General features: G+C 65.4%; 54 protein-coding genes and 2 pseudogenes (1 of these 56 running past the window's edge). 32 read left to right on the forward strand and 24 right to left on the reverse strand.

Annotated elements, in window-relative coordinates; translation table 11 throughout:
- The 5 genes and pseudogenes from E4V01_RS25820 to E4V01_RS21835 all read left to right on the forward strand — a co-directional run.
- A partial coding sequence (locus tag E4V01_RS25820; RefSeq protein ID WP_193763270.1) for a hypothetical protein occupies positions 1–341 on the forward strand: 341 nt, incomplete at its 5' end.
- 122 nt (positions 342–463) lie between these two features.
- The gene (locus tag E4V01_RS21820; protein WP_135299799.1) at positions 464–727 is read left to right on the forward strand and encodes a hypothetical protein; all 264 of its coding nucleotides are present in this window, start codon (positions 464–466) and stop codon (positions 725–727) included.
- On the forward strand, positions 720–1349 hold the full coding sequence (locus tag E4V01_RS21825) for a hypothetical protein (RefSeq protein ID WP_135299800.1): 630 nt from the start codon (positions 720–722) through the stop codon (positions 1347–1349). Before E4V01_RS21820 ends, E4V01_RS21825 begins: the two co-directional genes overlap by 8 nt.
- Positions 1322–1648 (forward strand): hypothetical protein, encoded by a 327-nt coding sequence (locus E4V01_RS21830; RefSeq protein ID WP_210234760.1) that lies wholly within the window; start codon positions 1322–1324, stop codon positions 1646–1648. The genes E4V01_RS21825 and E4V01_RS21830 overlap by 28 nt, the downstream gene beginning before the upstream one ends.
- Before the next feature lie 311 nt (positions 1649–1959).
- Positions 1960–2544, forward strand: a pseudogene (locus E4V01_RS21835) (DUF6161 domain-containing protein); the annotation flags it as partial.
- Here the strand turns inward: E4V01_RS21835 and E4V01_RS21840 are convergent.
- The 12 genes from E4V01_RS21840 to E4V01_RS21890 all read right to left on the reverse strand — a co-directional run bounded on the left by E4V01_RS21840 (position 2531) and on the right by E4V01_RS21890 (position 11835).
- A complete protein-coding gene (locus tag E4V01_RS21840; protein WP_135299803.1) occupies positions 2531–3442 on the reverse strand; it encodes a hypothetical protein in 912 nt (303 codons plus the stop codon). The pseudogene E4V01_RS21835 and the gene E4V01_RS21840 overlap by 14 nt on opposite strands.
- A 1-nt stretch (position 3443) precedes the next feature.
- A complete protein-coding gene (locus E4V01_RS21845) occupies positions 3444–5222 on the reverse strand; it encodes a replicative DNA helicase (protein ID WP_135299841.1) in 1779 nt (592 codons plus the stop codon).
- A 5-nt stretch (positions 5223–5227) separates the two neighbouring features.
- Positions 5228–5518, reverse strand: a complete 291-nt coding sequence (locus E4V01_RS21850) for a hypothetical protein (protein WP_135299804.1) — start codon at positions 5516–5518, stop codon at positions 5228–5230.
- The gene (locus E4V01_RS21855) at positions 5515–6159 is read right to left on the reverse strand and encodes a hypothetical protein (RefSeq protein ID WP_135299805.1); all 645 of its coding nucleotides are present in this window, start codon (positions 6157–6159) and stop codon (positions 5515–5517) included. Before E4V01_RS21855 ends, E4V01_RS21850 begins: the two co-directional genes overlap by 4 nt.
- A complete protein-coding gene (locus E4V01_RS21860; RefSeq protein ID WP_135299806.1) occupies positions 6156–6938 on the reverse strand; it encodes a hypothetical protein in 783 nt (260 codons plus the stop codon). The genes E4V01_RS21855 and E4V01_RS21860 overlap by 4 nt, the downstream gene beginning before the upstream one ends.
- Positions 6938–8239 (reverse strand): hypothetical protein, encoded by a 1302-nt coding sequence (locus E4V01_RS21865; protein WP_135299807.1) that lies wholly within the window; start codon positions 8237–8239, stop codon positions 6938–6940. The genes E4V01_RS21860 and E4V01_RS21865 overlap by 1 nt, the downstream gene beginning before the upstream one ends.
- 257 nt (positions 8240–8496) lie before the next feature.
- Positions 8497–8949 (reverse strand): MucR family transcriptional regulator, encoded by a 453-nt coding sequence (locus E4V01_RS21870; protein WP_135299808.1) that lies wholly within the window; start codon positions 8947–8949, stop codon positions 8497–8499.
- Positions 8950–9227: 278 nt separating this feature from the next.
- Entirely contained in the window at positions 9228–10670 is a 1443-nt protein-coding gene (locus tag E4V01_RS21875; RefSeq protein ID WP_135299809.1) for a hypothetical protein, read from the reverse strand.
- Complete coding sequence (locus tag E4V01_RS21880) at positions 10667–10888, reverse strand: hypothetical protein (RefSeq protein WP_135299810.1); 222 nt, start codon at positions 10886–10888, stop codon at positions 10667–10669. The genes E4V01_RS21875 and E4V01_RS21880 overlap by 4 nt, the downstream gene beginning before the upstream one ends.
- Positions 10889–10891: 3 nt before the next feature.
- Entirely contained in the window at positions 10892–11035 is a 144-nt protein-coding gene (locus E4V01_RS25825) for a hypothetical protein (protein ID WP_193763271.1), read from the reverse strand.
- A 12-nt stretch (positions 11036–11047) separates the two neighbouring features.
- Entirely contained in the window at positions 11048–11290 is a 243-nt protein-coding gene (locus E4V01_RS21885) for a hypothetical protein (RefSeq protein ID WP_135299811.1), read from the reverse strand.
- A 248-nt stretch (positions 11291–11538) separates the two neighbouring features.
- Positions 11539–11835, reverse strand: a complete 297-nt coding sequence (locus E4V01_RS21890; RefSeq protein WP_135299812.1) for a hypothetical protein — start codon at positions 11833–11835, stop codon at positions 11539–11541.
- An 86-nt stretch (positions 11836–11921) separates the two neighbouring features.
- Between E4V01_RS21890 and E4V01_RS21895 the strand changes: the two genes are divergently transcribed.
- The 17 genes from E4V01_RS21895 to E4V01_RS21980 all read left to right on the forward strand — a co-directional run bounded on the left by E4V01_RS21895 (position 11922) and on the right by E4V01_RS21980 (position 25887).
- Entirely contained in the window at positions 11922–12692 is a 771-nt protein-coding gene (locus E4V01_RS21895) for a LexA family transcriptional regulator (RefSeq protein ID WP_193763272.1), read from the forward strand.
- Positions 12689–13090, forward strand: coding sequence for a hypothetical protein (locus E4V01_RS21900; RefSeq protein WP_135299814.1), 402 nt, complete (start codon positions 12689–12691; stop codon positions 13088–13090). Before E4V01_RS21895 ends, E4V01_RS21900 begins: the two co-directional genes overlap by 4 nt.
- Before the next feature lie 532 nt (positions 13091–13622).
- Positions 13623–13850, forward strand: coding sequence for a hypothetical protein (locus tag E4V01_RS21905; RefSeq protein WP_135299815.1), 228 nt, complete (start codon positions 13623–13625; stop codon positions 13848–13850).
- A gap of 287 nt (positions 13851–14137) precedes the next feature.
- Positions 14138–14869 carry a hypothetical protein gene (locus E4V01_RS21910; RefSeq protein ID WP_135299816.1) on the forward strand — a complete coding sequence of 244 codons (732 nt, stop codon included), beginning with the start codon at positions 14138–14140 and terminating at the stop codon, positions 14867–14869.
- Complete coding sequence (locus tag E4V01_RS21915; RefSeq protein WP_135299817.1) at positions 14866–16614, forward strand: recombinase RecT; 1749 nt, start codon at positions 14866–14868, stop codon at positions 16612–16614. The genes E4V01_RS21910 and E4V01_RS21915 overlap by 4 nt, the downstream gene beginning before the upstream one ends.
- 3 nt (positions 16615–16617) lie before the next feature.
- A complete protein-coding gene (locus tag E4V01_RS21920) occupies positions 16618–16974 on the forward strand; it encodes a hypothetical protein (RefSeq protein ID WP_135299818.1) in 357 nt (118 codons plus the stop codon).
- On the forward strand, positions 16971–17414 hold the full coding sequence (locus E4V01_RS21925) for a hypothetical protein (protein ID WP_135299819.1): 444 nt from the start codon (positions 16971–16973) through the stop codon (positions 17412–17414). The genes E4V01_RS21920 and E4V01_RS21925 overlap by 4 nt, the downstream gene beginning before the upstream one ends.
- Complete coding sequence (locus E4V01_RS21930; RefSeq protein WP_135299820.1) at positions 17411–18511, forward strand: ATP-dependent RecD-like DNA helicase; 1101 nt, start codon at positions 17411–17413, stop codon at positions 18509–18511. Before E4V01_RS21925 ends, E4V01_RS21930 begins: the two co-directional genes overlap by 4 nt.
- Positions 18508–18699 carry a hypothetical protein gene (locus E4V01_RS21935; RefSeq protein ID WP_135299821.1) on the forward strand — a complete coding sequence of 64 codons (192 nt, stop codon included), beginning with the start codon at positions 18508–18510 and terminating at the stop codon, positions 18697–18699. Before E4V01_RS21930 ends, E4V01_RS21935 begins: the two co-directional genes overlap by 4 nt.
- Positions 18696–19163, forward strand: a complete 468-nt coding sequence (locus tag E4V01_RS21940; protein WP_135299822.1) for a hypothetical protein — start codon at positions 18696–18698, stop codon at positions 19161–19163. The genes E4V01_RS21935 and E4V01_RS21940 overlap by 4 nt, the downstream gene beginning before the upstream one ends.
- 94 nt (positions 19164–19257) lie before the next feature.
- Entirely contained in the window at positions 19258–19689 is a 432-nt protein-coding gene (locus E4V01_RS21945; protein WP_135299823.1) for a hypothetical protein, read from the forward strand.
- Positions 19690–19951: 262 nt separating this feature from the next.
- On the forward strand, positions 19952–20416 hold the full coding sequence (locus tag E4V01_RS21950; protein ID WP_135299824.1) for a hypothetical protein: 465 nt from the start codon (positions 19952–19954) through the stop codon (positions 20414–20416).
- On the forward strand, positions 20409–20663 hold the full coding sequence (locus E4V01_RS21955; RefSeq protein ID WP_135299825.1) for a hypothetical protein: 255 nt from the start codon (positions 20409–20411) through the stop codon (positions 20661–20663). Before E4V01_RS21950 ends, E4V01_RS21955 begins: the two co-directional genes overlap by 8 nt.
- Before the next feature lie 4 nt (positions 20664–20667).
- Complete coding sequence (locus E4V01_RS21960) at positions 20668–21222, forward strand: J domain-containing protein (protein ID WP_245517638.1); 555 nt, start codon at positions 20668–20670, stop codon at positions 21220–21222.
- A gap of 74 nt (positions 21223–21296) precedes the next feature.
- Positions 21297–21959, forward strand: coding sequence for a hypothetical protein (locus tag E4V01_RS21965; RefSeq protein ID WP_135299826.1), 663 nt, complete (start codon positions 21297–21299; stop codon positions 21957–21959).
- Positions 21960–22603: 644 nt separating this feature from the next.
- The gene (locus E4V01_RS21975) at positions 22604–23803 is read left to right on the forward strand and encodes a site-specific integrase (protein WP_135299828.1); all 1200 of its coding nucleotides are present in this window, start codon (positions 22604–22606) and stop codon (positions 23801–23803) included.
- 182 nt (positions 23804–23985) lie between these two features.
- Positions 23986–25887 carry a DUF6538 domain-containing protein gene (locus tag E4V01_RS21980; protein ID WP_135299829.1) on the forward strand — a complete coding sequence of 634 codons (1902 nt, stop codon included), beginning with the start codon at positions 23986–23988 and terminating at the stop codon, positions 25885–25887.
- A 572-nt stretch (positions 25888–26459) separates the two neighbouring features.
- Here the strand turns inward: E4V01_RS21980 and E4V01_RS21985 are convergent.
- From E4V01_RS21985 to E4V01_RS25830, 9 genes and pseudogenes are all read right to left on the reverse strand, one after another.
- On the reverse strand, positions 26460–27173 hold the full coding sequence (locus tag E4V01_RS21985) for a hypothetical protein (protein WP_245517639.1): 714 nt from the start codon (positions 27171–27173) through the stop codon (positions 26460–26462).
- The gene (locus tag E4V01_RS21990) at positions 27164–30190 is read right to left on the reverse strand and encodes a hypothetical protein (protein ID WP_245517640.1); all 3027 of its coding nucleotides are present in this window, start codon (positions 30188–30190) and stop codon (positions 27164–27166) included. The genes E4V01_RS21985 and E4V01_RS21990 overlap by 10 nt, the downstream gene beginning before the upstream one ends.
- 650 nt (positions 30191–30840) lie before the next feature.
- Positions 30841–31053: a hypothetical protein gene (locus tag E4V01_RS21995; protein WP_245517641.1), complete on the reverse strand. Its 213-nt coding sequence runs from the start codon at positions 31051–31053 to the stop codon at positions 30841–30843.
- Between the two features lie 23 nt (positions 31054–31076).
- Positions 31077–32531, reverse strand: coding sequence for an exodeoxyribonuclease VII large subunit (locus E4V01_RS22000; RefSeq protein ID WP_135299830.1), 1455 nt, complete (start codon positions 32529–32531; stop codon positions 31077–31079).
- A 145-nt stretch (positions 32532–32676) separates the two neighbouring features.
- Entirely contained in the window at positions 32677–33630 is a 954-nt protein-coding gene (locus E4V01_RS22005) for a hypothetical protein (RefSeq protein WP_135299831.1), read from the reverse strand.
- Between the two features lie 377 nt (positions 33631–34007).
- Positions 34008–35924: a hypothetical protein gene (locus tag E4V01_RS22010; protein WP_245517642.1), complete on the reverse strand. Its 1917-nt coding sequence runs from the start codon at positions 35922–35924 to the stop codon at positions 34008–34010.
- The gene (locus tag E4V01_RS26300) at positions 35921–36289 is read right to left on the reverse strand and encodes a hypothetical protein (RefSeq protein WP_245517643.1); all 369 of its coding nucleotides are present in this window, start codon (positions 36287–36289) and stop codon (positions 35921–35923) included. Before E4V01_RS26300 ends, E4V01_RS22010 begins: the two co-directional genes overlap by 4 nt.
- A gap of 154 nt (positions 36290–36443) precedes the next feature.
- Positions 36444–36845 (reverse strand): annotated as a pseudogene (locus E4V01_RS26735) (relaxase/mobilization nuclease domain-containing protein); the annotation flags it as partial.
- Positions 36846–36856: 11 nt separating this feature from the next.
- Complete coding sequence (locus tag E4V01_RS25830) at positions 36857–37168, reverse strand: hypothetical protein (RefSeq protein WP_193763274.1); 312 nt, start codon at positions 37166–37168, stop codon at positions 36857–36859.
- A 622-nt stretch (positions 37169–37790) separates the two neighbouring features.
- Between E4V01_RS25830 and E4V01_RS22015 the strand changes: the two genes are divergently transcribed.
- From E4V01_RS22015 to E4V01_RS22025, 3 genes are all read left to right on the forward strand, one after another.
- Positions 37791–38591: a hypothetical protein gene (locus E4V01_RS22015; protein ID WP_135299833.1), complete on the forward strand. Its 801-nt coding sequence runs from the start codon at positions 37791–37793 to the stop codon at positions 38589–38591.
- Positions 38592–39019: 428 nt separating this feature from the next.
- On the forward strand, positions 39020–39259 hold the full coding sequence (locus tag E4V01_RS26310) for a hypothetical protein (RefSeq protein WP_245517645.1): 240 nt from the start codon (positions 39020–39022) through the stop codon (positions 39257–39259).
- Between the two features lie 566 nt (positions 39260–39825).
- Positions 39826–40410: a hypothetical protein gene (locus E4V01_RS22025; RefSeq protein ID WP_135299834.1), complete on the forward strand. Its 585-nt coding sequence runs from the start codon at positions 39826–39828 to the stop codon at positions 40408–40410.
- Positions 40411–40547: 137 nt separating this feature from the next.
- On the opposite strand, the gene E4V01_RS22030 is transcribed toward E4V01_RS22025, so the two are convergent.
- Positions 40548–41099, reverse strand: a complete 552-nt coding sequence (locus tag E4V01_RS22030) for a site-specific integrase (RefSeq protein ID WP_060771612.1) — start codon at positions 41097–41099, stop codon at positions 40548–40550.
- Between the two features lie 860 nt (positions 41100–41959).
- Between E4V01_RS22030 and E4V01_RS22035 the strand changes: the two genes are divergently transcribed.
- From E4V01_RS22035 to E4V01_RS22065, 7 genes are all read left to right on the forward strand, one after another.
- Positions 41960–42208, forward strand: coding sequence for a hypothetical protein (locus tag E4V01_RS22035; RefSeq protein WP_135299835.1), 249 nt, complete (start codon positions 41960–41962; stop codon positions 42206–42208).
- Between the two features lie 606 nt (positions 42209–42814).
- A complete protein-coding gene (locus tag E4V01_RS22040; protein WP_245517646.1) occupies positions 42815–44692 on the forward strand; it encodes an AAA family ATPase in 1878 nt (625 codons plus the stop codon).
- A complete protein-coding gene (locus E4V01_RS22045) occupies positions 44692–45333 on the forward strand; it encodes a 4Fe-4S single cluster domain-containing protein (RefSeq protein WP_135299837.1) in 642 nt (213 codons plus the stop codon). Before E4V01_RS22040 ends, E4V01_RS22045 begins: the two co-directional genes overlap by 1 nt.
- Positions 45330–51617: an AAA domain-containing protein gene (locus E4V01_RS22050; protein ID WP_210234761.1), complete on the forward strand. Its 6288-nt coding sequence runs from the start codon at positions 45330–45332 to the stop codon at positions 51615–51617. The genes E4V01_RS22045 and E4V01_RS22050 overlap by 4 nt, the downstream gene beginning before the upstream one ends.
- Positions 51614–52990, forward strand: a complete 1377-nt coding sequence (locus tag E4V01_RS22055) for a hypothetical protein (protein ID WP_135299838.1) — start codon at positions 51614–51616, stop codon at positions 52988–52990. Before E4V01_RS22050 ends, E4V01_RS22055 begins: the two co-directional genes overlap by 4 nt.
- 535 nt (positions 52991–53525) lie before the next feature.
- Complete coding sequence (locus E4V01_RS22060; protein ID WP_153227058.1) at positions 53526–54959, forward strand: tetratricopeptide repeat protein; 1434 nt, start codon at positions 53526–53528, stop codon at positions 54957–54959.
- Positions 54960–54971: 12 nt separating this feature from the next.
- Positions 54972–56354 (forward strand): hypothetical protein, encoded by a 1383-nt coding sequence (locus E4V01_RS22065; RefSeq protein WP_135299840.1) that lies wholly within the window; start codon positions 54972–54974, stop codon positions 56352–56354.
- 303 nt (positions 56355–56657) lie between these two features.
- Here E4V01_RS22065 and E4V01_RS22070 read toward each other — a convergent pair whose 3' ends face one another.
- Positions 56658–57272, reverse strand: a complete 615-nt coding sequence (locus tag E4V01_RS22070) for an invasion associated locus B family protein (RefSeq protein WP_060771620.1) — start codon at positions 57270–57272, stop codon at positions 56658–56660.
- Positions 57272–57413, reverse strand: partial view of a SapC family protein gene (locus E4V01_RS22075; RefSeq protein ID WP_060771621.1) — the final stretch only. It continues 644 nt past the right edge of the window; the window shows 142 of its 786 coding nt (coding positions 645–786); its start codon lies off the right edge, out of view — the gene reads right to left on this strand; the stop codon is at positions 57272–57274. The genes E4V01_RS22070 and E4V01_RS22075 overlap by 1 nt, the downstream gene beginning before the upstream one ends.

Raw genomic sequence — 57413 nt, forward strand, 5'->3', positions numbered from 1 at the left:
CCACTCTCATGGCTGCGGCCGCCGCTCTCCCGCCGCCTCGCTCGCAAGCCGACTGGCGCCGCGCCTCCACGTTCCTACGGCTCGCGCGCCGGCAGGCCATCCACCAGAACCGCGCCTGCGAGCCGCACATTCTCTGCGACGGCTACCATCGCCGAATCCGTGTCGGCACCTGGGAGCCGGTCGGCGTCTACAATGGGCCGTCTCCGATTTCCGACCTGCTGATGATCGCGTTTCACCGGCGCCAGCACGTGGCGGGCGTGCCGATCGGCGGCGGGCGCCTAGCAGCGGCGCGCATCTTCGCCGAGCGCTCCCGCGAGGTTGGTTCGGTGCGTCTGCCGTGAGTGACCCGTTTCGTTCCCGTGGCCCCGCGCCGGGCCCCTCGATATGCTCCGATGCGCAAGACATGCGCCCTACGGAGAAAAGCCGCTCGCCCATGGTCCGGAACATTCAGGAATGGCGCCGCATGAGCGGCGAGCAGTTTTCGGCAGCGCTCGAGCAGGTGGGGCTTGGCAGGGCGGCGTTCGCCTGGATCCTCGGCACGCGATCGGAGCGTGTCACAGCGTGGGCGAAGGGTGCGGAGACGGTGCCATTCTATATGGACGTGCTGCTTTCCCTCATGACGCTGCCGGGCGCGCGGGAGATGGTCCTACGCGTCGTCAGGCGGCAGCAGATCGGCGACCAGCAGGCGGAGCGGGAGTTCGACGCCTGGAAATCCCGTGATGGGTAAGCCGATACGCGTCGACCCGCATGCCGAGATAATGGCGCAGCGCCTGATGACGGGCGCGATGGATGACGTTGCGCAGGGCATCCTGTCCGGCCGGGACGGCTACGCGGTGCGCGAAAGCGTCCTCAGCGAGCTTGCGCCTGCCTGGGTGAAGATGGCGGGCCGTGGGGCGGCAGATGCGGCTGTGCGGGGCATGTACGCCCTGGAGCCGCGTGAGTGCCTGACGAAGGCGGAAGCGGTCGGCCTGCGGCGACTGGAGGCGATCGAGGCCAAGAGCCTGCGCGACCACCAAGCCGCCCGCGCCGCCGAGTACCGCGCCTATCTTGCCGAGCACGCCCCGCACCTGTTGCCACAGCGCCCGAGCCTTTTCGCCCGCATCGCGAATTGGTCCGTGTTCGCCCTCCTGGTGGCTCTGATCGTCTGCGGGGTGCTCATCAGGCCGGCGACCGCGGGCGAGGCGCACAGCCGCTGGCGGGCTCTGGCGGAGTGCGGTGTCGCCAAGGGCGCGGACTACGAGCGCAAGTGCCGGCGATTCAGCCGGACCGAGCGCAGCACGTGGCGGGCATACGATGGTCCCGGCGCCGGAGCGCCGAGGGAATGGGAAGCACGGAAGGAGTGGGAGTAATGGAGCGCGAATTGCCTCCGTGGCTTGAATTCGATTTCGGCGACAAAATAGGGAACAGAATTTTCAAAGACCGCAACGAAGCGTTAGAGTTTGTTCAAAAGGAATTTGATTTTTACCAATGGATGTCCAATTATCAAAACGAGAGTGCTTTTTCGACGATCGCTCAGTTCGTATTCAATAGCACGAATCACAGTGTTTACGGCCTAAACAATCAGCACCAATGCGGAGATGGTGTCATTTTTTTTAGTAAATCAGTTTTTCTCACTGTACGGAAATGGGGCGCTGCCTCTGAGTTTTAGCGCGGCTGGATTGTTTATCGCCGATCTTAGGAGAAGCCACGGCGATAGAACTGCTATGGGCTTTCTGGCATATACCACAAAAATATGGGAGGCGTTTTTACTAGCGCAGAAGGCGCCAGTGGCGTGATGACTGCTTACGCGAGGGAGCAAGGGCATAGTCGTGATGCCGCCAAATCAGTACATAGAAATTTAGATAAGCTCTTATCCCTTATGTCCGGAAAAATAGATGATATCGAAAACGCTCGTATAGTTCGGGCAGAAAATGCAAGAGATAGGGTCCGCGAGCAACTTAAGAAAAACGACATACAGAAAAGGTGGGATTTGAGGCGATTAAAAAAGCTTTAATCGAGCATGACCGCAAATTCAACGAGGCCGTTATTGAGTTCGGCGAGATCAAAATAACCTACCAAGAATTTATGAAACTTAAAGCCCCAGTTGATTATTGGACGGAAAAAGCCAGCCAACACAGACAGTCTTCGAAGAATTACAGAAAAATACTTATCGATTATGGGGTATGGGTGGCCCCTCTGCTGTTGCTATTACTGATGGCGATAGCCGTTATCAGTTACTTTGCTGCCGATCCCGCTAAGCCGCTTATCACGCAATTAGTATTTGCCGCAGTCGGCATACTTGTTACGACCGTGGCTTTTTGGGCAGCCAGGATTATTGTCAGGCTCTACATGAGCGAACATCACCTCGCCATAGATGCTGAAGAACGAGCAACTATGGCGATGACGTACCTGGCTCTAATTGAGCGCGGCGCTGCAGATGAGAAAGATCGTGCTCTAATCCTTGCCCCGCTGTTTAGGCCTACCTCGGACGGCATCGTTAAGGATGATGCGGCGCCTGAATTTTCACCGGCTGCAATCGCTTCCCGCTTGCTCACGCCGCGCTGACTTGCTGCTCCATGGCCTCGACGGCCCGCGACCGCTCACGCAGCCCGAAATGCCGGGCGGTCGCGTCTATCGCGGCGAGAAACAGCACGCCGAGCCGCTCGGACTCGCCCATGCCTTGGCTGGCCATCCACGAGAACGAGTGTCCGTTGATGACCCGGTGGAAGAGGATGGCGAAGAACTCCTCGCCGATCCGGGCTTTCACGTCGCCGATCAGACGGAGCGATTCCGCCCGGTCGTCCGAGACACCGCCGATCTTGCGGGAGGTGTCGACGCCTCGCTCAAAGCGAGGGTTCGGGAACTGGCCAGCGTGGGCCCGGTGCCAAAGCTGATCGAACCGCTCGAGCGCCAGCAGGCGCGGCGGGGTGCGATCGGTCTGCCGGTGGATCAGGTTGGCGTAATCGGCGAGCGAGGCGCGCTTATCGACGGCTGGACCACGGATCTGGATTTCACGTTGGCCCGCGGCGGTGCGGGGATCGTGATCGACGCCGGCCGCCTTCTCGTCGCGCTTCCGCTGCGCCTGCCCCTGCTGAGCGAGCCGGTCGCGCTTCTCCTGCTCCTTGGCCAGCCGGCGCTGCTCCTTGGCGCTGAGAGAGACCGGGTGCGGGGTCGCGGCGGCGAGATCCATCGCGCGGGCGAGCCGGGCCTCGGCGGCCAGTTCGTTCTGCCGGCGGACGGTCTGCGCCCGCTGCACCATGGGGGCGAGGCGGTCGGCTTCCTGGCCATGAGCCTTGGCGTGCGCCTCAGCCTTGTCGGCGGCTTCCTGCGAGAGCTTGGCGAGCGCTACCTTGCCGGCGGCCTCACGCTTGGCCTGCGCCTCTCGGTGCTTCGCCGCGGCAGCCGCCCAGCGGTCCCGGCGGGCGATGGCGGTCTCGTAGCGGGTGTCGATGTGCTGGGGCATGTCAGAGATCCGCGGCGAGTTCCGGAAGCCACACGGAGAAGCCCGTCTCCTGCGTGCCGTAATAGAAGGCGATCTCCGCCTTGCGCAGGCTGACGAAAGCGGCGCGGAAGCGGGTGTTCACGGCGCTCTCATCCGAACCAGGCAGCACCTCGTTGCCGAAGGCTTGCCGGGCATCTTCCAGTGGGACGAGCCGGGCACCTTTGCAGAGGCGGCGGTCGGCGCCACGCTGCTCCTGGGTGGCGAGTTTCGACTTGGTGAGCGTGAGGCTCTTCAGGATGCTGTAGAGGACGATCCCTTCAGGGGTGAAGGTCGGCTTCTTGGCGGCGCGCTGGCGCACCTCCTCGGGCTCGATCTCGCGCGGCTCGGGCTCGTTCGTGAACCGGGTGAACTGCCCCTCGAAGCCGAGTTCGGCCGTACCCTCGGGCCCGTGCCGGTTCTTGCCGATGATGATCTCGGCGACGCCCTGCCACTTGCGCATCGCAGCCTGCCATTTGGCGTGCTGCTCGGTGCCCTCCTGACGGGGCTCGGCCTTCTTGAGGTAGTATTCCTCCCGGTAGACGAAGAGCACGCTGTCGGCGTCCTGCTCGATCGATCCGGACTCGCGCAGGTCGGAGAGCATGGGCCGCTTGTCGTCGCGCTCCTCGACCTTCCGAGAGAGCTGCGACAGGGCGATGATCGGAACGTCCAGTTCCTTGGCGAGCGCCTTCAGGCCGGTGGTGATCTCCGTCACCTCGGCCACGCGGTTGTCGCTGCGCCGGCCGGAGCCGGTGAGCAGCTGCAGGTAGTCGACCACCAAGAGCGAGAGCCCGCGGCGCTTCTTCAGAGCACGGGCCCGGATCTTCAACTGCGCGATGGAGAGACCACCGGTCGGGTCGATCAGCAGCGGCAGCTTCGCGAAGTCGCGCTCGGCGATCGTGTAGCGCTCCATCTCTGCCTTGTCGGCGAGACCTCGCTTCAGCTTCCAGAACGGCACCCAGGCGAGGTCGGAGAGGATGCGCTGCTTGAGCTGCCGCTCACCCATCTCAAGCGAGGAGAAGCCGACGACGCCGAGGCGCTCGCCCTCGGCGGCCCGCGCCATCACGTACCGGGCGACCGCCAGCGCGATGTTGGTGGCGAGCGCCGTCTTGCCGGCGCCGGGCCGGCCGGCAAGGATGATCAGGTCGGAGGGCTGCAGGCCGCCCAGCACGTCGTCCAGGCGCTGCAGGCCTGTCGAGAGGCCCACGATGCCGGATTGGCGCTGGTAGGCGTCGTAGACATCGTCGGAGGAGATCCGCCCAAAGTCGCGGAAATCCGATTCCTGACCGCTCAGCGCCGGGCGCACCTCCTCCAGATCGCGCTCAAGATCGGCGAAGATCGTCTCGGCAGTTGATTGCACAGGGGCATCGTATGCCAGCGCTGCGAGGCTCTGGCCGATCGTGATCAGCCTGCGCCGGAGCGCCATGTCGCGGACCTGCTTGGCGTATTCCGGCGCGTTGATGACGGTGGTCGCCTCAGCCGACAGACGGGCGAGGTACTGCATCGGCGTAATGCCGTTGCCGAGGTCGGCGTCGCCGAGATGGCCCTTCAGCAGGATCGGATCCGCCCGGCCGCCGGCCGCGATCACGTCGATCATCACCTGCCAGATCTGACGGTGGACGCCTTCGTAGAAGTGCGCCGGCTCCACGACGTTGGCGACCTTGCGGTAGGCGTCGTTGTTGAGGAGCACGGCACCGATCAGCGCCTGCTCGGCGTCGATGTTGGCCGGCGGCTGACGCATCACGGATTCGTCGAGGCTGCGCATGACGGTCACGCTGCATCCTCGCTGACGGTGTCGATGCCGAGCCTCGAGAGGAGCAGCGGGCCGTAGGTGGCATCCTTCGGCTTGCGCATGGCCTCGCGCGCGATTGCAGCCCGCTCAGCATCGGCTCGCCGCTGCTCAGCCGACCGCCGATCGAAGCAGATTTCCGCGTGGTGGGCGCAGTAGCTCGATTTCTCGTGCTCGACGGGCTCGGCGCAGAAGAGATGGCTCGGAGCGCTGTGCGGGGTGACGGCGAACCGGCACTGTCCGCGGCGCAGGAGGTGGATCGGCTTGCTCATGCCACCACCTCGTTCCGATGCAGCCAGCCGACCTGGGGCTCGCCGTCATAGCCGTGCAGCCAGACGAAGATGGAGAAGTCGACGGTGCCGTTGCCGGGCTTTCCACCAGAGACGATCACCTCGCCCGGCGGCATGGACGGCCGCGGGCAGAGGTAGAGAATGCGCTGAAGGGGCGTGGTCGCGAGCCAGCGCGCCCGACGCTCGCCCTGGGCCCACTTCGAGGGCAACAACAGGCAGACCATCGACTGCGCCCGCTGGAGTGCCAGGGTCGCGAAGGCCTCCGCATCCTTGAACGGCGGATTGCTGGCGATGATGTCGGGAAACTCCCAGCCATCGCCTGATCGCGTCGGGAAGCCGGTCAGGAAGTTTGAGAGCCAGTAGGCTCCCTGCCGGCCCGGCACCGCCTCCCATCGAGCAACGATGTCCGAGCCGAGCGCCTGCATGCCGGCGGCATGGGCCGCCTCGACGCAGGTGCCGAGCCCGCAGGCCGGGTCCAGCACCGTCATGCCGCGGACGAAGCCTTTGCGCTCGAACAGGCGCTGCCAGCACCAGGCCGGTTCGCAATACCAGTCCTCGGCCTGACGCTCGAAGATGTGGCTCTGCCGAGCGCGGGCAGTGGTGAGATCGAGAACGCCGGTCATGCCGCCGCGCTCATCTGCTGCCGGCCGGTCGCGCCGACGGTCCGCGCGTAGCGGGCCATCAGGTCGAGGAACCAGACCTTGTTGGGCTCAAGCTTCGATAGGCTGATACGGGTCGGGTGCTTCACGGCAAAGGCGACGACAGCCCGCTCGTGAATGATCCAGCCGTCACCGCGCTGCGCTTCGGTGCGGGCCTGACCGCGAGGCTTCGCCTCGAGCCAGCCGTTGCGGATCCACTTCATGACGGTGGCGCCATCAACGCCCATGACCTCCGCCAAAGCGAAGGCGCTGAAATGCTGGCTGTCGAGCCGATCCATGCGTCCGCTGGTTCGCATGTTGGCGATAGCTGCCGCAGTCCGCCGCCAGCCGCGCCGCGCCATCTGCCGCGAGATGAGGTGGGCCGGCAGCATCCCTCTCGCTTGGACAAAGGCGATTTCGGCATCCGTCCAAGGGCGAGGATTGCGGGCCGCCTCAAGCCCGAGGTTCGCGGCCTGACGCGAGACCCACCACTCCGGGCGAGCCACCTGCTTAGCGAGCTTGGTGATGAACCCCGTGGGGCGCGATCCGAGGTACGCAGACCGGATCATCGCGTCGATCAGCGGAGAGGACTCGATCTTCGCCTTGTCGCGGGAACGCGTGATCTTCAGGTTGTAGGTACGCCCGTAGACGGAATTGACGGTACGACCCGGCAGACGCTCGGCGCGCCACGCGGCGCCGCGCTTGACGTAGTGCTCTCGGAGGAATGCGTCCTCCTCGGGCTTGTAGGGCGGGCTGTAAGGCATCAGGCAGATCCCGCCCCGATGCGATTCAGCTTGCAGCCGATCCCGCGCGTGTGGATCAGCTCGATGCCGATCTTGCGCAAGCCGGACTGCATGATCGGAACGAGATCCGCGGCGCTGTGCGGCTTCTTCAGCCCGGCGACCTCGTCCATCTTCTTGATGCCGTAGAGGTTGCCGTCCTTGAGGACAGACAGGGCCTTCGCGCAGACTACGGTGGTGTCCCACCGTCCGCCGGGGCCGAACACGCGGCCGGTGTTGGTGCCGACCTCGACGCGGATCAGGTGACCGTCGGCGACCGGCAGGTTCTGCTGGTGCCGGCCAGCGCGGCGGAGGTCACCTTCGGCGGCGCGCTTGTCGCCGACGGCGCGCGCCGCGGAGATGCGAGCGCTCGGAGCGCTCGGAGCGCCCGGGTTCAGCCCGAGTTGCCGGGCGATGTCGTCGGCGGGGAGATCGGTCGAGGCCCACAAATCGAGGATCTCCTCGGTCTGCGAGCGGACGGGCTTGGCGTCGGGCTCGGCGGCCGGCGGCGTCGGGGATGAGCCTGACTTGGCTGCCCCAAACCCGCGCTTGCGGTCGCCCTCAGCGGCGCGCGGATCTTGCGCCTGCCGAGCCTTGCCGATGTAGGCCGAGACGGACGGGATGTGCAGGCGAAGATCCTGGGCGAGATCGGCCGGCCGCCATCCGGTCTCGGCATAGCGGTCAAGAACGATGTCGTGCGTCCGGCGATGCTGACCGGTGCTGCCGCCGTCCTGCACAAGCCCGCCGCCGGCGTTGCGCACCTCCGGGGGGCGCCGCGGCACGCGCGGCTCATCCATGGTTTCCGTGCGCTCGTCCGGCGCCGGGGCGGTATCGGCTGAGGCTGCACTCTCGCCCCCCGCCCCGGCATCGTGACGACATTCCTCGGATTGGCCGGTCCGAACGTCCACGCCAGCACCCCGCACCGGCACTTCATCCGAGGCTTTCCCGACTCTCACGGGCTCCCCTTCGCTCTGGGCTTGAGGTTGGATGTCTGCGGGGGTGGCAGCTTGTGCGGCCGGCGCGGGGCGCTCGGCCAGAAGAGGGAGAGGCGGCGCCTCGCGAATGGCGCGCTGCAGCTTCTGGGCTGCGTCAGGCGTCATCGGCGAACGGATCGCCGCCGTCGTGGTGCTGAGGTCGCGGATCATCTTGCCGAGCCGCGACTGCACGCCGGCAGAGCGTTCGGAAAGGCGGGCTTGCTCGGCCTGGAGATCGGCCATCTCGCCGATGATGCAGGCGAGGTCCGCGATGATGGCGGCGCGGGAATGGTTGGCTTCAGTCTGGGACACAGGTCTACCTCACAATCGAGGCGTTCATCGGAAGTCGCCGGGTCGTTTCAGGCTCTCAGGAGCATGTTTCCGGCAGTAGCGCTCGACGTTGTCGGTCGGTCTGCCGAAGTCGCCGCGGCCGTAGCAGGCGTAGTCCCCGCACTCGTCGCACCGCGGTTGCGGCGGGCCCGGGTCATTCTTGCGAAGCCAGGCCTGCCGCTCTTTCGCCTCCTGCTCTGCCTGCCATGCGCCGGGCGGGCGGAGATCGAGTTTCGCCATCAGGCGGCGACGAGAGGACGCCCCTTCGGCTGGCCGAGGCCGATCGCCTTGGCGAGCGCGGCGCGCTGCTCAGAGTAGGAGGCGGCGACCAGCGGATTATCCGCCGGCAGCCCAAACCGCAGCCGGTAGCTCTCTGGCGTGTGGCCGTGCTTCGTGATGTGGCGGCGGAGCGTCTTGTAGGGCTTGCCGTCGATGAAGGAGATTAGGGCGTCCGGCGTGATCGACTTTTTGATCTGGACGGCAGTGGCCTTCTCGACCTGGGCCTCGGGCTCGGCGGTGGGGGTCGGTGTCGCGACTTTGCTGCCGATGAGGGCGGCATGCACGGACCGGATCAGGCCCGGCAGCTCGGTGGCCGGCAGCACGTTGTGGCCGACATAGGCCATGACGATTTCGGCGGCGAGTTCGAGGCGGTGGCCTTCGGCGAAGGTGGCTGTGGCGTTGTCGTTGGTCATGGTGCTCTCCTGGGAATAGAGCGGTGGGTGAAGGGGTCAGGCGGCGCTGGGACGCTCGGCCGAAGTCGGGGTAGTGCGGTCACCGGGCGCTCGGCCGATGCGGTGGTCGAAAGACCCATCACGGGTCTCACCTGTGCGGCTGGAAACCTGACCGGTGCCACAACACTCGCGGCAGATGTCCATGTTGGTCTCGGCGTGCCGATCCTCGTGGGTATCGGTGCCGGTGCCCGAGCATCGCGGGCAGGGAATTCTGAAATCGGGCATTTCAAACCGCTCCGTCAGGCCGAAACTCGCTCGCCGTGCATGATGAGGTCGCGGGGGACGTGCCGGGCGCGGATGGCGCAGGCCCAGTCCCAGAGGCAGATCGCATCTGCGATGTTGTCGTCCTTGAAGCCGGGCGCGGCGTAGCCGAGGGCCACACAGCGGGCGATGACGGCGGCCTTGGTCTCCTTCGAGGAGCCCCAGCGCGCTTTGCCGGTGAAGTGCTTGCGCACCGTCTGCATATTCGCCGGCAGCACCTCGATGCCGTAGCAGGCGGCGACGCCCTGAAGGCCACCGACGCCGCGCTGGGGCACGAGGATGCTCTCGATACTCCGGCGGATCGGGTTCTCTCGGTCGCCGCCGCCCTGGTTCTGGTAGGGCGGGATCGGTGCTTCGAAGACGATCAGGTCCGGCCGGGTATCCGCAAGAAAGCACAGATCGCGGATCTTCCGACCCATCTCGCCGCCGACGACATCGTAGTGCTCGGACGGCTTCTTGAGCTTCCAGAGATCCGTCCGAGGCTTCTCACCGGGCCGCCCGAGGGCGAAGCCGGTGTTCGTCGCGATATCGAGGGCGGCGATCAGCATGGCGCGCTCCTCAGTGGATCGCGTCAGGGCCGAGTCCGCGGTGCTGCGCCGAGCGGCGCGGAGCCGGCGGCGGCAGCTCGTCGTCCAGATCGTCGGCGGCCGGCTTGGTGTCGTTGGCGGGCTTCCGCTTGTCGGCCTCGGCCCTGAGGAAGGCGTCGCCCTCGGCGGCTCCGGCGCGCATCTCGGCGCCGACCTCGCCCGGCGCGGCGGCCGGCGGGGCTCGGTGGCACCCTGCTCATGCTCCGCGTTGGCCGCATCGAGAGCCGCCTTGGCGTCGACCAGCACCTTCGGCTTCCGACCCTTGCCGCCCTTGGCTTCGTGAGCAGCCTTCGCCTGTTCGAAGCGCTGGACGATCTCCTCGTAGGAGAGACCGGGCGTGGGCGCCGGCGCGGCCTCGGCGGGCTTCTCGGCGACGTGCTGCGGCTGGGCGTCCTTACCGCCCTGACGCGAACCGGTCGCGGTGTTGTCGAAGACGCTGCCCTGGTCGTCCTGGCCCTGGCCGGCGGTGGCTTCCGCCTCCTGCGCCAGCGAGACGAGATCCTTGTCGGTGTAGCCGATGTCCTTCGACAGCAGGCCGACCTGCGTGAGCACCGCGGCGCGGTCGCCGGGCTTCCCGATCTTCTCCAGGATCTTCATGATCTGCAGCGTCGGCTTGGAGACGCCGAAGACCTTGTTCAGGCGCTTCACGTGCTCCTTCACGCCGGCCTCGTCCTTGGCCTCGGCGACGAGTTCCTTCTCGCGCTCCTGCCGGTGATAGAGGCGCTCGATCTCCTCCCGCCGGGTGGACGATTCCCGCGGCATCATCAGGCAGGCGTTGGCCACGCCCATCCTGATCTCCTCGGCTGCCGACGGATTGCTGTTGGTCTGCGTCATCGCTGCGCTCTCCTCGGTTGCGCGCGTGCTGCTTGCTGGGCCTCGGCGCATGCGGCGCTGGCCTGGTAGAGGCCGTCGAAAACCATCCGGAGGTTGTCGACGCAGGCGAGGGCATTGGCCCCGTCACTGCCGACGACCATCCACGGAGCGGCGTTCTCGCGACCCGCCGGCTTCACCGCGAAGGGCGGGCGGCCGATGATGTTGACGCCGCGGGCCATAGATCAGGCGTCCTCGCCCCACTCGCGGATCTCGCGAGCCCGGCGCTCCCAGGCTTCCCGACGCGCCCCGGCCGCATCCGACCGCCAGACGCACACGCGGAAGACGACGGTAGCGACGACCTGACGGATGCCTGCGGTACGCGACATGGGAGCCTCAGTTCAGCGGTTGCGGAGGGCGGCGATGCGGGCGTCGAGCGCCTCGCGTTCAGCCTTCAGGCGGGCAAGTTCGGCGTCCTGACCGGCGGCAGTGAGCCACTCGGGAGCGCGGTCGCCCATGCAGGCGGCGAGGAAGTCGGGCCCGTAGGCGCCGACGAGGTAGATCAGGCCGACGATGTTCGGCGCGCTGCAGCGGTCGATCCAGGTCTGCACCGTTTCGGGGGCGAGCCCAGTATCAGCCGCCACGCAGTCGGCGGTCTTCACCGGATGCCGAAAGCGCAGGAACGCGATGATGCGCTCGGCTGCACCTGACCGGACATCGGCAGGAGTTTGACGGTCGTTCGCAGGAGACTGCTGCATCGGCTTCCCTGATTTTGAGGAAGCCGGCAGGGACACAGGGCGCTGGGAACGCCCCGCAGTCGAAGCCGAGACCGACCGGAAGGCGCTGGGAACGCCCGACGGGAGGTGCGACGAAACTGAAGCAGAGCCAGCCATCAGCACACCGAGGAGGCGACAGCAGGCAAGGACGATGACGAAGATGACGAAACGGAAGGAAGATCAGGCGGGGGCACATGCGACGGCCAGTCGGCCCCCTGCGGCCAGTTGCTCCAGAGCCAGCCTACGACACGATCGTAGGTGCCGACGGTGAACCCCTGACCGCGCTCGACAACGCGGTCGTAGAAGGTGTTGTCGTTGAGCGCGCGCTTGCAGACCGTCTTCGGCGTCACGCCGATTTCAGCGTGATAGACAGCCATCAATTCGCGGAGGTGGGCGCGGAGCAGCTCTTCCATGGTTCCGCATTATACGGACATTTCCGCAGATTGCAAGCGGGGATTTCCGTGTGGCAATCCGCATGAAAAGGCGGAATCATCCGGACATGATGACGCCCGAACAAGCAAGCCACGCCAGGGCGATCCTCCCGGTGGCGATCGTCAAAGCGAAGACAAACGCCACGCAGTTGGCGCGAGATATTGGTAGTGGCAAGGATTATGTCAGGGATTTCCTTAGAGGGCGCCAAGACAGCCTTGGAGTTCGAGAGCTTCAGGGCATTGCAGAGCGGCTCGATCTCAGTGTCGGCCAAATTCTTGGCGACGAGCCGAGGGAGCTTTCACGCGTTCCGTTCAACCAGGACGATGAATCGGATCGTCAGGTCTACGATGAGGACGGCAGCCTCGACTTAGCTATCAAGCTGAAACACCGGCGACTCGCGCCGGGCGAGATACCAGAGCGCAACGTTGTTGCAGGCCTGGGGCACGGGGGCACGAGTGAACCCGTCAATGTCGATGGCGAAGTGCTGGATGGAGTGAGGGCCATCTGGAAGCTGCCGATCGAATACATTCGCACCGAGCTGCGAGCCCGAGAGCCGGATCTCGATATCATCGCAGTGGACGGCGACTCGATGATTCCGACGCTGCAGCCCGGCGACCGGGTGATAATCAATCGATCACAGTCAGCGCCTTCGCCGGACGGCCTCTATGCAATCTTCGATGGCATCGGCGTCTCCATCAAACGCCTTGAGCTGGTGACCGGATCAAAGCCGCTCAGAGTTCGAGTGATATCCGACAATAAAAATCATGGGGCGCATGAGATACAGATCGATGATCTGAACGTAATCGGTCGCGTCATTATGAAGATGTCTAGGCTGTGATCTACATCGTAGCTTTCATCGCCATCGTCGTCTTCATCGGTTTCTTCCCACTCGTAGCCGCCAACGTCGCGAGCATTTTCGTTGTTGGCGGTGGTGCCGCGGCATCGCATGCGCTCCCGATCATAGCCGGAATGGCGGTCGTCGCGCTCGGGTATGGCCTTGTGAAGTGGTCCATGTCCCTACCGGCCGAGAAGCGATTTGAGCCGGAGGGCAAGAGCGCCCCGATCGGTGGGCACGTGTTCAACGCCAATCTCGCGCCAGAGAATCGCCCAGACGCCCCGAATGATGTGGTGATCGAGCAAGGCGAATTCTGGAATTCCTTTTTGGCATCGAACGAGATGCAGACGTTCTACCGAGATAAGCGAGAAAATCGCATTCTCGTAAAGCCGAAAGCCTGATTTCTGGTTCTCTCGCGCGTATCCTCTACCTGAAACCGAAGCGCTAGCTTCGCGGGAGGTCCATGGAGGGATCATCCCTCCCGGTCGGGGCGTGGGGCGGAAGCCCCGCGGCGAAGCTGTCGTGCCTCCTTCGCTTGCCGAGCATCACGGTTCCGTTCCCTCACCGGCAGCCGGTGTGCATTCCAACCCTCAACCCGACATGTCAGCGCCTTGAGAGGGTGCGCGCGCGCGATATGCGGATAGCGCGCGCGTACGTGTGTGCGCAGGGGTAGATTGGATTATGAAACCTGACCCGGTTTGTGGTATTGAGATACCGCAAGCCGAGGAGCATTCCGAATGCGAAAGATCGGTTGAGGCCCCCGCGCGATCCGTCGCCGGGGGCTTTTCCGTTTCAGGCTGTGGATAGCGAGAATAAAACAAGAACGCTTTCCGCACGAGCCACGGCTTGAATTTCCGTATTTCCGCTTGACGTGCGGAAATCGCCGCATCATGATCAGTCCGTCGCTGCTTTCCCAGGGCGCGAGGACATCCGATGCGATCGATTTACCGAGGCGGCCTGAGCCGCTTCTTCGCTCCGCCGCCCGTCGAGCGCCGTGAGCCCGATGCCGCCACGCAGGCATGGCTGGAGCGCTGCAAGAAGCGTCAGGCCGAGCGTGACGCGAAGCGCGAGCGGATGCTCTCCGCCCGGCAGCCTCACGATCCTGCTCCGATGGACCGCGCGCTGCAGGCCATCGGCGAGATGAAGGTGCCGGTCCGATGAGCCCGGTCGCCTACGCCCTCCTCACCCTTTCGGTCGCGGTCTTCGTCGGATCGCACCTTCCGCTCTGCTGGCCACGCCGGCAGCGCTCGCGGCGTCATCCGTGAGAGAATGCTCCAGCCTCGACTGTGAGGCACCTCTGTCCCTCGGCGACGCTCTGGCCCGCGCGGTCAGCACCTGGGTCGCCGAGGGGCTCCACGAGCCGGCAAGCGTCGATCGCGACCGCCGCCTCGAAAACCTGATGGCCCTGTCCGTCAGCCTTTCTCACCAGCCAGCAGCGAGCCCTACTGATGTCGCGCGATCCGTATGCCTTCTGGGATGCACTGCTGGCCGGGGAGCCGGCGGACCTTGAGCGAAACGAGGTCGTCTGCGGCCGGTTCTGGAAACGCCTGCAGTCCGGCGACGTGATCGGCATTTCGATCGATCCGCTCGACGGCGCCCACGGCTTCGAAACCCGCGTCGGCAAGGGCACGCCCTTCACACTGACGACCGACCGCCAGATGGAGGATTTCTGCGAGGGCACGCTCTCGTGGATCTGTCGGCAGCCGGTCAGCCACGAGGATTACGCAGCGTGGTGGTCGACCGGTCAGTGGAGCGATGGCGCGCTGATCGACCGGAAGCCGCCGAAGCCGAGCCGGCGGAAGCCTGTCGCAGCCCCTGTCGAGCCCAAGCTCGACACCCCCACCGAGCCCACCTCGCAGGATACGCCTGCCGCCCGCGCATCAGTCCCAGGAGAGCCTTCGGCCGCTCCGGGCATCTACGTCCGGGCCTACTCCTGCATCGATGCCTGCCCGGAGGCCGAGGCCTACTACGCCCGCGCCATCATCCGCCGCGGCAGCCGCGAGGGCACGTCCGTCGGCTTTTACGCCGAGAGCGCCGAGGCCGCCCGCGAGAAGGCGCAGGCCTGGGTCCAGGCCGAACGCGACCGAGAAAAGCGCTCCGCTGAAGGCCGCGCCGCCGGCGCCGCCAAGCGGCAGCAGCCCCGCTCCACCGAATCCGTCGAGACCGGAGCCAGCCTGTGAACGCCGTCGCTACGATCAGCCAGCCCACCAAGCTCGAGCGCTTCATCGGTGAGGTTCTGCCCGCCGATCGCCGGGACGAGTTCTACCGGGTGCTCCCGAAGCACATCAGCCCGGAGCGCTTCGAGCGCGCCGTTGCGAACGTGCTGATGAACACGCCGGAGATGCTGGCGGCCGATCCGCGCCTGATCTTCCGCGAGATCAGCAAGGTCGTCGGGCTCGGCCTGATGCTCGATCCGCAGCTCGGCGAGGCGTACCTGATCCTCGGCTGGAACGCGAAAACCCGGCAGAAGGAGCCGCAGGTCCGCATCGGCTACAAGGGCCTGATCAAGCTGGCAAAGCAGTCCGGCGAGATCCTGAACATCTACGCTCGCGAGGTCCACGAGAAGGACGAGATCGAGTGCCTTCAGGGTGACGAGAACCGGCTGATTCACAAGCCGCGCCTCTTCACCGACCGCGGCCCGGTCGTGGGCTACTACGCCGTCGTGAAACTGCGGAACGGCGAGATCGATTTCGAGCCGATGTCGGTCCAGCAGATCCACGAGATCCGCGACCGGTCCGACGGCTGGAAGGCGTTCCGCGACGGCAAGATCAAGTCCACGCCCTGGTCGACCGACGAAGGCGAGATGTCGAAGAAGACGGTGCTCCGCCGCCTTCAGAAGCGCCTCACACAGTCGCCGGATCTGGTCGCGGCCGTGGCGATCGAGGACAGCGCTGAGTTCTCGGCTTTCGACCGTGGACGCAGCGATGCTCCTCCGGCCCCTTCACGCCGGCAGGTCGCCCAGCGCCAGGCACAGCCGGTCATCGAGCACCAGCCGGCCCCGCAGTCGGTTGGCCGCACGCAAGAGGAGTGGGATCTGGAAGCGGCGGAGGGCAATCGTCTTGCTCGCGAAACCGCTGTTGCTGAGGCCTCTCACGACGACCGCTTCGCTGCGCCGCCGGCCGAGCCTGACACAGATGCCGATGGCGTGGTGTCGATGGAGTCGCTGCTCACCGAACTCGACAAGCGGCTCGGCTTCGCCCGGTCCGCCGAGGACGTGGAGGAGGCCTACACCGACTTCGACGCGGAGGCCCTGCTCTCCGACTACGAGGGCGGCGTCCAACAAGCCCGGGCGCTGAAGGCGAAGCACCTCGACCGCGTGCCCACGCAGCAGCATGAGCGCCCAGCCGCTCCGCCGGTGGACGACGACTTCCCCGCCAACGACGCCATCGCCGCGGCGCAAGCCTCCGCGGTCAACCCGGCGCTCGCATCGACACGTGATCCGTTCGCGATCCCGGACCGGTTCAAGGGCGGTGGCCACTACTCGATCTTCATCCGTGATGCCGTGGCCGCGGCGAAGGCCGGTGACGATCAGCGGCTGCGGGCATGCTGGGCCGACACCAAGGCGCAGCGCGACGAGCTGCGCGCGAACCACCAACTCGCCGACAGTGACGTGAAGGGCCTGCTCGATGCGGTGAAGCAGAAGCTCGCCGAAATCACCCCACCGGCCGACGACGCCGACGATCTCCCACCGCCTCCGCCGCGCCGCCAGCCGGCCGCGCAGCAGCCCGCCGCCGGTGATCCGGTCGCCGCCTACACCACACGCCTGACCGACGAACTCGCCCGCTGCCAGACGCAAGCCGATGTCCAGCGCTTCTGGTTCGGCTCCGCCGACGATCGGGACGCCTCGGGCGCCAGCGAGAGCCAGCGTCTGGCGTGGAAGTCCAGCATGCAGCAGCGGAAGTCCGCTTTGCCGGCGGAAGGCTGAGCCGTGGCTTATCAGGCCCTCCTTCCGTACCCGGCGCGCCAGCAGGCCGAGGACGCTCTCGCGCGCCATGAAACCGAACGCGGCAGCCCGGAGCATCTCCGCCGCTGCCGCCTCCACGCCATCCGCCGCGCCGCCGAGCGCTACGGACTGCGCTTCACTGTGCAGGACGTGATCGAGCACGAGGAGATGATTCGCCTGCGGCTCGCCAAGCTGCTGGGCACCTCACGCCACGGCACGCTCTACGAGATCCAGGGAGAGCACCGCCCCTACTACGCCGCCTACATCCCGCGCTTCAGCGTGATCGCGACGTACCTGCGTGCCCGGCACGAATGGCTCGGCAGCCTGCGGAGGGTCCGATGAGCCGCCGCAACGCCGACAAGCCGTCCGTCTTCCTGCGCATCGATCGCGGCTGGCTCAAGCCCGAGACCAGCTACGACGCCGAGGTGCTCGGCCGCTACGCCAGCGGCTCCGTTGTCGAAGTGGTGCTTCACGAGCCGCAGAGCGAGCAGCAAGCCCGCCTGCTGTGGCGCGTCCTCGGCATCGTCGCCGACAACAGCGACTACGCCAACGCCGAAGCGCTGATGACCGCGCTGAAGGTGAAGCTGCAGCACGTCGACAGCGTCTCGCTGATCGGTGGCGGCCTGCACCTGATCCCGCGCTCGCTCAAGGACTTCGACAAGGCCGGTCTCAGCCGATTCTTCGACCAAGCCATGCAGGTGATCTCCGACGAGGTGATCCCCGGGCTCGATGTCGACCGGCTCGTGAAGGAGGGCCGCGTCGTCCTCGGGAGGCGCGCATGACCTGGAGCCCTCAGCAGGAACGCGCCATCAAGGACGTGCGCGCCTGGATCAAGGATCCGTCTGCGCCGCAAGTGTTCCGGCTCTTCGGCTTTGCGGGCACCGGCAAGACCACGCTCGCCAAGGAGATGGCCGGTGGCGTGAAGGGTAAGGTGCTGTTCGGCGCCTTCACCGGCAAGGCGGCACTCGTGCTGCGCCGGAAGGGCTGCGCCGACGCCTCCACCATCCATTCGCTCATCTACAGCCTCGATGATGAGAGCGAGGAGCGCTGGCAGCCGAAGTTCGTGCTGAACCCGATGAGCCGGGTGAAGGGCGCCAAGCTCATCGTGATCGACGAGTGCTCCATGGTCGGCGAGGAGCTTGCCCGCGACCTGCTGTCGTTTGGCGTGAAGGTGCTGGTGCTGGGCGATTCGGCGCAGCTCCCGCCGGTGAAGGACGCGGGCTTCTTCACGAACGCCCAGCCCGATGTGATGCTCACCGAGGTTCACCGGCAGGCCGCCGAGAACCCGATCATCCGGATGAGCATGGACATCCGGGAGGGGCGCAAGCTCGAATACGGCACCTACGGCGACAGCCGGGTAATCCCGCACGGGACGATCGGCCAGAAGGCAGTCTTGGGCGCCGGGATTGTGCTGGCTGGCAAGAACCAGACGCGCCGCGATCTCAACACCAAGATTCGCGCCCTGCACGGCCGCGACAGCGCTCACCCGTTGCCGGGCGACCGGTTGGTCTGCCTGCGCAACAACAAGGACAAGAAGCTGCTGAACGGCGGACTGTGGGACGTGCACAGCGTCCCGCGGATCAAGCCGGTCGGCGTCGAGATGCTCGTCACCTCCGACGACACGCCCGAGACCACACCCACCGAGGTGTTCGTCCGCCATGAGTATTTTGTTGGGCGCGAGGACGGGCTCTCCTGGGAACAGCGCAAGTTCACCGACGAGTTCACCTACGGCTACTGCCTGACGGTTCATAAGAGCCAAGGCAGCCAGTGGGACGATGTCGTTCTCTACGACGAGTCCTCCACCTTCCGCGATGAGGCTCGCCGCTGGCTTTACACCGGGGTCACCCGGGCGGCCGAGCGCGTGACGGTGGTCGCATGACCCCGCTCATCGCAGCCATTGGCTACACGCTCGCCTACTCGGCGATCCTGCACGGCCTGTTCTCGATCGCGTTCCAACTGGACGCCGAGCACATGCGCACGCGGCCGGTGCTTGCCGGCGCGGCAGAGGCTGTCGGCGGGCTTGCCGGCTGCGGCGTGCTTCTCGCGATCACGGGAGGCTTCCTGTGAAGGCTGAGAAGCGCCGCACGCCCCTGCTCAGCATCAAGCTTGAAGGGGCCCTCGCTCAGATCGAGGCGCTGATGCGCCGGCTCGGGATGATTCCCGAGGAAGTCGTCGTCTCGGGCTGGGACTTCGACCACGACCCGGCGCTGGAACTGCGCTCGGTGGACGAGACCACGGGCGCGCACATCCCGCATCAACACGACGTGCGATTCCTCGTCTGGCGCCCGCGACAGGAACACCGGGTGAAAACCACCGGCCGCGCCGGGACATCCAAGCTCGCGATGGTCAATGGCGACCAGCAGAAGATCGCCAAGAACCGCCGCCGCGAGACGAAGCGCCTCGAACGTGAGGCCAGCCGCGCGGACCTGCCCGAGCCACCGCCCGGGCGGATGAAAGCGAAGCCGCCGAGCCCCTGGGCCAAGCGGCCGCTCCGCTCCCGAAACTCCTTCGAAGACAGGAGGTCGCGTTGATCGACCATCAGCAACACGCGCCTGCGTCTCAGGCTCCCGCAGAGAGCAACGGCATGCCCCCTCGGATGCGGGGTGGAGCCAAGCCGCGCGAGACGTGCTGGCCGAGCGGCGCCGACAGGTCGAGGCGGAAGGCTGGACGCCCGCACATGACGACGCGCACGGCCGCTTCGAGCTTGCAAGCGCAGCCTCCTGCTACGCCGTGCATGCTCAGTATGTCGGGCGGGACCAAATCGCCGACGACAATCCGCCGGCATGGTGGCCGTGGGATCGGAAGTGGTGGAAGCCGGCCGACCGCCGCCGCGATCTCGTGAAGGCCGGTGCGCTGATCCTGGCCGAAGTTGAACGGCTCGACCGTGCCACCCCGCCGTCCGACCCGGCCCCCTCTGGACAGGCGGAGACGTTCCCGAAGCCGCACCGGAAGGATGGGGAACCGCCCTGCGGAGAATGCTACCTCAATCCGGGTGAGACTTGTGACATCTGCGGCGCCATCGCTCCTTCAGCCCCCTCTGGACAGGCGGAGGGTTGAGCTATGGGCGAGCAATGCCGCAACTGCCGGTTCAGTAAGGGCGGGGGCTTCAATGGCTTCCTGATCTGCCGCCGATACCCCCCCCGACGAAAGACAAGGCCGTGCGCCCCGAGCCATCGCGCTTTCCCGACGTCGCCGCCGATTGGTGGTGCGGCGAGTGGATGTCGATGCGCCCGAACGCTGGCCTGCCGCCGGAGATCGTTCCTCCCAAGCCGGACGGCGCTTCGCGTCGGCGCTTGACCTCCTTGAAGGATCGCTCAGCATGACCCCCGCCAACCCCGATGCGCTGGCGGATGCGCTGGCATACCTGAAACCGCACGAGACGAACGGCGGCACGATCAGCCTCAAGGCATCGAAAGCCCGTGAGGCGGTCGATGTGATCGAGGCGGCCCTTCAGCGGGTCACGGCCGAATACGACCGAGGCTTGGATCACCGCGACGACCTGATGGACCGGGTGATCTCGCTGAAGACGAGCGTCGCTGCCGCCGAGGCCCGCGCCGCTCAGCTACAGGCCGAGGTGGAGGCGCTACGGACGGAGCGAGCCTCGCTGCGAGCCGATGCCGCCGCGCTGGGCGCCCGGCTCGGCAACGCCAGTCAGTATGACGATCGACGGGTGCTCCGAGATCTGTGCTGGGAGGCCGGCAACTTTCTCGCCCGCCGCATCGTCCGGCCGGTCCTGCCCGCACTCGCTGCCCGCGCGGCTAATACGGAGACCATCGATGTCTAGTCCCTCCAACGCAATTGTCTCGCTGCTTAAGTCGGTCGGTGATCGTCGCGATGCGCTCCGTCAGATCGAAGATACTTGGTTCGTTGAGGGCGGCAAAGGTGTCTGGGCGCGAGTTGCGGAGCGCGCTCTGAGCGAGGGCTTCATCGAGAAGACCCAGAATTGGCCGGGCGTTCGTCGCTTCGGCTGCTTTAGCGCCACTCAAAAAGGCATCGCAGCCGCCCGCGCGGCCACGGCAAGGGAGGGGTAGAGCCATGACCCAAGCTTACCCGCTCCAGTGGCCCGACTTCATCCCGCGCTCGACGCGGCGCGAAGCGGGCAAATTCAAGACGACGCTGCCGTCGGCGCTCCAGAACGTCCGCGACAGTCTGCGCCTGTTCGGAAGCGACAGCAGCAAGCCCGTCTCTGACATCGTGCTCTCGTCGAACGTTTCGCTTGGCCATGAGAAGCCAGCCGATCCCGGCATCGCCGTGTGGTTCAAATGGGACGGCGAGCAGCGCTGCATCCCGGTGGACCGCTACCAGACGCCAGCCGCGAACCTCCAGGCGATCCACCACATCATCGAGGCCCGTCGCGTCGAGCTGCGGCACGGGACTCTTGCCCTTGTCCGAGCCTCAATGCGCGGCTTCCAGGCGCTCCCAGCACCGGGCTCCGCGTCGTGGTGGTCGGTGCTTCAGGTCGAGGCAACCGCCATGCCCGAGCAGATTGAGTCCGCGTTCAAGCGCCTCGCCAGCGAGCGGCACCCGGACCGGCCGGTTGGCTCGCACGACATGATGTTGATCTCAACCGCGCCCGCGAACAAGGGCTGAAGGAGCGTGGCCGGTGAAGCGCTCACCCCATACCCCCGCTAGTGGTGCGCTCAAGATCGAGGAGGCAGACCGTGATGGCGCCTGAGAAACAGCCCGGCCAGATCGCATACGAGGCACGCTTCGAGGGCTGCACTCTCGGCCCGCGCGGCGTCTCTGACGCTTGGTGCGACCTGCCGCCGATGACGAAGGCGATCTGGGCGCGCGTCGAGGAACGAGTGCTCGCCGCCCTTCAGAACCGAGCCTTTCAGGACGGGGCGCGGAGTGCGGAGACCTTCGCCCGCCGCGTCCACGCCGGACAGACGGACAAGAGCGGCGCACCGTACACCGGGCATCTCGGGCGTGTTGCCGCCCGCGCCCGCGCCCGCGCGTACGCCGAGGCGTTGGGACTGCCGCGCCAGCATGCCGAGTGGTGCGAGCAAGTCGGCTGGCTGCACGATACGATTGAGGACACCGGCACCGACGCCGACGATCTTCTTGATGCCGGGTTCGACCCGGCGGTCGTGCAAGCCGTCGGGCTGCTCACCAGGCCCGCGGGGAAGCCGTACCTCGAATGCGTCGCGAGCATCATCGCCAGCGGCGACCGGCTCGCGATGATCGTCAAGCTCAGCGACAACGAGGACAACCTCGACCCAGCGCGGGCCCTGCCCAACGCTTGGCCCGCACTCGTGGCACGCTACCAGCGATTGGCCGAAATACTCCGCGCCGCCCTCCAGCCCGAAGGGGAGCGGAATGCCTGACATGACCAAAGGCGACTTCGCGGGCCAAGCGGCAGCCATAGCTAGTGAGGCTTCATCATGGGCCGCCAGCATTTGCATCCCGTCGCGGAAGCTGAGCGAACCGGCCTGTGCCGAAACCGTGGCTCGGTTCACTGACGCAATCCGGCTTCGCTTAGCAGACTTGGACGAATGGGCCGGCCGCGCAGCCCTCGCCGAACAGGAGAAGGGCGATGCGTAGGGCGTCCAGCGAGCCCCGGTCCGAGGACGCCTGCCACTGGCGGACGGACGCGAAGATCGGCCGCTACTTCGTGCCCGGCTGCATGGGCGGCGCGGTATACGGCGAGGGCAGATGCACCTGCCAGCATCGCAGGGCTTCAACCGCCGGCCGCTTAGCGGCGCTTGAGGATCAGGTTGAGAGCCTGACGGCGCGGCTCGAAGCCGCCCTCGCCCCCAACACGACAGAAGGGAGAACGGATCGTGCATGAGCAGGGGTCTGCGGCCGATCTCGTAGCGGAGTTCGGCTTTACGGAACGGCACTGGATCCGCATGGCAGCGGCCGGCCGTGTTCCTGGCGCTCGACAGCCGTTCGGACCCCGGTCATCCTGGGTTTTCGACATGCGCGCCGTGCGTCAGTGGTGGGATTCGGTGACGAGGACGGTGCCAGAATGGCCGGGATCTATCTCCGTGGGAAAACGTGGTGGGGCCGCGTCCAAAAGGACGGCCAAGATCTCCGGCAATCCCTCGAGACGCGATCTGAAAGCGTCGCGCGCGGCCGTCTTAAAGTCTGGCTCGACGAGCTAGAGGCGCTGGCCTGGGGCGGGAAGCCTCGCCTCACGGTCAATGCGGCGATGGACGAGTTCCAGAAAGAACATGGACCCACGCTGCGCCCGAGCACGGTCCGGCGCTACGGCGTGTCGATCGATCACCTCGACGCATTCCTCGGCGACAAGCTGCTTCTCACCGTCCGATCGTCCGACCTGAAGGACTTCGAGACCGCGCGTCGGACAGCGGGCGCCTCGGCGCCGACCGTGCGCCGGGATCTGGCCTGCCTCTCGACGGTGTTCGGCTTCGCGATCGAGAAGGAATGGGCCGACATCAACCCGGTGATCCCGTTCCTGCGGCAGCGGGCGAAGCGGGGGTTGCGTGAGAGCCCTCCCCGCACACGCTACCTGACCCGGGCGGAAGAGGCTCGCCTGATCGAGAGCGCCCTCCCCTATGTGGCCGACGCGATCCTGTTCGCGATCTACACGGGCCTGCGACAGGAGGAGCAGTTCTCGCTGACCTGGGAGCAGGTCGATCTTGCCCGCAAGCACGTCACAATCTCGGCTGAGACCGCGAAGGGCAAGCGCGAGCGCACGGTGATCCTGCTGGCCCCTGCCCTCGCCGTGCTGAAGCGCATCCCGCGGCACCTGAAGAGCCCGTTCGTCTTTCACCACGGCGCCGCCACCACGACGCGCGGCGCCCGACGCGCCCTCCCCTCGGCCAGCACGAAGAAGGACAACGACGGCGAGCGATTCAACCACCTCGACCGCGGGCTGCGGAACGCGGCCAAGCGGGCGAAGGTGCCGCTGCTGCGCTGGCACGACCTGCGGCGCACCCACGGTTGCCGGCTGCTGCAGGAGGAGAAGTGGACGTTGGAGATGGTGCGCGATCAACTCGGACATCGGAGCGTCGTCCAGACGGAGCGCTCCTATGCCTTCCTCGAGGTCGAAGACCGGCGCATGGCCGCACACGGGCCCGGCACAAATCCCGGCACAGCCGCAGCGCAGGAGATCGACAACGCGACGGGCGAGCCGATCGCAGCACAAAAGCCGGCACAGGGGCGGCGGACTGATCTGGAAAAGCTCAAGAAATCAACGGCGTAACACATAGGGCGGTTGGCTTTTGGTACCGCCATTCCCAGGTTCGAATCCTGGCGCCCCAGCCAAACGCTATTGATTCTCAGCCGACCGTTGATTCTCCGGCTGTTTTCGGACCCGCCCGGGCCGACCGCTCCGTCCAGGTCCACTCGGTAGGTCCACTTGTCTGGACGGCAGGGATTCCTGCCTTGCCCCGCACCCACCTCCGCCGTCGCCGACAAACGGTCTTTTTTCGCCGTATCATCCCCCACGACCTGCGCCAGCGGTTCGGCCAGCGTGAGATCCTGCGCTCGCTTGGGCAGGCTACGCCGGGCGAGGCCCGACGGATGGCGCAACGCCTGTGGGATGGGACAGAGACCTTGTTCACCCTCGTCCGTTTCAATCGGTCGCTCACGCGCGCCGACATCGCCCGGCTCGCCGAGCAACATCTCGAATCGCAGGCTCTCACGCACGATAAGATAATCGCCAAAATCGGGCGTTATCCTAAGCCCGAGGACCTTCAAAACTCGGATGACGCCGCCTTCGAAGCTGAGCCAGGAGACGAAGAGGCTCCAGAAGAAGGCTCGGACGTGGTCCTCAATGACCCGGCCGCGTGGACTTTTCTCTATGAAAGTCGCCTGGACGGCCTCAAGCGCGACCGCGCGGTCAACGACTTCGCCTCCGTTCGCGGCAAGGCCCAGGAACTCGCGCTGAGCAACGAGATTGATCTTGAGAGCAATTCGGAGGAAGGCGCACTGTGCCGTGCGCTGCTCGACGTCGAGATCGCGATCGCCGAGGAGAAACTGGCGTACCTGCAGGATGCCGTCCTGCCCTACCATCCCCTCCACGGAAACCGTGTTCGCACGGTTCAGGCCCCGGTCGAGCCCGCCAAGACGACACCGGCATCGAAGCTGCGGCACGGCCAAGACCTCTTCAGCGCGTGCTGGGAGACCTATGGCCGAGATCGTGTTGCCAGCGGCGACTGGAAGCCGTCGATCGAACGCCAGAGTCAGTCAACGGGGCGCTTGTTCGTCGAGATCTGCGGGGACAAACCGCTCGGTGAGTACGGGCCGGCCGATGCCGCGAAGTTCAAGCGCGCTCTGCTGTCGCTGCCGGCCAACTACGACAAGAACACCGAATGGCGTAAGATTCGGCAGCGGGCCGGCATCCGTGGCCTGATTGAGCATTGCAGCGGTCGATCCGACGTCGACCTGCTGAAGCCTCAGACCTTCAACCGGCACCTGGCAGCCTTATCCGGGCTCTGGCCGTGGGCTCAGAGCAACGAAGTCGTTGCCAAGGGCCTGCCATCGATCTTCGAGGGCCTTCACATCAACCTGAGGCGCGCACGAGGACGGCATCACAGAGCCCGAGACGAGCGGCCGATGTGGAATCATGCCGAACTCGTGGCTGTGTTCAATGCACATTTATTCACCGGCGTGCGAAGCCGACGGGGCTGGAAGACACCGGGGCCGTACGTCCTATGCGATGAACGCTACTGGGGTATCCTCATCGGCAGTCACAGCGGCATGCGTCGTGGCGAGATCTTCCAGCTCCGCGTGCGGCACGTCGTCCAGGATGCGGAGACCGGGATCTGGTACTTCGATCTCAAGGAGCGGTCTCTTCAGCTAAAAGCTGAGGGCAGTGCCCGATGGATCCCTCTGCATCAAAACCTGCTGAGACTGGGCCTCATCGAAGCGTTGGTAGTGGGCCGAGGAGAGAACGAACTTCTGTTGCCCGAGGGCGAGGTCGGCGCCGAGGCAAAGGACGTTCTCGATGACGGCGATGACACGGCATACGGCAGCGCCTTCGGGAAGTGGTTTCAGCGCTTCAAGTCGGAGTATGGCGCGCGGAAGGATGTGGTGTTTCATTCCTTCCGGCACTCGGCCACCACCCTCCTTCTGAACGCCGGGGCCCAGAAGGAATTCGTGGAAGAGCTTATCGGTCACGAGAGCATGGCGAGACGCTCCGAGATAGGTCGATACAACAAAGGCCAGACCCTGGTGCTGCTCAAGGAGGTTGTCGATCGGCTGGTTCTGCCGATCGACGTTGACAAATTGGTTGACGCAGCGCGCATGGGCGAACCTCGTTTGGCATCAACACTGAGGCGGTAGTTCACACGCGGGCGCAGGCAGGGGGCGAGATCGTTGGCCAACCCGAGTTTCTTTCGGGATGGCCTGACACCTCGCCCGCCTCCGTTCTACGGTAGATCGGTCTCCTTGCCTTCACATGCTGCCAATCGAGCAACTGTAGACGGGTCGGTCAAGCAAGACCGACCGGTCACGGTTGCTGGACGCTTGCCGATATGAAGCTGACATTCTGTTTCCGACCCAACATGGTCGCAACAGCTCGTGCGAACGTTACCCGAAAGCGGACCTACGTTCAGGTCCTCCTAAATGGCGATAACTGGCCGTAAGCTGCCTGGCTATTTCCAGGATCGCCTATCGAGACAGCTTCCGCTCGGACATGTAAGAGCAGTAAAGAAACGTGACGACCAATCCCCAAGTTCGCAACATTGCGGGGGGGGGGGGAACGGAGTTCGGCCGTTTGGACACATTTTGCTTGAGACGCCGGTCAGAAGCGACCGGAGCCTGAGTTCCAGCGGACTAGATCGCTCCGATGCAAGACCTGCGTGATTTTGGGCCCTTCGCAACTCACAAGCACCGGCGCTCAGCACGACAGCGCGCTAACTACGAACGAAATCGTGCTGTAGCCCTAGATAGACGCGCATCATTCGTAGTAGCTCGACGAAGCCGGCCGCATCAGAAAAATTAGCCTGTTCCACAAATATACGCTTCAACTCCCGCTTCGTCTCTGGATGTAATTCGCGATGCTTCCGGCCTCCGGATTCCTGAACAGACAGCACAGCATTGGGAAATTCCGATTCAAAGATTTTCCAAATGCGGTCGGAACACAGATCCTCAATTTCCCAGTCTATGCGATTGAATAGTCTATTTACCCGAGCAACCTCCATTGCCCGATCAAGGCCTAGAGTAAAAACAGGCATGACGGGGTGCAGGAGAAAAACATCAACGTACGGTTCGACGCGGCGGTCGAAACATGATGCTATAGTGAAAGCACCTTTGCCTGCCGTGTCCTTGTCGAAAATTCCTATGAACCGGTACCTCAATGCGCCTGTTTGGTCACGGTCACCATCAGCGAGTTGCCGGAAAAAGCTGAGCCGCCTGTTCACGCCGTCCACGCCACCATCGTCACCGCGTCCGGCAGCGAGAACAGCGAGGTCGCTGTCTAGCAGCGGGCGTTCCCGCTCGGACGCATGGAGCTCCGATGCGCGGGTTAGGAAGGCGACGTCCGACGTGCCCTCAACGATTAGGTTGTTGCTGGACAGGCCCCAACCCATTGAGGCAGCGAACTGCTCGACTACGCCCGTCACCGCCACGCCGCCGTAAGTGGTCTCAGTAGGGGACCATTGTGTCCAAAGGAGACGTAACAAGCTAGTTCGGTGCCAGGTGCAAGCCTGACTTGGCCGAACTCGGCGGGACGGAAGGGTGCCTCTACGCCACCAAACTCGGCGACCTTTGCAAAGGCTCTTCCTTCCGCGTTAGAGGTTACTCGCGCGCGCACCTGCCGCCGGTCAGAGCGAGCCCCGTTGAGAAGCCAGTGCAACCTTGCCGGTACCTCAACGAAGTGATCGCCGCGGCGCCACAACGACCTAAGACGGCGGAACTGACTGTCTCCCTCATGTGCGCGATCCAGCTGGAACTTCAGCAACGCCATCTCCAGCTGCATCTGGGGCGTAAATGCCGGGCCGCTGCCATCGAGAGACTGCAGAAGCTCAAGCTGCAGTGAGAAGTCGAGCGGCCGTTCTATGGAAAGCAGCAGGTAGCGGAGCTTCACTGCTTGGACGTTACCGGCTAGGATCGGATCGGCAAGCGCCGCCGCGGCAGATGCTCGATTAGCAGCCGGAAGGTCTGCCAACGAAATTCCTTGAAGTCGCACAACACCGGCGCCCAGCTTAGCGAGCGCGATTGCGATTGCCCCAATCTCGGTCTCGGGATCAGCCCTGTCTGCGCCGCCACTTTTCATGAGAAGGCTGAACGCGCGCTCCGCGAGCCGCCCAAGCGCATTTCGGCGCGTTTCGGATCCGGGGCGGTCCATCAAGCCGTACACTAGCGCGAGCACCTCCAATGCGCGGTCGGCGGCCCGGGCATCGTCCGCTGCCCCTTGCCCAAGCAACGCTCGTCCGTAGGTTTCAACGACAAATGAGTTATCTGGATTGAGCGAGTATGCTCGACGAGTAGCATTTTGGGCGGCGGCCCTGGTGGACCGAACCAGCCCCTCGTCTAAGCTGGCTTCCGCCTGTGCTTCCGCCAAATCGTGAAGAGCATGGGCAAGCGAATTGAGGAGATTGATGTCGGACTCGCCGCCGGCGTTTGAGTCGAGCAGAAGAGCAGCCTCAAGATCATCGGCCGCCCGTTTTAGCAGTTCGACGCGTTCTTCATTCGACAACATGAAGCCGTCTCGGTCTGAAGCGATTCTCCGGCGCGATATTGAGCAGTGGTGAAGGAAGGTTCGGCTTGTCGTGCGCAATGAGCGCGGCATTGCGTCCAGAGCGATGAGGACCTCACGCCAGAACGGCATGAATGCACCATGGCCATGTTCAGGATCAATCTTGAAGATCGATGTCGCAAAAGCGTTGGCCACCTCCCGCAGGTGAGCCTGCTTCAACTCCGGCAGAGCTGAGATTTGCCGCAGGAGCATGAAGCGCAAGTGTTCAGGGTTGCTAGCCGCAGAAAATCCCAGCGTCTCGCGGGTCGCATAGTCGTTGAAGAGCGCGTTTATTAGATAACGACCAAGAAGGTCGTGTGCCATAGCCCAATAGCGTTCGATCTCACCACGCACGCGGATCAGCCCGAGCAACCCGAGATCTCTGCGGGCATCCTCGATACGATCCGTGATCGGCCATCCGTTAGTTTGGGGCAGCAATTCGTCGGGAAGAGGTTTACGAACCGTGCTGAAGGCAGCGATCCTCAACAAGGCCGGCCTGAGTTCGGCGTCGGACACTTGATCGCGGAACAGGCGATATACCCGCGACTGCACCGTCTCACCAAGCTCCAGCTGCCGCTGCAGCCAGAACGAAAGCACGATCCAGAATGCGGCGATGCCCCGTGACGCGTCGACGGCCGACGCGGCGAAGAAAGCTCGCCACTCTTCTGCAGTTCGCGCGGTATTATGCGGAGCGAGAAATCGGTTGAGGTGATCGCCGAGCGCGAGTGCGTCACTCGCCTCGACACGGTGCGACAGGTTGGCTAACTCAACAAACCTGGAGTTGGCCAGAACATCTATACCGACAATTGGCCCGGTAGGCAACACTATGCAAACCCGGCGACCGCTGCGCGCAATTTCGCGCGCATAGTTCAGTAGATCTCCATGTCTTCCAGCCCAGTGGCTCTCATCGAAGATCAATACACAGGGTACCTCGTAACGCCGCCCGCCCCCAGTCTGGTCGCCATCGGCACCAAGCAGTCTCGTCAGCAAGCCAGCCATCTCAAGGCCGGTAGCAGAAGTAGGACTCCGCCTAGCCACAAGGGTGGGATAGCCCGCCGAGGCCGCCCTCCAGGCTAGATCCCGCACAAAGGTCGTGGCGCCTGCGCCAGACTCAGAAGTGACGTAGAGTACGCGGTTTGCTTCGACCCCTTCTCTGTCGAGTGCGCGAAGACGATTTCGCAGTGTCTCCCAAGCGCCAGGACTACGTTGCCATGGCAGGCCGGCTGCATAGGGTCGCCATGAGCTTGCCGGATCGGCGAAGAAGCCCTCTACCTCTGTAGCAGACAGGTCGCCGGGCTGAATCGGAGTAAGCGCGTCAACGCCGATCAGTTCGTAGGAAGCGAGAACAGGCCGTTGGGGATCGTCAATGCGAGTCGCTTCGACGCTCCGCATGCCTCCCTTTTCGTCCCGCATTCGAACTACAAGCGAGCCGTCGCGTCCGCGAAGATACTCACGCTCGATAGCTTCGGCGAACCTGCCCGGAGATGCTCGCACCAGATCCACCAGTGGTGCGGAGTGATCGGTGCGCCAGTGCCTGATTGTCTCTTCCGCCCCGGGATCGTCCGTGACGAAGGTCAATATAGTGCGGAAGCCGTCGTCCCAGAGGTCTCCGAGTTCAGCGGGAACCGCAAACGTGCCCGCGACTGCCACAACGAGTTGACGAACCGAACGCTTGCGTAACTCCTGCAGCATCGTCAGCCGGCGTGTGACTGCGGCCAGACCCGTACGGCGCTGGGCTCCTTTACCATTGAGCAGCAATACGGCGAGATGGCGCGGAGGCAGCAAGATGTCGGCAGGATCCGTATCGACGACTTGGACTAGCCCGCGACGACGAACCAATGGGCTGTCTATCTGCTCCGGTGACTCAAGGCCCCGCACGAACGCCTCGTCCGAGCGATCCGACAGCACTAGGCTCCACGGGAGCCGAGACAATGTGACAGCAGCCTGAGCCTCTGTCGCTTCCTCTCCGTCCGACAGCCACAACGCAACGTCGCGGCTGTCCAGCTGGGTGAGTATCGGTGCTGGGACGCTTATGGGACCACCTGCCGGATTCATCATGTGCACCAACGTCGAACGAAATCTAACTCTTGTCCAACCGGAGGGGATTGTCACTACGGCCGTGTTCGAAAGCGCGATTTGACGAGAGTCGCAGTCGGCAACTCGCCGGTGGGGAGGCAGACCTATCACGCTGCCATCCATCCAAGGCGGCGATCCGCAGTGGTCGCGAGAGCTGAGGGGCATGTCTGCCTGGGAGAAGCGTCTCGAACGCTTTCATGGCGAAGATGGGCGCAAAGCCGCAGACTGTCACGGTTCGAGCTAACGTCCGGTTCCGCGGCATAATTCTCCAAAGCTGCCTGACTTATTCCACCCAACACAGACCTCCACCAAGTCTGCTCGGCGCTTGCGCTACGATGTCTGATACCGGCCATGCAATTGTGGGGTTTGTAACTCTGCTCATGCCTATGCGGCATCGCATCCGAAGGGAGTGGCCTCTTCGCTTTTGACTACGGGAACGTTACCGCCGGCACCATCAGGCTCGGCGGTGGTGCGGCTCCCGACTACGCGCTGCGACGGCGCAGGTCGGCGATGCGCGCGGTCAGCACGGCGCGCAGGTGCTCGACCTCGGTATAGGCGGCCTCCGCCTTCTCGAAAGCGCCGAGACCTTCGCGGCGGATCTCCTGCGTCAGTGCCTCGATGCGCCTCACTGCCGAGAGGAAGCTCGGCGTCTCGGGCGCAGCGGTCAGGTCGGTACGGGTCATGGTCATGGTCATGGTGGGGTTCTCCTCGTGATGGGTCAGTGGGTGGTTGCGGAGGGGATGGCTGTGTTTCGGGGTTCGACCCGGGCGGGCACGACACCGTCCGTGAAGTGCAGCAGCAGCTCTGCCGCCGCGCTGGCCTGCTCAGCCGTGGTGACGACCTGGCCGGTCTCAGCCGCGATCACCAGCGTCAGCGCATCGCTCAGGAGATCGTCCTCCCCGGTCTCGTCGAGCAGGGCAGCCTGATCGAGAGGGTCGGTCCCGGCGGGATTGGCGCCCGACGCGGACTTCGCGCTGACACCGGTGGCTGCGGCGAGGTTGGCGAGCAGGCTCTGCTCGACCCCTTGGCTGAGCTGACGCAGCCGATCGTCGGCACGGTCGGCGAGATCGCGCAGTGCCCGGTCGAAGGCGGCCCCGGCTCGGGCCAGGACGATGCGGCCGGCCGCTTCCAGCTCCGCTTCGATCGCGGCATCGAGGCCTGCCAGCGCCCGCTCGGCCCGGGCCCCGGTGCGCTCGACGAGTTGGCGCACCCGCATCGCCGCCGCTGTCGGGGTCGGCTCCGATCGCGCCGCCACCGCATCGAGCGCCGTGCGCGGTGTGCCGGCGTGGCCAAGCCCCGCGATCAGGTTCGGGACCTCCGCTCTCGCGGCGGCGTTCGCTGTCCCGAAGGCGTTGAGAGGCCGGAACGCCTCGACCGGTCCGCCACCTCGGCAGACCAGTGTCGCGGAGACGCCGTGCTCCCGCTGTAGGCCCGCCACCCCGGCGAAGGCCTCGGCGAGCGAGCGCTCCGCCCCCGCGCCTTCGAAGATCGCCCAGACCCGGTGGATCCGGATCAGCCCGGCGTCTTCCAGCGGCTGCAGCACGTGCTCGACGTCGCGGCGCACCTCGCCGTGCTCGGAGACGACGAGGGCGATGTGGCACGGGTCCTCCGGCTCGCTCCAGGTCTCGGGCCCGAAGCGCCGCCCCGCCAGGCGCAGCCGCTGCAGCGTGCTCTCGCGATCGAGATCGGCCTCGAGCGGGACCTGCCCGACGGAGAGCAAGCCCATGACCTTGGCCTGAACGCCGGCCCCGCGGCCGAAGCGCTGGCGAAGGTTCGTGCGCAAGCTGAGCGTGACCGTGCGGTTCACGAGGCTTTCGGGGTCGAAGTCCGGGCCATGCTCGGCCCGGATCTGAGCGAGTTCGGCCGCGTCGAGCCGGGCCTTCAGCCGGGGCGGATCGTTGGTGAGGCGGGCGTCGGCCTCGCCGAGTAGGATGAGATGGCTGTCTTGCCCGTTCGGCTCCACGTTGAGCACGCTGGCGCGGACCGTGTGCTCGCCGCGCAGGCGCTGGCGCAGCCAACCGATCAGGTCGCGCAGCTCGCCGACGACCGCCGCCTCGGAGTGAACCGCATCGCCCGTATCGGGCAGGCTTCGGCGGGCGCCGTCCGGCAGTGAGGCCGGGTGCGGCGGTCGGGACGGTGCGTCCGGCCCGTGGTGGAATCTGTGATGTCGCATTGGAGTGTCGGAATCCGTGTTGGGGTGAGGGTGTCGCGAGCGCGTGGGCTCGCGTGCGGAGGGTCGAGGAGCAGCGTGAGTCGAGGTGACTGAGGAGCGGATCCGGCCGCCCGGATGCGGGCAGCCGGATCGGCGGTGCGCCGCCTCAGTCGAACAGAGGTCCCTGTCGGGTGGGGCCCGAGTTGGTGGGAGCGTCGGACGCTAAAGCAGGCACTGAAGCGGCCGGATCTGGGCCGATCGCGCGGGCGATCGCGCTGAGGCGGGCGTACCCCCCGGTGCGGAGCTCGCCGCGCAGGATCCCGGTGAGATCGGCGAGCAGCGCCTCGGCGGTGTCGCAGGCGCGGAAGGCCACGCCGTCGAGCAGGGTCGGCGCGCCGGCGCGCCGGAACAGCACCGGCACAGGCAGCACGGCGATGCGGCGCATCAGGTCCTCGTCCGAGAGCACGCGGTGGGCGAAGCCGAGGCCAGGCTCGACCACGACCGCGTCGAGGGTGCCCCAATCGAACTGGTCGTAGGCCGCCCCGAAGGCCTCATGCAGCGCGGCGATCGAGCCTGGCTCCTCGTAAGGAACGGGCAGGCGGATCAGCTCGAGGAGGCCTTGCTCGTACCAGCGAGCGAGTGTCGCCCCGAGTGGGTGCGGCGCGGCGTCATCCGGCTCGATCAGCACGACCCGCCGGAGCTTCTGCGGGACTGGAAAGCCGCGTTGGCGGTCCCACAGTCCATCCGCTTCCAATGCCGCCTGCGCTGTCCGATCCTGTTCGCGCCAAGCCTGGAGGAAGGCGCCGCGCTCGAGCCCGAGCACCTGACCGGTCAGTCCTAGCAGCGGATCGACCACCAGGGTGAGCAGCAGGGTGTGCTCGCCGACGAGGCGGTCCGGGTCGAGCAGCACGCCCGAGGCTGCCTCGATCTGGCGCAGGAAAGTGCCGGTGAGGACGGCGCTGAGCCGGCCCGGGCGATGCGGATCGAGCGGTTCGAGGGCGAGCAGCAGCCCGTCCCGGTGTCGGCGCGATTGCCGGACGTGGGCGCGGACCCAGAGGCCAGTCGGGGAAAGCGCGCAGCCGGGCTCGTTCGCGCAGGACGGCGCGTCGTGATCTGTCATGGTGGGAGACTTTCGTGATGCGGGGTCAGGGGATCGAAGGAGCCTCGCCGACCTCGGGCGGACGCTGCGCGAGCATCGCCCTCTGTCATCCCGTCGTCAGGTCATTCCGGGGTTTCGAGCGAAGGTGCCTTCGCCCTGTTCCCCATTCCTGTTCTGATCCTTGCCCCTTCTCTTCCCCGATCCTCGTCCCGAGCCGGTACCGCGCATCCGGCGGCACCGGCTCGGATGTGCATGCCATTCTCCCGGCCTTCGTGTGATGTCCAACGCAGGACCAAGCCCTTGCCGCACAACCGGCATTCGGCACCGATTGTTGTCCAATGCAATTCTCCCAAACTGATGTCCAACGCATCCGGCCTTGAAGCCACGAACCGCGCCGATTACCGGTCACCCGGACCGTCCGGATCACCGCGTCCACGCCGCCCGTTCCTTCGCGTCGTACCCAGTCCGATCTTATCCTCTCGCGGTTGCCGTGCCGGTTCCGGGAGTGGCGGAGGCGGTGGTCGCGGAACCGTTATGGTCTTCGGTATCTGATCCTCGGCGCGCTTCTTCACCGCTTGTTCCAGCTCGCCCCACATCGCCGATGAGGTTCGGTCGAATACCCATGCGCCGTCGTCCGTGTCGGTGCGGAAGGCGTTTGCGGCGGCGCGCTGTCCGTAGCTCTGCCAGGCGTAGCGGCCGATGCGCGGTACCGCCGGTGCGCAGGCCGTGATCAGGGCCGCCACCGCCGGCTCACTATGCCCGGTGCCGCGCAGGCGACGAGCGATCAGCGCATCGACCCGTGAGGGATCGGGCCAGCGGCCTTGCCAGCGCGCCAGCAGGTCGGCCCGGTGCCCCCAGTACAGCGGCGCGTCGGCGTGCGCTGGGACGCCATCCGGGTCGAGCCCGCGCCCGAGACGCGAGCTCGGACCACGCCCGAAGCGCCGCTCGAAAACCGCGATGCAACGCGAGATGAGGCGGCCCAGCCGCTCGCAGATCGCCCCCGTCGCGGTCAGCACCTGTGCGTAGATCCGCTGCCTGGAAGCGCCGGAATCCGACGCAGCGGTCTCCGGTGGATCGGCAGCGGCGATGCGCAGGCCGAAGCGCCTGCGGCCGAGGGCGAGGCTGAACCTAATATGCTCGCTCGCCTCGGCGAGGGCGGCCTGCTCGTAGGGCCGGTTCCGGTTTTGCGCGGTGAGCACGACCTCGTGGCGCCCGTCCCGTCTGTCCAGCACCAGGGCCGGGGCGAAGCCCGTCGCCTGGAGCTGCCCAACCTCCTCGATGCGCAGCCCCGAGAGAACGAGATGATGCCGCTCGTTCGAGATCGGTGTCAGGTAGACGGCACTGTCTCTCCCGGCGGCCCGCTCCAGCGCCGCCCAGCCGGCCGCGATCCCGGCCATCGACCTCGGCGTCAGCTGCACCAATCGGTCGGTCTCACGCGACCCGGCACACTCGGCCACGACCCGGTAGCGCTCGGCCTGCAGCCCGGCGTGATAGAGCGCGAGCAGGCCGGACAGGTTCGAGCCGCTCCTGCCCGGCTCTCGCACCGGAACGAGGCGCGGCAGCGGCTTGCCGATCCGCCCTGCCAGCGTGCGCGCGCTCGGTGCGGCGCGCGGGGGCGGGCCGACGACAGCGGCTTTCAGCAGAGGCGCGACGTTCAGATCCGGATAGAGGGCGTCGTAGGCCTCGCGTTCCAAATGCGCCGTGATCTCCGCCTGTCGTGCGAGCGTGAACAGCGCCGGATCGATGCCGGGCGCGGCGCGCGGCGAGGGTGTGGTTCGTGGCGGGCGGCGGTCGGGTTTGAGCGGTGGTTCATCGCCGCCGAGGCTCGGCTGGAACGGGCCGAGGCGCGCCTCCAGCTTGGCCCGACTGGCCGCGCGACAGGTCGAAGCCTTGAGCACGATCCCGTCCACCACGAAGACCGCGCCCGAGCCCTTGGCGGCGTAGGCGATGCCGTGCTCGGCAAGGTCCTTGTGCAGGTCGACCCACGATCCGGACTGCGTCACGATCGGACCGGCGATCTCGATCACCTGCCGCGCGGCACTTTCCTCGCCGCGGTACACTTCCGCCCGCGCCGCCCCCGCCGGCAAGGCATCGCCTGGGTCCGCGCTGCGGGCGACCAGGGCAGCGGACGCCGCCGCGCGATGCGCCTGCCTGGCGCTCACCGCCGCGACAAGGCGGGCGCAGGCCGCTTCCGGCGTCGGTGCCGAGACCGCGCGCAGCCGTTCGATCACGCGCTCGACCCTGGCCGCGTCCGGATCCGCACCGGGACCAAGCTGCCGGGCCCCGGCGGCCCTGACGCGCGCGCCGTGGCTCAAGCGGGCTTCGGTGAGGCGGTGGGCTGCGCGGGCCTTGTCGTTGCCCGCACCAGCCTGTCGTAGGTTTCGTCGCACCGCGTCTTCAGCGTCTGGACCTCCATGCCAAGAGCCTGCATCTCCAGGCCATGGCGATCCTGTTCGGCCCGGATCTGCCTGACCTCCTCCAGCACGGTCCGGAGCAGTTCGAGGAGCTTCGTCTGGCGGTCGATCGTGAGCAGTTGCCCTTCCGAGATCGCCGCGAGCGGGTCCGCCTCCGCGTCGAGCTCGCACAACATCTTCAGGATCTCGCTCGTGTCCTGATGCGCGCTCGCGGCCTCGCGATGTGCGCCGATCGCTTCCCGCGCCGCTCGCTCGATCCAGGGCATCGTGGGCGGCCCGCCCGTGTGTCCGGTACCGGATGACATGCTGCTCTCCCGTGTGGTCTTCGAGAACCTCGAAGTGCGCGCCGGGCTCGCGTTGCCAGCCCTGGGCGTGCTCGATCCGGGCGATCCCGCGCCCGATGGCGTTGTGGAAGAATTCGACCTGTGTCGCCTTCTTCGCGTCCCGTGCGACGCGCGAGATCAGCGCGTGCAGATGGGAGTTACCCGACCCGCCGAGATGCAGGGTCCAGAGCACCTGGTGGCCGCGCAGGCCCAATTCCTCGAGAAGGATGGCGAGCGCTTGCTCGATCTGGCGGACCGTCGGCTGCTCGCCCGCTCGCCAGGACAGCACGATGTGCTCGATCGGGCTGCGGGCGCGGGGAGCGCCCATCGCGGTGGCGATCATCTCGGCGACCTGCCCCGATCGCGTGTCCGGGAACAGGTGGAGCTGGCCTTGCGCCAGCACGCCGCCGCGCTCGGCCCCGCCCGCGCCGCGGTCGATATAGGCGGCCAGCTGCGTCACCTGGCGGGCGATCGGCGCGCCGTCACGGCGCTTGTCCATGCGTTTGCCGATCACGACGGCGCCTCGGCCAGATGCGCGATCGCGCGCTGAATGTCGTCGAGGGCGAGGCGTCCCTTCTCGGCCAAGCCCGGTGTGCGGATGGCGATCTTCACGAGCCCTCCGAGCCGACACAGTTCGCTGACCAGCTGGGCATCGACCTGAGCGGTGATGTGCAGTCCGAGCAACCGTCGTCGGGTGAGCGCGGCGAGCGTGAGGCCGGCGGCCTGCGCCTCGCCGAGGAGGCGCTCGTACTCCTCCTCCGTGAGCCGGATCCCGACCTGCTTGGTCAGGTTCCGCCGCTCGGATCCGCGTTGGCCGGGCATCGGTGGTGTCCTCGTTTGGAAGCTTTGTGGGAGTTCGGGGATGGGGGTTCCGGGGGGCGCCCCGGCAGGCTGAGGGGAGAGTGAGAAGCGTCAGCGCCGAACGGCCCCGTCTCCTTGCGGCCCGCGCCCGGCTTGGCCGGCGCGGATAGCAAAGAGCATCCTGCCCGCCTCTTTCTCCCTGCCCGCCTCTTTCTCCCTGGGACCGTCCTTCTGGGTAGACCCGGTGAGCGACAGCGATGACCGGCCCATCCATGCACGGACAGCGACGGCTAGGCTCGCACACCCGCGGCCCTGCTCCGGCACCATCGCCCCACCTGGGGCGCGTACATCGGCATCTACGTAGATCGACACAGGCTCAACTCCGCAGCTTCGACCGCCTCGCGCCCGCTCTCCAGGCACAGCGCAGGTTCCGGTGCAGGATAAGCGCAAGGCAAAGCTTGATGTCAAATATGCTCTATTCGCGAATAGCGATTCGCAGCTTCCGAGATGATGGTGAGGCCAAAATTTATCGACCGAATCGGTGTGGACACGTTGCCAAAGCTTGCAACAAGCGTGACCATACGCGTGTCGGGTCAGCAGCCAAGCGGTCCGACCAGCCCACCACCAAACCGTGAGACATGCGATGACCAAAGCCCGAACCCGACCGATGCCGATCCTGCCGAACGAGATGGACGCCAACCGCGCGGCCCTGGCCGCGATGAAGCAGGAGACACCGCTGCCGCCACCGGAGCGGATGACCACGGCCAAAGCGGTGGCCGAACTCGCGCCCGAGATCCGGGCGCTGCTCAAGGCGGGGCATTCGCTCGACGAGATCGCCAAGCGCCTGATCTTCGGCGGTCGCTCGCTGAGTGCACGGCAACTGCAGCGCTACCTCACCGAAGCTCAATCGCACACGGCGAAAAAGAAGGGTCAGACGGCCAAGAACCCGACGCCGCCCGCGCCCCGGAGTGCGACAGGCGCCGGATCACAGGACAGGCCGAACGTCGTCCCATCGACACGGCCCACCGGCGCGCAGCCGGATCTGCCGCCACGCGGCGCGGCCACGCCCGTGACGGCAGCGCCGGTCGGCCCCAGCTTGGAGGCTCAGGCTCGGGGGACGGTAGTCCCACCATCAGCCCCGCTGCTCAACACCCCGGGGAGCGTCGCGCCGACCGGTCCGGCCGCCCACATGGCGAACCCGGCCACGGCTGCCGGTCCGGCCCTGGCGAAGCCGCAAAGCACGGCCTCGCCGGCGATCGATGGCCTTTCCGTGGCGGAGGCACAGAGACGGTCGATCGACATGCTGACGCGAACCGCACCTGCTAACGCGAAGGTCGATCGTCCGCGCGAGACGAACATCACCTGGAGCGGGATCGGTACGACGACCCCAGCGCGAGACGATGTTCAGGCCCATGTGCGGCCCGAGCCCGGCACGCTGCTTTGAACGATCGTGTCACCGTCGCTCTGCCCGCGACGCGATCCGCCGTGGGCAGAGCTGCCGTCGATGCTTCCCGCTGCTGACGCCGTTGAAGCAACGGCCCTGGCCTCACGGCAGCGGATATGAGGCAACGCGGCCAAGACGTTCCTGGCCGCGACATCCTGCGATCTCGAGTGGCGCTCCTTTCCAGGCGCGCTACCGAATGTCATCCCAAGCGGACGAGTCTACCGCTGTCGTTCGGCAGGCTCGTTCGCAATCACGATAGCTCTCCCGACACTGCGGCTCCCGTTAGGCGAACCATCCGTGTCTGATATCCCTACTCACCCGTGTCTTGCTATTCTCACGGGCGATCGCCCGACCGGACCGCTGCATCTCGGCCAGTTCTGCGGCAGCCAGCGCGATCGCGTCATCCTCCAGCACGCCACGATTATTTCGTGCTGATCGCCGACGCGCAGGCGCTCACCGAAAACGCCGACGATCCCAAGCGCGTCACCCGCCACGTCATCGACCTCGCCCGCGACGATCCCGCCGTGGCATCGATCCGAGCCTCACCACGATCTACGATCAGGCGGCCCTGCCAGCACTGTACACCGACCCCGACCATCTGCGCGTCGCTGATCCTGGGGGGCCAGGGGGTGATGTGGTGTTCCCGACCTCGACGCGTTCGGTCCTGATCGCGACACGGTCACCGAGCCGGAGGTGCGCGATCACCGCGGCGGTCACGGCGACATCGCGGTGAGGCAGCGTTTGGAGGCCGTCCTGCTCGATCTGCTCGCGACGCCTGGGCCGAACGACCGGACGACGTCCACGACATCCTGCGGAATGAGACCCGTCGCGCCCGTGGCGTGACATCGGCAAGGCGCGACACCATCGAGGACGTCCTCGGCCTGTACCACGTCGCCGCGTAGCGAATGCCCATCCTTCGGCCTATGGCAAGTGCGAGCCGCGGGTGCGACGGGGCAACCGATCGCGCCCGTTTCGCGTGCCTCATCGACCCTACAGCTAGGCGAAGCCGCTTGTTGCCGACCCGCGACGGTCAGCGGGCAGGACGACAGCGATCATCCGGTCGGGTGCGAGCGCGTGACGATATCGTCACGAAACTTCGGTGTCGGCCGCAGCGCCGGAACCCGAGATCTGTCACGCATTGCATCACGAAAAGGGTCGGCGGCAGCCCTGGCGCCCCGTCACGGAATCGGTCACAAAAGATGGGCGGCGCTCGCTTTTAGGGAGACTGGCCATCTTGTCTGGCACGATAAAGCCGTTCCGGTGCGATGCGGTGACGAAGAACGGGCTGGAGAGCCTTTGTGACGAAATGCGATCGGAGTACGCGCGCCACCTGAAGGAGCGGATCGACCCGATCTGCGAACGATACAGGCGAGCCGTGGCCAACCGGCTCAGGAAGAGAGCGTCGATCCTCCAGAGGGGTGAAGACTCAGTTTCGGCCCCTCCCGGCATAGAGAGCGTCACGGTCACAGCCAACATCGCGACTTATCGCGAGCGACAGCGCTGGCCGTTCGTCGTCGTCTATCATCGGCGTGCCTACCGGGAGTACGGCCTCACCGGCGTGTTGTGGCTGATGCGGAGCCTGAGCCGTGATACGAAGGCCCCGAAGCTCTCGGCCGTGGTGCTGCTGATGATGACGCGGCCGGACGAATTGACGCCCGGCGTGATCATGCGTTGGATCCGACAACTGGAGGGCGAGGGCCTTCCCGTTGCGCCGACGATGAAAAGACCGGGGCGTCGGGCGCTCGGGGCGACCGCGATGACGCCCGCGGAGCGGCAACGCCGGCATCGAGTACGGAAACGGGCGGCGTCCGACAAGTAGACTCGGATCGCTCAGAACCCGCGACCGGACTAATCGAGCGGCGATGCCGATCGCGCGATGCTCGGCATGACTCAGCCCACGTTCCCGCCGCGCCGCCTCCGAAGGGTGCGACGGAGCGCGGTTCTTCGGCAAAAGCGCTACCACATCCGGGCGGCGATCTCGCGTTCCTCGGCTCCCAGCACGTCAGCGTAGATCGCGGTGGTCGATAGGCTCGCATGTCCGAGCCAGCGCTGCAGCAGGGTGAGCGGCACACCGGAGCGCAGCGCGTGGACGCCAAACGCGTGGCGCAGGCCTTTCGGCGAGGCGGCCGAGGCGGCGACACCGGCTTCTCGCATCACCGCCTTGACCCGCTGCCAGGCGGTACTGCGGCTGATCGGCCAGAGCTGCTGCTCCGACGGTCCGATGTCGTGCACGAAGTCGAGGATAGCCATCACGCCCTCGGGTACCGGCACGTCACGCATGACGCCCGTTCGACGCTTCTTTAAGCAGTGCAGGCTGACGATGCCGCCTGCTAGGTCGAGATCGGCGTGGGTGAGGGCTAGGGCCTCGGAAATGCGGCACCCGGTCCATGCCAGCACGAGGCAGAGGGTGAGGGTCTCGGGTGGCTGACGGGATGCGGCTGCGAGGAAGCGGGCCCGCTCGTCAGGCGTGAGATACTTGCGCCGACCCTGCTCGGTGTGAAGCGACATGCGGGAGGGGCCGGGGCGGCGAGTGGAGCGGTCCCTCTCCGCGCTTCCCGTGGGATTGGCAACGCGGTGGGAAACAGCCCGGCCGGGTGGCCGATCATGCAGCCGTGACGGTCGGCCCGACAAGCCGGATGGAGCTGGTGTGTGGGCCATGGCGGCGCGTCCTCGCACGCGGCAGTGCAGCCCGTGCCTGTGTGACCAGAATTGCCAATTTTGTTCGGCGCCGCCTTGGAGGCGCCTGGCGCGCTCTGTGGCGGGATGCAACAGCCGCGCTTGTACCGCAGCCTGCTAGGCCTCTGCAAGCTAAAAAGACGTTATTGATCAAGGTGCGACAGAATTGGCAATTCTGTTCGACGCGATGATGCTTGTGTAGCGCCGGTGAGAGGCTGCGTAAAGATCAATGTGTGCCATCGCACGCGATTCTATGCTTTCGGCGACTGTCTCTGATCGCTGCGCCGGCCGCGCTCGCCGAGCCGCGCGTGATATCCAACGCAGTGCTAAGGCGTTGGTGAGCATGCGGTATTCGACGCGAGAAGATATCCAACGCACCTGCTAGTGCGGTCTCCTCTCATGCAAAGCTGCTTCCCCGCGTTGGATATCACCGCGAGATGGATGGTGATGTCCAACGCGGGCGACCGACATCGCACGACGCTGTCGTGGGATGACCGCTCCGGGGCCGCAACTGAGGTCGGTTTCGACGAGCCTCCGTTGGAGCGGCTGGCGCCGCGATGAGGCGAGAGCCGACCCCTGAAAGCTTCGCCGTGTGCGTCGCCCTCGTCTTGGTCACCTACCTGTTCGCCATGATGGTTGGTGGCTGGCTCGGCTGATCCCTGTCGTACCCCTCTACCTGCAGAGCCCAGCCGATGTCCGAGAGCCGCCGCTCCTCTTCGCACCCTCGCCGGTCCCGGCAGCGGCTGCGTCGCGCTGCCAACATGCTCCTGCCAAGCGAGCGCCTATCGGACCTCGCTGCCTGGGCCGTCTTGACGCTGCTGGCTACCTTGCTGCTGCTGTTCGCCGTGCGCGAGATCCGCGACGGCGCGCTCACCGGCTGCCCAGGATACGATGGCATCACGCATAAGCGGGAGGCTGAAGCGCTCTGTACAGAGCCCTGACGTAATCGGCTCCATTCTGAGAACATGAGAACATGTGCCCTGCTTGCTGAACGGGGGCGAACATGCTCCCGTAAACCGACAGACCTCGGCTGGACGCTCGCGTATGTCAATAAACGGAGCGTGCTCCACCAGCACGGTCAAGCAGAAGGCAGAACTCGAAGTCACATTGGAATACGATTGGAGGGTTTCTCGTCCGGATTGAGCGGCATGCGCCCCTCGTAGCCGTCGAAGCCGCCGGTTTAGCAGAAGCGGCGATACGCAGCCTGCCTTGCCATCTACGACGGCATACCGCCTCGGGCTTGCAAACTAGGAAACTCGGCCGCAAGCTGGTTGGCGCCGTGGCGATGACGGATGCGGAGGGGCAAAGTTGTGATCGCTAAAAAAGGAGATCCGCAGGCCGTATCTAGCAACATATCGGCTTGTTGGCTTTAGTAGATGTACTCCGGCTCCTGTCGAACCCAATGACGCCAAATGGTACCTAATCGCGTGAGTAGCGCCAATTTCAGGTTGCCGGAAACTGTTGCTCTACGGTCCTTGACAGGCATCCCGTCACGTAGATGCTCGCAACCATAGGTCAGCCATGTCGGCGCAGCAGAGCGGGAACGAGTGACAAATCCGGTCTTGGCTGCGCCAGCAACAGAAAAGCCACGCTGGTTGCGTGACTTACGGCGCTTTCTCCCGCTCAAGCCGCAGTTCGTCGTATCCGGCAATGTCCGGGATCATCAGCTGTCGGATGTGACGCCGGGAGCGTCTGTCCCTGTCTCGCTCACGGCGGCGCTACGGAGCGAACTGCGGGAAGCGGGCTTCGCCGTTGTGCTCTACTTCGACCCCGTCACCGGCTTTCGCCCTCTGCTGGCGCCTGGGGAGGAGCCCCAAGCTGCCTTGAACGCGATGGCGGCGCTGGGCCTGCAGACAGATGCGCAGGGACATGCACCCGCCGGGATCGAGCTGCTCGCGGCGACACTCGCGCGAATCGCGGCCAGATCCGGTGAGCCGATCGCTCTGCTGATCGACTTCGCGTCGAGACTGATCATTCGCAACGACGTCCTGAGCGCGGCGGAGCATCAAGCCTTCATGCAGGCGCTCGTCGCCTCCCACGTCGTGCGCTCCCGGCCGATTGGAACGCCGCCGCGCCCGTTCTTCAACTCCGTTGTCTGGGTCGTCGACAAGGAAGGCGACCTGCCGGATTGGTTTTTGATCGACAATCCCCGCATTAGGCACATCCCGGTCGGCAAACCAGACAATCTCGCGCGCGGTGTTCTTGCCCGGGTCCTGCTGAGAAGCCTCGCTGGCCATGCCGATGCGCGCGCGGACGAGAAGGAGGCCGCCGTAGGTGCCTTCGTCGATGGCACGGACGGGATGCTGTTGGTCGACATGTCCGCCATCGCGCAACTCGCCCGAAGCGAGGGCATTGGCCTTGCTGCGATCGGCGACGCCGTCCGGCGTTACAAGGTGGGTGTGAGCGAAGATCCCTGGCGACGGATCGATCGCACGAAGGTTCGCAACGGCACGGCGACGCTCCAGGCGCGCGTCAAAGGCCAGGACCATGCCGTCACGCACATGCTCGATATCGTCAAGCGCGCGGTCACAGGAGTGGGAGCGCCCCGGCGCGGTAGCCGCCCTCGCGGCGTGGCCTTCCTCGCTGGCCCGACCGGTGTAGGCAAGACTGAACTCGCGAAGGCACTCACAAGCCTGCTTTTCGGCGACGAGACGGCGTATATCCGCTTCGACATGTCCGAGTTCTCAGCAGAGCACTCCGACCAGCGCCTGATCGGGGCGCCACCGGGTTATGTCGGCTACGACGTCGGTGGCGAACTCACGAATGCGATCCGCGAAAGACCGTTCTCGGTTGTGCTTTTCGATGAAATCGAGAAGGCGCATCCGCGCATCCTCGACAAGTTCTTGCAGGTGCTGGACGACGGGGTGCTCACCAGCGGCCGCGGCGATCGGGTCTATTTCTCCGAGGCGTTTATCATCTTCACGTCGAACCTCGGCATCTATCGCCTGGAAGCCGATGGATCTCGTGTGGCAAACGTCACGGCCGAGGACGCCTTCTTCGATGTCCAGTCGAAGGTACGGGCGGAGATCGACCGGCATTTCAAGCTCGTTCTGAATCGCCCCGAGATTCTGAACAGGATCGGCGATAATATTTTGGTCTTCGACTTCATCAGACCCGACATCGCCGAATTGATTTTCGAGGGTCAAGTCGATGACGTACTTCGCGGGATCGCTTCGGATCAGGGCATCGCTGTCACCATCACCGACGATGCCCGCGCTGCCTTGAGGCAGGCTTGTCTCTCCGATCTGTCCAATGGCGGTCGTGGCATTCGCAACAAGGTCGAAAGCGGATTGATCAGCCCGCTTGCCCGAGCCCTGTTCGATCGCGATGCCGCCCCTGGAGACGCCTTCAGCGTCACTGCGCTTCATGTGCACCCCGAGGGCGGGACGGTCATTGAGCTCACCCGATCCGGGATGCCGAGCTGATGACTGCCCTGGCGTTCTCCCGCATCCATTTTCCCATCACGACGCTCGGCCCCGGTCAGCGAGTCGGCGTCTGGTTTCAGGGATGCTCGATCCGGTGCCCCGGCTGCGTGTCGATGGATACCTGGGCGGTCGGTAAGGGCATGACGACGGTTGCCGATGTGCTGGATGCGCTCGCACGAACCGTGTCGGTGGCAGATGGCCTGACGGTATCGGGCGGCGAACCGTTCGAGCAGCCTGAAGCGCTCGCCGCGCTCCTACGCGGCTGGGACCGGCTCGGCGGCGGGAATGTCCTCGTCTATTCCGGGCGCGCCTTCGAGGACTTGAAGCCCGAGCTGTCTAAACTCGGTGGCCTGATCGATGCCATCATCGCGGACCCGTTCGTGCGCGATGCCCCACAGACGCTCGCGCTTCGTGGCAGCGATAACCAACGTCTTGTGCCTCTGACCGCGCGGGGCGTGGAGCACTTCTCGGCCTATGAGGCCCCCTTGCCTGCCGGAGCGCGCGCTCTCGACGTGCTCTTCGACGACGACACCGGTGACGCGTTCCTGGTCGGCATTCCGCGACCGGGCGACATGGTAAAGCTTGCTGCGGCGCTGAAAGCCGCCGGTCATTCAGCGGCGACGACAGAGGACGTGCGGTGACCGATACGACCAGCTATCTTACCGTGATCGTCCGCGTCTGCCCCTCTTGTGGCAGTGAGCGCCCTCCGTCGGAAATCACCTGCGAGAATTGCCACTACTACATTGGCGATGAAGAATTGCGCCCCACTGGCAGTTCTCAGCAGCCTACGCCCATAGTCGATCCCCCGTCGCCGGAACCGCGGCCCGTCGCGTCGACGCCTTGCTGCGTCAACGGTCATCCAGTGGAGCCTGGGGACCAGATGTGCATGGTCTGCGGCGGCGAGATCGCGGAGGACCACCTCAGCGATCCGGAACCTGCTCCAGAGCCCGATCGGCCCATCGAGGAAGTAGACTCCCCCGCCTTCGAGGGTTTTCGGGATATCCGTCGAGCGGCAGCGGGGACCGCAACGGGTCCTTGGGATGTCTACGACGCCGTGCGGGAAGCCGATGGCCGTCCGGCCCGGATCGTCCACTACCACGCGGGGAGCGAGCCCGACCCCGCCGTACACGAGGCCCTGCGGCGCCTGCCCACCGACCACGTCCCGGAGCTTCTCGCGACAGGACGCATCGCCGGGCGTACCTTCGAGGCGGTCGAGCCCATGCCCAACGGCTCGCTCGCCGCCGCGGGATGGTTGGAGCCGGAAAGGCTGCGCACGGCCATCGATGAGCTTGGTCGGGCCCTGCACTCTTTCAGCGAAGCAGGATTACGGCATCGCGACCTGCGGCCGGCGACCGTGCTTATCCGCGATCCCGAAAGCTTCGATCTCGTCGTCACGGGATGGGGCTCGGCAAGGCTGTCGGACTTCGATCTGGAACAGGTCGCGCCGCTCGAATTGTCCCGCTACTCCGCCCCCGAGGCCATTGTCGGCGCGGTGAGCGCTGCGTCGGATTGGTGGTCGCTGGGGATGATCGTCCTGGAACAGGCGACGCGCGGGGCGTGCTTCGCCGGGACCGAAGACCTCGCATTCCGACTGCATGTCGTCACGCGCGGCATTTCACTGCCCGACACAATCGACGGTGAGATCAGGACGCTCCTCCGAGGTTTGCTCGTCCGCGACCCGAACCGACGCTGGGGAGGCCGGGAGGTCAGCGCGTGGCTCAATGGGGCCGCGCCCTCACCGCCCTTACAGGACACGTCTGAAACCGATGAGCGGGCGGGGCCCGTCATCCGTCTTGCGGGTCGGAGTTTTACCGACCCGGCGACGTTCGCGCTCGCGGCGGCCGAAGCTGGCCATTGGGAGGAAGCGGCGACACTGACGGCCAACGGGACCACGGCGACGTGGCTGGCAGAGCGCAAGGAGGATGCGCGCATCCTCTCGCTGGTCAGGAGTGCTTCGACGGCCGACGGCCTCGACACGGATCTGCGGCACGCGATCGCCATGATGGCCATGAACCCGGCGTTGCCGTTGTCGGTCCGAGGCGAGATCGTCACCCCCGCTTGGCTGATGGCGCATCCAGAGCAGGGCTATGTTCTGGTGACCGGCGATGCACCGAGACACCTGGAACGGCTCGGGCGCGAGGCATGGCTTCCCCGCCTCAGAGCCCGTGCGGCCGCCGTCCGGGAGCGCGCCCAACGTCTTGAGGTCGAACTCGACGAAGATCGGGCTCGCGTCGCGCTGCTTGCAACATCGCGGGCCAATCTGGACGCCGAGCGTGAGGCGAGACGCGTCCTGTTTCCCGACACGGACCATGCCGGCCTCGCCATGCTCGTCGAGCGGTCCCGGCTTAGCGACGAGGACGTGATCATCCTCATCAGCGCGGCTCTCCATCAGTTCGTGCCGATGGAGGCGCTGGTCGAAGCGACGCGAACGGCCGCTGCTTCGGCTGGCATACCGACGGATGAGGCTGCACTGCGCACAACGCTTGCTGCCTCTCGGCGCGAGATCTTCACGGCGGTCGATGCGCGCATCGCCAATTTCGCCCGCTGCGGCAATCCCGCGATCGACGAGTGGGCCGATGCTTATCGAGTCGAACGCAGGATGCCGCTGGCGCGGGCGGCGACCCTGCTGGCGGTGTCCGAAAACCAGTGGAAGGAGCCCCCGCGGCAGCAATACGTCGCCAAACTGATGGACGTCTTCGAGAAGCGGCTCTCCGCCACGGTGGGCCGTGGTCCACTCGTCCGCTTCGTGCTGGGCAAGACCACGCCCAGGCTCGACCTGATGGAACTTGGATCAGGCTCGCGCCCGGCCGAGGCGCTGCTGAACCAGATCCTGGCTCGGGGCGAAGCCGCGACGCCGATCGATCCCGACGCTCTGACAGCGGATCAGAACATCGCGTACCGCCTTCGTCACCTCGTCAATTACGCCCAGACCTTCGTTCGCGATACGGGCATCGACGGACGGTATCTTGGCTTTCCGATACTGCACGCCCGCGACATGCGTCCCGGACGGACCAACACCAAGCCGCGCATCGCGCCCATTCTGCTGTGGCCGGTATCGATCGATCTGCCGAGCGGTGCGGGTCAAACGGCAAGTCTGGCCTTCGACCGTGGGCGTGAGGAGGTGCGGCTCAATCCAGCACTCGAAGGGCTCCTCGGCAAAGAGGCCTTCGCGCAATGGCGTTCGGCAGCCGAAGACCTCTTGAAGCGGCCCGCTCTGCGGCTTGGCGAGGCAATGGATGGGTTTGGCCATCTCGCTGAACCACAGGGACACGCCCTCACCCGCTTGCCGGGCAAGGATGCGGTTCCTGCGGTGCCCATGGCGTTGTGTCCTTCGGCAGTGCTGTTCAACGCCGAGTTTGCCGGTCAATCGCTCGTCGAGGATCTCCGCCAGCTGCGCGCCCAGCCCGTGGCCGGGACGGCCCTGGATCCCGCTCTCAGGGTCTCCGGCACGCCCGCAGCTCTCGAACCGGACCCCGTGCCAGAACGTGACCGCTTCGGCACGGCGGAAGGCGACCCGTCGCAGGACGCGGCGGTTCTCGCATCGCGGCTGGCGCCAGGCCTCCTCGTCGAGGGACCGCCCGGAACCGGCAAGAGCCAGACGATAGTCAACATCCTGGCTGACGTCATTGGGCGCGGTGAGACCGCTCTGGTCGTCTGCCAGAAGCAGGCGGCGCTCAAGGTGGTGCAAAAGCGGATGGACGCGGAGGGGCTCGGAGAGCGCCTTTTCATGGTCAACGATATCAACCGCGACCGCGAGGGCATTTTCCGTGCGCTGCGAGATCAGGTTGCGGCCCTAGCTGCCGGCGCTGTCGAAGCTTTTGCCGCCCTACGGAAGCAGCGGGATACCACGGCGGCACGCATCGAGTTCGTTGAAAAGGATCTCGACCGCGGACACGAGACCCTCCACGTCGTGGATGATGCGGCGGGCCTGACTTACCGCCAGATGTTGGGCGAGCTTCTCGCGATCGAAGAAGACGGTCTCGCGATCGATGCTCCTCACCTGCGCCGTATGCTGGCGAACGTCGGAGCCGTTGCCGTGGCGCGTCTGGAAGAGGAATGTGGGCCCCACGCGTCCTTGTGGCTCGCGTCGGCCTTCGAGGGCAGCGCCCTGGCAGCGTTGAAGCCGTTCCCAGTCGATCACGCGACGATCACGGAATTCCAGGTGGCCCTCGCCAGCTTCGGTGCGGCGGAGGAAGCCCGCGAAGCCCTGCTCGCCGACTTGCCTCCCTCCTTCGAGATCGAGGATCCCACTCCCCATCGAGCCTGGCTCGACACCGGGGCTCGGCATTTGGCTGCCATGACCGACGAACGCCGTGAGCGGCTTCGTGCGTGGTTTCCGCTGTTCAAGAGCGAGACGGGAAACGAGACGCCCGGCAACCGCATCGCCCGCGATCTCGCGGCCCTCGCCTCCGACTTGCAGAATGCAGCGCCGGCCCAAGCAGAAGGCAAGCTCTTCGAGCCGGTGGCCGCGCTCTCCGATCAGGAATTGCAGATCCGATCTGCCGAGGCGCGAGAGGCGACGGCTCCGGTCGGGTTCTTCGGCAGGCTGAGGCCGCGTCGGCGACGCCTCAGGAAGTCCTGCCGCGATTACTTGATCGGTCTCGGACAGGCGGGCGACGAACCCGGCCTCTCGGCTCTTGCGGCGGCAACGGCGCGGGAAGTCATAGTCAGGCCGCTGCGCAAGCGCCTCGACAGCCTGCGCTCGACCCTCGGGCTGGCGCCAGCCTCGACACCGGCACCGCTGCAATCTCTACGGGACGAGACAACAGCCATCGCGTCGTCCCTCAGGGAAGCTGCGAAGGATTCCGAGGCGGCCTTGTCCTGCCCGCGACGCGCAGACGCCGAGCACGTGATCGAGTCCGCCTCCGGTTCGGCCCTTCATGCTCTGGCAATCGGCTACCAGTCCGCCTTCCGACGCCATGCCGCCCGCGAGGCGAGCCTCAGAGCCCTGGAGCCGTTGGCAGCGTCGTTCAGTGACGAACTGACAACACGCTGTATCGATGCCATCCGTCGGGGCGGCTCCATGCCGCAAACGGTGCAAGCGATCATGGCAGCCCTGCCGACGCTGTCAGCCTTCCAGCGCTTCCGGACGCGGGCGGCGGCGCTCGACGCGGAAAGCCTCGCCGCGTTTTCTGCTCTGCGGCCGCACGCGGATGTGTTGAATCGCGCCCCGGCCGGAGCACTCGACGAAGTGGTGCGAGCAACCCTTCGGCGTGAGGCTTTGCTCGGTTGGAAAACGCGCATCGAGACGGAGCATCCGGAACTCTCGGTCGACATGGCCGAGACGGGGCGCAAGGTCGCAAACTTGGCGCGGCTCGATACGGAGATGCGGGATCTGAACCGAAAGGTGCTGGCTCACGGCATCGATCCGGCTTCGATCGGCCGCCAAGCGGATTGGAATGTCGTGACGGCTCTACGGGGTCCGCGCCCGATGAGCCTTCGGGGCGCCTTCGAGAAGGGGGAAGCCCTCGGACTCATGCGCCTGCGGCCGGTTTGGCTCATGGGGCCCGATGTGGCGAGCCGCCTACTTCCCCTGAAGCCCGGCATTTTCGACCTCGTGATTTTCGACGAGGCGTCACAAATCCCCGTCGAGCAGGCCGTGCCTGCCCTCTTCCGCGGGCGACGGGTCGTCGTCGCTGGCGACGAGAAGCAGATGCCGCCGAGCGCCTTCTTCTCTGGAAGAGCGGAGGAGGAGGACGATGACGAGATCGACGAGCAGCCCGATGAAGCGGCCACCGAGGCCGAACGCTCGGCGCTCGAAGATGCCTGGAACAAGAAAGACGTCACCGCGTGCCCGGACCTCCTGCAGCTTGCGCGAGGATGCCTGCCGGCCACCACATTGCAGATCCACTACAGATCGACCTACCGCGAGCTCATCGGCTTCTCGAACGGTGCCTTCTACGGCAACCGCCTCAGCGTTCCCGCCCGGCACCCCGACGAGGAGATCCGTCGCGGCAAGCCGATCGAGGTACTCCGGGCCGACGGCGTCTATGACGCGCAGACGAACCCGGAGGAGGCGGACCGCCTGGTCGAGCTCTTGGCTGAAGTTTGGTCAGCTCCCTTCGCGGAGAGGCCGAGCATCGGCATCGTGACCTTCAATAAGAAGCAGGCCGACCTCGTCACCGACAAGATCGAGGAGCGCGCCGGGGCGGACCCGACCTTCCTCGCCGCGCTGAAGGCCGAACGCGAACGGAATCAGGGCGGCGAAGACATGGGCTTCTTCGTCAAGAACGTTGAGAACGTCCAAGGCGACGAGCGCGATTGGATCGTCTTCAGCACCACGTTCGGCCGTGACCGTCGGGGAGCCTTTCGCCGGTTCTTCGGCGTCCTCGGCCAGACGGGTGGCGAGCGACGGCTCAATGTCGCGGTCACGCGCGCCCGGGAGAAGATCGTCGTCGTGACCTCGATGCCGTTCAGCGAAATCTCGGACTGGCACGCAGCTGGGCGCGTGCCGCACAAGCCCCGCGACTTTCTTCAAGCCTATCTCGATTACGCGGCGAAGATGGCATCCGGAGACGTCGCCGCCGCACGGGCGCTACAAACGCGCCTCGCACCGGGCCAGGGCAAGAGCAAAATCGGCGCTGTCCAGCACGACGGATTGGCTCAGGCCGTCGGGCGATACATCCGCGAACTCGGCTACGAGCCGGTACCGTCCGCTGACGAAACCGACGTCTTCGGCTTAGACTATGCGATCGTCGATCCACGGACAGGTCTTTTCGGCCTCGGGATCGAATGCGACTCCCCGCGCCACCGTCTCCTCCAAAAGGCGAGAGCCCGCGAAGTCTGGCGGCCCAAGGTGCTGGGTCGCGCCGTACCGCGCACGCACCGCGTCTCATCGAGCGCTTGGTACAGCCGGCCGGAAGCTGAGCGGGCAAGGCTTCGGGAGGCTCTTGCGACAGCCATTGTGAGGGAGGCGGCGGAATGAGCGGTCCCAAGGTCGTCAGAGTCGTGACTCGAGAGGAATTGGAAGCGACCTGCCGGCGCTGGCTTTTGCTCGTAGGCGAGGCCGCCGCCGACCTGCTCCGCAGCGCAAATCGCTTCGGACTGGCAAGCTCTGCCCTTGAGGCGCAGGTGGCGGCGAGACGGGCTACCCTCGAAGCAATGTTTCGCTCGGAGCAATGGGTCGATCTTCAGAAGGACGCAGCCCAAGCGATCGAACACTTCCGCTTCGAAGGCGAACGTCTGAGAAGCGAAGCGGTCGCCGCCGAAGCGGCCCAACGTTCGCGGCAGCGGCGAACGCTCGATGCGGCCCGTTCGATCGCGGCCTCGTTGGCCAAGGCCGGGCAACCGGTGCCGGTAGCCCTCACCGCTGCAATCGAAGGCGCGATGACGGCCACAGGTGCTGACTTGGATGCCATGCAGCGTACTGTGGAGGCCAGCATCGCCACGCTGGTACAAGGCCAGCCGAAGACGCAATCCTCCGGCCAGAGTGACCTCGCAGCCCGGCTCAATGCCGGCGGTCCTATCCCGGCTTTCGCTCAATGGCTCGAGGAGAATGCGCAATCTGACCCTCAGGCGGAACGGCTCGACGGGTTGCTCTCGGAGTTGAGCACGTGCGCGACACTTGTCGACATCACCGATCTGACTGCGCGAGCGATCTCGATTTCCGCCGAGCCTTCGGCGGACCGACGTGCCCTCCTGACAGACTCGCTCGTTCTTGAGGCTGCACGGCGCCTGCGAGACGAACGCGCCATCGAAGCTGCCACCGCTAAAGCGATGCAAGTTCGCGCTGAGTTGGCTGCACTGTCTTCCGAAAGGGGGCATGCATGCAGCATTCAACTCGATGCTGCGATCACCGATAGAAATGTCGCGAAGATGCGGGCGCGCGTCACTGACGGGGAGACGCTGCTCGAGGAAGGGCGTCGGCAGGTCTCTGCTGTAGCGCGGCGGCGGGCTGTGCTCGGAGGGCTGGCATCGCTCGGCTACGAGGTTCGGGAGGGAATGGAAGCGGCTTGGGCGAAGGAGGGTCGCATTGTCGTACGGCGCCCCGGCACTGACGATTACGGTGTAGAATTCGCGGCTCCTGCCGATGCATCGCGCATGCAAGCCCGGTTAGTCGGTTCTGACCGGCCGTCCAGTCCGCAAAATGCCAATCGCGATAAAGATCAAGAAACAATCTGGTGTGGGCAATTTGACGAACTTCGTTCGGTCTTGGCGGATCATGGCGGCCATGTCGAAATTGAACGCGCCCTTCCCGCAGGTGAGCAGGCCGTCAAGACAATCAGCCTGACAAGCGCATCGCCATCGGCCGAGGTCAAAATTACAAAACCACAAACTCGCGCACTGCCTCGAAGCTAATATAAAGAAAATAAACACATAATCCTCAATATCAATATTGAACTTATTGTCAGCTTGGATGAAGAATATTACAATATACTTCGAACTACATCGACGCATTTAACAACCTAATCTGGCGTTCGATATGGCAAGCGTTCAAAATTAACATTAAAATTAATCCGAACTGAAATATCATTCGCAGGTCTGATGCAAAATGTACGTTGAGCAAAACGCATAGTATTTTAAAAAACTCCAATCAAACTTTGAGGCTTATTATAATAGCACATGAACAATTGCCATTGCATCACCGCTTGAGTCTCGCATTATTCATGTGGCCAATCCCAGGATTGCAGCCAACTCGTTTTTGAGTAGGGCCTGCGGCAGCCAACGCAGAATCTTTGACCGTCGTTCAGGTTACCAAAGCTTGATCCGGGTGAAAGATCCATTTCGTCACGTCCATCACTGGACGGTGCGGCCCCGATCTGGAATTAATGACGGAGCAGGATACAATTTCAACGAGTGCGGCATGTGGCGTTGGAAGGTCGGAGCGCGGGCGATGACTGCCACGTCTTTTGACGCTGCGGACGGCCGTCCGCGAAGCCGCCTCGGACGATCGGTTGGCGAGGAGATTGCTTCCGTGGTTCTTTTAAAAAGTTCGGCGAGGCGACTCCACGGTGGTCTAACGCCTGCGAGCTTTACCGCACTGCTCCTGCTGCTCGGGCCGGCTTTGGCCTACGACGACAGTGACTGCGCCCGGCAAGAGACTGTTCCAGTCAGTGTCGACGAAGACTTCGGCAATTGGTCCGAGATGGACGCCGCACGAAAGCGGGCTCTCGATCGGACGAACCAGCTCGCTATCAGCCAAGTTGTTGGCGTCGAGGTAAAGTCGTCCCGCGAGAACCGTGCGGAAATCGTGAACAGCGATGCCGAGCAGCGCTTCAAGCAGCTTGAGCAGACGAACCTCGCTGGTTTCGTCCGGGTGAAGATCCTGGAGGAAAACCGGAAGACCACGGAAGCGGGCGGCTCTCTCTCAATCAAGTCCGAGGTTACCGTTTGCGTGCCGAAGTCGCAGACGGTCCGGAAGGAAGAGCAAGAGCGCGCTGCCCGGCAACAGCGGCCTGCTAAGCCCGTCGATCCCACGACCGTTGCTTGGTTCGATCCCGTCACCGGCCAGCCGCGAGTTTGGTACTGGCGGGAAGGCTCGAACTACGAATTTTTTGACAATTCCGGCTTTCATCCGCGGACCGGCGACAAGCTCCTTCTCGTCGACCGGAGAGTCGTGACCGAATGGCGTCAAAGCGTCGAGCGGGGGAAACGCGAAGCCGTCGAGCGCGTGCAAAGAGAGGCCGCCCAGCGGGAGGCTGAGGCGCAGCGGCAAGCTAAGATAGCCCGAGCCGGGGAGCTGTGTGATCAGTTTGCCGCAGGGCCTTATGACCTTGATCGGCCCAAGACCACGGCCGGCGTGGCTTGGGAGGTCCTGCGAAGCGCGGGTGGGCCAGCGGTCGAGGCCTGCGAGATGGCTGCCCGACAGTACCCGGAAGAGCGCCGCTACCGATACCAGCTGGCTCGGGCCTACCAAGCGTCGGAGCCCAGGAAAGCCTTGCCGCTGCTACAGGTCCTCATGCGACAGAATTATCGCGCGGCCTACGACAATTATGGCTGGGCGCTTCTCGACACCCGGGTGGGCCGCAACGATCTGGCCGGCGCCCTTGCGAGCTTCCGGCAGGGGGCAAACCTCGGCGATCCGGATGCCATGGTCAGCTTGGCGACGATGATCTCGAAGGGCCGCGTCGAGGGGGCGGGGCAGGAGGAAGCCTATCGTCTTTTCAAACGGGCCGCGGGGCTGGGGCATCGCGAGGCCTCCGAGGGGGTGGACCGCCTGATGGAAGGCCAGCGGCAAGCCGAGCAGCAGCGGCTTCAGAATGAGCAGGCGGCTCGCGCGTTCATGGGACTCGTGGGTGGTGCCCTCGGGGGCATCGGTCGACGCTGAACAGGAAAGAATATGATGAACGCGAAGCGTCTTGTTTCCTTCGGCGCGACCGCCGCGCTGTGCCTGGGTGTCAGTGCGGCAGCCCTGGCTCAAACGAGCGCGCCCGGCGGTGACGCCGAGGCGACCGCGGCCCTCAACGGTGGAGCGCACCCATCCGCCGGCGCGCAGCCTCCGTCGATTGAACAATGCTGGGCCGACTGGAAGGCGAAGGAGAAACTCGAAGACGGCAAGAACGAGAAGAAGAACGGATACTTCGTCTATGTCGCCCACGAGCAGGCCCCAGTGGACGAACCGGTGGGGTCGCGCAATTGGCTCGTCGGCCGGAATGCCGCCTTCAGCTATGCCGAGATCAATGCCCGGAAGTCGTTGGCGGAGGCCATGCGCGCGACGATGCGGTCGAGCCGGTCGGCGGCGGTCAGGACCTTTGGTGGGGATGACGCGCCGCCGTCCCTGCGACCGGTCGTTGAACAGCTCTCCATCGTCGACAAGTCACTGGTCCTCACGGACAAGGCTCTCGACGCCGAGATCAAGAAGTTCGATCCCAAATGGTCAGGGGGAACCGAGGCGCAGAAGCGCGCAGCGATCGCCACTGAGCAGTTGCGGATCAATCAGAGCATCGAACGCAGTGCGGAGATGTTCGCCTCCGGTGCCTTCACCGTTGTCCAGTGCGAAGGGCCGAGCCGGGAGGATGGGGGCAAGTACCATGTCCTCACTGGTCTGATCTGGACGCCGAAGCTCGCCGGGGTCGCGGAGACGATTTGGAATCCGACCCTCACGATACAGCGAGAGACGCCGCAGGCACCCGTCCGCCAGCAGTTTGAGGCAATCAAAGCCAAAAACCCGGACTGGCTGGCCTATACGATGGGGACACGCGTTTTCACGGACGAGAATGGCGAGCGGGTCATCGTCGGCTTCGGCGTGGCCCCTCAGACTAGCCTGATGCCGGCCGACCGTAGCCGCGCGAACTTAGCAGCCATGGCGGCCATCCAGCGGTTCGTCAGCGAAAGGGTGCTGGCCAATACGAAATCCCGGGAGGCGTATGAGAAGCGCGGGATGAGCGACGGCTCGACGCAGAGCTACAACCTCGACACTTTCAACGAGGAGGTCAAAGCCCAGGCTGCCGACCTTCAGTTGAAGGGAGCTACCGAGATCCTATCGTGGCGTGGTGAGCATCCGTGGTCCAAGGCGAAGATGCAGGTCGTGGCCGTGGCATGGAGTCAACGTTGGGCGGCTGATGCCGACGCAGTTGGACGCGCGATGGGAGCCGCTGAGCAACGCATGATACAGCAGGGAGGCCTGCCGAAGGCGCCTGCGACCGCTGAGGGATCGAGCGGAAGCGCGCCTACGGCAGCACCAGTGAGAGCGGGAGCAGGCGTCTCTACATCTGATTTTTAAGTCGCTAAGTAGATTGGCTCACGCGCGCACTCTGATGCCGCCGCAGGCTTGCTTCTTTGCGCGCGTGCGATGCGGCACAGTTTGACCCGTTGCGGTCATTTGGGTCGATAACGCCATGCGTCCGCTTTCACGGAAGAAGCGGACGCATGGCGTACAGGTCGCCGCCGAACAGGATGCGGAAGCTCATGAGGCCCAAAGACGCCAAGTCCGATCTCGCTTAAGCGAAGCTTTAGCAACAGCCCCCGCCACGAGCCGCTCGTGCCAATGCACGATGCAAGTGCCTACGCCGGTCGTGACAACCGCTCAAATTTTCTCCTTGCCGAGGGCATCCAGCGCCGGGCCGAGCCCGCGCATCGAGAGCGACACCGCCACCTCCCGCCCGTCCGCATCCTTGAACGCGATCCGGCCCGCGTCCTCGGCCTTGCGCCAGGCGCTCAGCACCGCGTCCGTTGCCGCTGTGTCCGCCACGCACGCGCCGGGTATGCAGCGCCGCCACGCCAGATCCAGGCCGTTCTTCGCATCCTTCACCTCCGTCACCCGCACGCTCGACGGGAAGCTCACGTTGGCCGGCAGCAGCACCGTCATGCGCAGGCCCTCCTGCCCGGGCAGGCGGCCGAGGGCGATCTGCGCCACCGGCGCCGTCTGGCCCTGCGCCTGGATCGTCTGCGATACTTCGCAGACGCGCCCTGCGGTCTCCCCGCCCAGCCGCTGACAGCGCAGCACCCAATCGCCATAGGTGGCCGTCGTCGACCCAGGCTCGGACGGGACCGCCGGCGCCGCCTCCGCGGCGGACGGCTTCGCACGCGAGGATTGGGCGTGCACCGGCATGGGCACCATCACGACGAGGCCAGCGAGCAGGCTCGAGGTGGCCAAGGCGGGGCGCATGGCGGACGAGAGAGGCCGGAGGGAAAGGGGCATCAGGCGGCACCGTGCATGACAGCGGCGGATGCCGCGGAGGAAGGGACGGCGGAGACGAGGAAGTCGGCCACGGCCTGCAGGCTGACGAGGTGGGCGTAGATCATCCCCAACCAGCCCTCTCTTCGGAGCCGGGCAAAGGCG

Source organism: Methylorubrum sp. Q1 (assembly GCF_004683995.1).
In the GTDB taxonomy this organism is placed as follows: domain Bacteria; phylum Pseudomonadota; class Alphaproteobacteria; order Rhizobiales; family Beijerinckiaceae; genus Methylobacterium.

Bases quoted from the DNA above. Each gene is read 5' to 3' on its own strand.
- E4V01_RS21880 (WP_135299810.1), bottom strand. From the start codon at position 10,888: ATGGCCCGCGGCGTCAACATCATCGGCCGCCCGCCCTTCGCGGTGAAG.
- E4V01_RS22060 (WP_153227058.1), top strand. From the start codon at position 53,526: ATGACTGCCACGTCTTTTGACGCTGCGGACGGCCGTCCGCGAAGCCGC.
- E4V01_RS21890 (WP_135299812.1), bottom strand. From the start codon at position 11,835: ATGGAAGAGCTGCTCCGCGCCCACCTCCGCGAATTGATGGCTGTCTAT.
- E4V01_RS25830 (WP_193763274.1), bottom strand. From the start codon at position 37,168: ATGCCCGGCCAACGCGGATCCGAGCGGCGGAACCTGACCAAGCAGGTC.
- E4V01_RS21830 (WP_210234760.1), top strand. From the start codon at position 1,322: ATGGGAAGCACGGAAGGAGTGGGAGTAATGGAGCGCGAATTGCCTCCG.
- E4V01_RS22070 (WP_060771620.1), bottom strand. From the start codon at position 57,272: ATGCCCCTTTCCCTCCGGCCTCTCTCGTCCGCCATGCGCCCCGCCTTG.
- E4V01_RS21995 (WP_245517641.1), bottom strand. From the start codon at position 31,053: ATGACCATGACCATGACCCGTACCGACCTGACCGCTGCGCCCGAGACG.
- E4V01_RS21930 (WP_135299820.1), top strand. From the start codon at position 17,411: ATGACCTGGAGCCCTCAGCAGGAACGCGCCATCAAGGACGTGCGCGCC.
- E4V01_RS22005 (WP_135299831.1), bottom strand. From the start codon at position 33,630: ATGACAGATCACGACGCGCCGTCCTGCGCGAACGAGCCCGGCTGCGCG.
- E4V01_RS21975 (WP_135299828.1), top strand. From the start codon at position 22,604: ATGGCCGGGATCTATCTCCGTGGGAAAACGTGGTGGGGCCGCGTCCAA.
- E4V01_RS22000 (WP_135299830.1), bottom strand. From the start codon at position 32,531: ATGCGACATCACAGATTCCACCACGGGCCGGACGCACCGTCCCGACCG.
- E4V01_RS21905 (WP_135299815.1), top strand. From the start codon at position 13,623: ATGCGATCGATTTACCGAGGCGGCCTGAGCCGCTTCTTCGCTCCGCCG.
- E4V01_RS22055 (WP_135299838.1), top strand. From the start codon at position 51,614: ATGAGCGGTCCCAAGGTCGTCAGAGTCGTGACTCGAGAGGAATTGGAA.
- E4V01_RS21875 (WP_135299809.1), bottom strand. From the start codon at position 10,670: ATGACGCAGACCAACAGCAATCCGTCGGCAGCCGAGGAGATCAGGATG.
- E4V01_RS21965 (WP_135299826.1), top strand. From the start codon at position 21,297: ATGGCGCCTGAGAAACAGCCCGGCCAGATCGCATACGAGGCACGCTTC.
- E4V01_RS21950 (WP_135299824.1), top strand. From the start codon at position 19,952: ATGACCCCCGCCAACCCCGATGCGCTGGCGGATGCGCTGGCATACCTG.
- E4V01_RS21955 (WP_135299825.1), top strand. From the start codon at position 20,409: ATGTCTAGTCCCTCCAACGCAATTGTCTCGCTGCTTAAGTCGGTCGGT.
- E4V01_RS22035 (WP_135299835.1), top strand. From the start codon at position 41,960: ATGTCCGAGAGCCGCCGCTCCTCTTCGCACCCTCGCCGGTCCCGGCAG.
- E4V01_RS21820 (WP_135299799.1), top strand. From the start codon at position 464: ATGAGCGGCGAGCAGTTTTCGGCAGCGCTCGAGCAGGTGGGGCTTGGC.
- E4V01_RS22030 (WP_060771612.1), bottom strand. From the start codon at position 41,099: ATGTCGCTTCACACCGAGCAGGGTCGGCGCAAGTATCTCACGCCTGAC.
- E4V01_RS21960 (WP_245517638.1), top strand. From the start codon at position 20,668: ATGACCCAAGCTTACCCGCTCCAGTGGCCCGACTTCATCCCGCGCTCG.
- E4V01_RS21925 (WP_135299819.1), top strand. From the start codon at position 16,971: ATGAGCCGCCGCAACGCCGACAAGCCGTCCGTCTTCCTGCGCATCGAT.
- E4V01_RS21845 (WP_135299841.1), bottom strand. From the start codon at position 5,222: ATGCGCAGCCTCGACGAATCCGTGATGCGTCAGCCGCCGGCCAACATC.
- E4V01_RS22015 (WP_135299833.1), top strand. From the start codon at position 37,791: ATGACCAAAGCCCGAACCCGACCGATGCCGATCCTGCCGAACGAGATG.
- E4V01_RS21855 (WP_135299805.1), bottom strand. From the start codon at position 6,159: ATGACCGGCGTTCTCGATCTCACCACTGCCCGCGCTCGGCAGAGCCAC.
- E4V01_RS22065 (WP_135299840.1), top strand. From the start codon at position 54,972: ATGATGAACGCGAAGCGTCTTGTTTCCTTCGGCGCGACCGCCGCGCTG.
- E4V01_RS21825 (WP_135299800.1), top strand. From the start codon at position 720: ATGGGTAAGCCGATACGCGTCGACCCGCATGCCGAGATAATGGCGCAG.
- E4V01_RS22045 (WP_135299837.1), top strand. From the start codon at position 44,692: ATGACTGCCCTGGCGTTCTCCCGCATCCATTTTCCCATCACGACGCTC.
- E4V01_RS21910 (WP_135299816.1), top strand. From the start codon at position 14,138: ATGTCGCGCGATCCGTATGCCTTCTGGGATGCACTGCTGGCCGGGGAG.
- E4V01_RS26300 (WP_245517643.1), bottom strand. From the start codon at position 36,289: ATGCCCTGGATCGAGCGAGCGGCGCGGGAAGCGATCGGCGCACATCGC.
- E4V01_RS21935 (WP_135299821.1), top strand. From the start codon at position 18,508: ATGACCCCGCTCATCGCAGCCATTGGCTACACGCTCGCCTACTCGGCG.
- E4V01_RS21850 (WP_135299804.1), bottom strand. From the start codon at position 5,518: ATGAGCAAGCCGATCCACCTCCTGCGCCGCGGACAGTGCCGGTTCGCC.
- E4V01_RS21870 (WP_135299808.1), bottom strand. From the start codon at position 8,949: ATGACCAACGACAACGCCACAGCCACCTTCGCCGAAGGCCACCGCCTC.
- E4V01_RS25825 (WP_193763271.1), bottom strand. From the start codon at position 11,035: ATGTCGCGTACCGCAGGCATCCGTCAGGTCGTCGCTACCGTCGTCTTC.
- E4V01_RS21895 (WP_193763272.1), top strand. From the start codon at position 11,922: ATGATGACGCCCGAACAAGCAAGCCACGCCAGGGCGATCCTCCCGGTG.
- E4V01_RS21840 (WP_135299803.1), bottom strand. From the start codon at position 3,442: ATGCCCCAGCACATCGACACCCGCTACGAGACCGCCATCGCCCGCCGG.
- E4V01_RS21860 (WP_135299806.1), bottom strand. From the start codon at position 6,938: ATGCCTTACAGCCCGCCCTACAAGCCCGAGGAGGACGCATTCCTCCGA.